The sequence below is a fragment of the Mycobacterium sp. IS-1556 genome (assembly GCF_001499985.1).
In the GTDB taxonomy this organism is placed as follows: domain Bacteria; phylum Actinomycetota; class Actinomycetes; order Mycobacteriales; family Mycobacteriaceae; genus Mycobacterium.
In genome coordinates this window covers 1-55,201 of sequence record NZ_LQIM01000034.1, presented here as the reverse complement: position 1 = coordinate 55,201, position 55,201 = coordinate 1, and the positions used below count along the sequence as shown (strand labels likewise).

The following is a 55,201-nucleotide window of genomic DNA, read 5'->3' as shown; positions in this document are numbered from 1 at the left end:
CGGGCTCGTCGGGCAGCAGCGGATGCGGGGTGAGCAGGCCCGAACCGATGTCGGCGACCAGCGGCACGTCCAAACCGGCCAGCTCGCGAATGCCGACCGTCGACGTGAACCCGGTAACCGAGTAGTTCGACGGGTGCACCTTGAGGATGAACCCAGTGCCGGCCCCGAGCGCGTCGGCGTAATCACGCAGGTGGGTGCGGTTGGTGGTGCCGACCTCGCGGATGCGCGAGCCGGTCGACTCCAGCAGCTCGGGCAGCCGGAAGCCGTCGCCGATCTCGATGAGCTCGCCGCGGCTGACGACGATCTCCTTGCCGGGCGCCAGCGTCATCGCGGCGAGCAGCAGCGCGGCGGCGTTGTTGTTGACGACGTGCACGCCGTCCGCGGCGGGGACCGCTCGGGCCAGCGCGGTGAGCGCGCCGCGACCGCGTCGGGCCCGGCGACCGGTCTGGAGGTCGAACTCGACGTCGGTGGCGCCGCTCGCGGTGACGATCGCGTCGACCGCGGCCTGCGACAGCGGCGCCCGTCCGAGGTTGGTGTGCACGACGACGCCGGTCGCGTTGATCACCGGACGCAGCGTGGCCGCACTCGTCGGCAGTGCCGTGACCGCGTCGTCGGCGACCCGTTCCGGCGCGATCTCGCCGGCTCGCGCACGCTGTTGCGATTGTGCGACAACGGTTTTCACCAGCATGCGGCCGAGCACCCGCGACGCCTCGGCGAGGCGCGGATCGGCGAGCAGGACGTCGGTGCGCGGCACGCGTCGGCGGGGGTCGGTCATCGGCTCACCCGGCGATTTCGGTGTAGTTGGTTGCGCTGACCGCAACTGTGTACACCGAAATCCCAAACGCATGCGCGCCGAACTCGCATGAGGCCATCATGGCCCATGGCCGCGATCGGGTACACCGATCACATGTTGACGTCGGTGGGACACGGCGCGCTGGACAAATCAGCGCTCACGCAGTTGCTGAAGGGGGCGGGCATCGAAGCGCTCGTCGACATCCGCCGCTACCCGAACAGCAGGCACAACCCCGACGTGGAGACGTCCGCGATCGCCGCGTGGACGCGGGAGGCGGGCCTGGACTACCGCTGGGAGCAGCGGCTGGGCGGGCGCCGGAGCCTGCCTGCCGGAACCGAGACCGAGGACCCGTGGTGGCGGGTCAAGCAGTTCGCCGCCTACGCCGCCTACACCCGCACCGACGAATTCACCGATGCGCTGGGCGACCTCGTCGAGCAGTCGAAACGGCAGCACACCGCGATGATGTGCAGCGAGTCGGTGTGGTGGCGCTGTCACCGGCGAATCGTCGCCGACGTGGCGGTGCTGAGGCTTTCGGTGCCGGTCGGGCACCTCATGCACGACGGCCGAGTGGTTCCGCACTCGCCGTCGGAGGGCGCGCGGATCCGCGACGACGGGCTGGTGGTGTGGGACGCGAAACCGGGCTGAGCATGTGCGATTCGGGTGTAGTTGGTGGCGGTGAGCGCGACCGGCTACACCGAAATCACCGACGGACCGTGGCGGAGGCGGACGGGAATCGAACCCGCCAGCGACAGAATCTGCCGCTCAGCGATTTTGAAGACCGCGCCGGTCACCAGACCGGATACGCCTCCCTGACCCACACGGCCCGATCATGCCAGGCAGCATGGAGGCCGTGACCGAGCAGACGACCTACCGGCTGACCCAGTACGCGCACGGCGGCGGCTGCGCATGCAAGATCCCGCCCGGCGAACTCGAGGACGTCGTGCGCGGGCTGACCCACGCCGCGCCGCGGAATCCGGTCGGCGAACTGCTCGTCGGGCTCGACGACGGCGACGACGCCGCGGCGGTGCGCATCGACGACGGGGTCGCGCTGATCGCGACGACGGACTTCTTCACCCCGGTGGTCGACGACGCCTATGACTGGGGGCGGATCGCCGCGGCCAACGCGCTGTCGGATGTGTACGCGATGGGTGGGCGGCCGGTCGTCGCGGTGAACCTGCTGGGCTGGCCGCGCGACGTGCTGCCGTTCGAGTTGGCCGCAGAGGTGTTACGCGGCGGCATGGACATGTGTGTGGCCGCGGGCTGTCATCTGGCCGGCGGGCACAGCGTGGACGATCCGGAGCCGAAGTACGGTTTGGCCGTTACAGGTATCGCCGATCCGAATCGGTTGCTGCGCAACGACGCCGGTAAGGCCGGGCTGCCGCTGTCGTTGACAAAGCCGCTGGGCGTCGGGGTGCTCAACAGCCGGCACAAGAACACCGGCGAGACGTTCCCCGCGGCCGTCGAGGTGATGACGACGCTGAACGCCGACGCCGCACAGGCGGCCGTCGCGGCCGGTATCGAATGCGCAACCGACGTAACGGGTTTCGGCCTGCTGGGCCATCTGCACAAGCTGGCCCGCGCCAGCGGCGTCACCGCGGTGATCGACAGCGCCGCGGTGCCCTACCTCGACGGCGCGCGGGATGCCTTGGCGGCCGGCCATGTCAGCGGCGGCACCCGACGCAACCTCGACTGGGTCGCCCCGCACGTCGACCTGACAGCGGTCGACGAGGACGAGGCGCTGCTGCTGGCGGACGCGCAGACGTCGGGCGGTCTGCTGGTCGCTGGTGAGATCCCGGGTGCGCCGATCATCGGTGAACTGGTGCCGCGTGGACAGCACTCGATCGTGGTGCACTGACTGGCTTTACCGACCCAGTCAGCCGAACTTCATGCGGGGCGTGTGGTTGCCGACGAATCCCGGTCGGGGCGATCGGAGAACTCGGGGTTGGTCACGGGTTCGGCGGAATCGTCCTGACTGGAGACGAATTCAGGTTTCTGGGGATGGGAGAACAGGTCGTACGACTGCATGCAGCAAGTCCTTCGTTACGTTCCGCGGCGGACGATGTCGAACGTGTCGCGCGGTGTCGAATCGCAGGCTCATCGGCTTTCGAAAGGATTCGATGGCTGCTAACCGGAGAAGGTCTGCTCTCAGGCTACACCCGGCGGTGCGGATGCCGATGCTCAGCGGGTGGCCCCGTTGATCTGCGGCGTGGAGATCATCCCCTTCTCGACACCCCACATGAGCGCGATCGTGCGGTACTCGCCGGTGGAGATCAGGTGGACGAGCGCCTGGCGCAGCGACTCGGCCAGCCCCGAGCCCTTGGCCACCGGCCAGCCGTAGAGCGCGGAGTTGAACACGTCACCGGCGGCTTCCAAGGCCCCGCCCGAGGTCTTGATCGCGAACCCCGTCACCGGGGAATCCGCGGCCATGGCGTCGACCTCACCGTTGATCAGCGCCGCGTTGAGATCGTCCTGGGTGACGTAGACGACCTTGTCGATCGGCGCCGATCCGGCCGCGACGCAGTCCGCGCTCTTGGCCGGGATCTCCTCGGTCTCCTGCAGCGACGCGTACGAGACGCCGATTCGCAGCCCGCACGCGTCGGCCGGGGTGAGCCCGGACCCGGCGCGCTGCGCCCACAGCGTGCCCGCCCGGAAGTAGGTGACGAAGTCGACGGACTCCTCACGCTCCTTGGTGTCGGTGAATGACGACATGCCCACGTTGAAGTCGCCGGCGCGCACCGACGGCAGTATCGCCTCGAACGCGGTTTCGCGGTATTCCGGCACCAGCCCCAACGTCCGCGCGACCGCGTTCATCAGGTCGACGTCGAAGCCGACGATCTGCCCGGTGGCATCCTTGAATTCGTTTGGCGCATAAGGAGTGTTGACGCCGATGACGAGCCGGCCCGTCGATCTGATCTCCTCAGGCACGGTTGACGCGATCGCTTCGACGGCGCCGGGCGCGGCGGTCGGCGTCACCGTCGTGGCCTCGACGCCGGCCGGTTTCGTGTCGTTGCGATCGGCGCCGCCGCGCCACTGCAGCACGCCGAACGTGCTCAGCGCCGCGACCAGCACCACCGATCCGGCCACCGCCAGCGCCCGCCGCGACACCCGGGGCTTGCGCGCCGGCGCCCGTCGGGCCTGGTGTCGGCCGCTGCCCGCGGTGCGCACCGGGGCGTTGAGCGCCCGGCGCGCGGCCTCGGCCAGGTCACCCGCCTTCTGGTAGCGCTTGGCCGGTTTCTTGGCCATGCCCTTGGCGATCACATCGTCGAAGGCCGCCAACCGCGGGTCGACCGCCGACGGTTTGGGCACCTCCTTGGTCATGTGGCCGGCGATCTGCTGCTCGAGGCTGTCGGCGGGATAGGGCCGCACGCCGGTGAGGCATTCGTAGAGCACGCAGGCCAGCGCATAGATGTCGGCGGTCGCATCGACCGGCTTGCCCTCGAAGCGCTCGGGGGCCATGTAAGCCATCGTGCCGAGCGTGCTGCCGGCGGTCGTCAGGCCCTTCTCACCTGCGGTGCGCGCCAACCCGAAGTCGATGAGGTACACGAAGTCGCGGTCGGTGATGAGAATGTTCGACGGCTTGATGTCGCGGTGGATCAGGCCCGCCGAGTGTGCGGCGTCCAGCGCCGTGGCGACCTGCTCGACGACCTTGACCGCCAGCGCCGTGTCGATCGCCTTACCGGTGTCGGTGAGGACCGTGCCGAAGTTGCTGCCCTCGATGAGCCGCATGTCGAGGTAGAGGCGGCCGTCGATCTCGCCGAAACCGTGGATCGGCACCACATGTGGGTCGTTGAGCCCGGCGGCGGCCTGAGACTCGCGTCGGAAGCGCTGTTGGAACGTCTCGTCTGCGGCCATGCTGGGTGGCAACACCTTCAGCGCGACGATGCGGTCGGTTCTGGTGTCGTAGGCGCGGTAGACCTCGCCCATCCCTCCGCGGCCGATCAGCTGCTGCAGCTGGTAGTGGCCGAATGGCGTCGCATCCACCGTCTCTATTAGCCCCTCGACAGCGGCCAACCCCGCATCGTGTGTCGATTGAAGCTACCTCATGTTTGCCAGCGACGCTGAGCAAACGACGGTGCCGCTGATCGAGGGCTCGGTCCGGCGGGCGGACACGCTGCTGCGGCGCACGCTCGCGGAAAAGACGATGTTTGAGGATTGACGCTGGTGGTAAAAGCACCGGCATGTTGATCAACGTGACGAAGTTTTCACCGCTCTTCGTGGCGGGCGCGGCCGCGGCCGCGATCGCTTCCGCGCCCGTAGGCTTCGCTTCGCCGTCGTTCCTTCCGACCGGTGGCTTGTCGGGCTGTGTCGACCCGGACGGCACGAGCTGCGCGGCGCCCGCACCAGCGCCGGCCCCCGCACCAGCGCCGGCTCCCGCACCTGCGCCCGCTCCGATGCCCGGTGCCTGGGTCCCGCCGCCTCCGCCGCCTCCACCCGGCGCGCCCGCTGTGGCCGGCGCCGTTCCGGGTGGACCGGGCGGCGTAGCCGGGCCCGAGGGCGCGGCAGGCGCAATCCCCGGCGGTCCCGCGGGCGCAGCCGGACCCGAGGGTGCCGCGGGCACCATTCCCGGCGGACCGGGCGGCGTGGCCGGACCCGAGGGTGCGGCAGGCGCGATTCCTGGCGGCCCCTCCGGCGCGGCCGGACCGCAGGGCGCCGCAGGCTGCATTCCCGGCGTCGGTTGCGGCGGCGTGCCCGCCACCGACATCCCCTGAGCGGCTTACGTAGCCGATGACGAGTCGGCGGTGGCGGGTCGGGATTCACCGTGACCCGCCGTCGTCGGCCCGCCAATCTTCCTCGCCGCCACGGTGATTCGCGCGCCACGGTGCGGCGTCATGATCACGTGCTTGAGCTTTTGCCGCTCGCCCGCCGCGCCGGTCGTCGCCAACTCGACCCGTCGCAGCACTTCGCGCAGCACCACCCGCATCTCCACCATCGCGAATCCCGCACCCAGACAACGCCGATTGCCGCCACCGAACGGCAGCCACGTGGTCGGGCTCAGCGTCACGCCGATCATCCGGTCCGGATCGAAGCGGTCAGGCTCGGGGTAGATGTCGGCGTTGTCGTGCACCAGCGAGATGCTCGGCACCACCATGACGCCTGCGGGCAGCCGGTACCCGCCGATGTCGACCGGCTCGGTCAGCGTCCGGCCCACGTCGGGCACCACCGGACGGATCCGCAGCGTCTCCTTGGCGATCGCGTCGAGGTACTCCTCATCGCCGGATTCGGCCGCGCGCACCGCCTTTGCGAGCACATCCGGGTGGCGGGTCAACCGCTCCAGCGCCCACGACAGCCCGGTCGCGGTCGTGTCGTGGCCGGCCACCAGCAGCGTCATCAGCTGATCGCGTAGTTCCCGGTCGCTCATGCCGGCCCCCTCGTCGACACCGGACCGCACCAGCATCGCCAGCGCGTCGGTGCGGTCGGCGAGGTGCGGATCGGCGCGGCGGTCGGCGATCTCCGCATACAACAGCCGGTCGGCCTCGGCCATGTTGTGGCGCAACCGCTTCCACAACCGGTGGTTCAGCAGCTTCGGCTTGGCGATCGCCAGCGACGCCCACGGCCCCACGCTCAAAAGCCGCGGCATCACCTCGCGTAGCGCCGCCAACCGCTCCGGGTCGCTGGCGCCGATCACCGTCCGCAGGATCACCTCGAGGGTGATCTCCGACATCTTCGGCGCCGCCGCGAACGGCTTACCCACCGGCCAGCCGGCGATGTTCTCCGCGGCGATCTCTGCCATCACATCCGCCTGACGCGCAACGGCGTCGCGGTGGAACGGCGCCATCATCAGCCGGCGGCGCTCGCGGTGCACGTCCTCGTCGATCACCAACACCGAGCTGTCCCCGAGCAGGCCGGACAGCATCGAGTTCGCCTCGCCCGCATGGTAGATACGTGGGTCACCGGCGAACACGGTCTTGATGTCGGCCGGGTCGCCGAGGTAGACCATCGGGCCGACCATGGAGTTGGCCAGCGTGAAGACCTTGCCGTAGCGGCGCTGGCACATCGACACGATCGGCGTCCACCACCGCATCATCAGCAACAGCAACGCGAACGACGGGAGCCGAGGCCCCGGCGGCAGTGCCGACTCCTTTGTTGGACTCATGCCTAATAGAGTACGTCCGCAACGCGCTCGACGGAATGGCTCCTCGGCACTGGACACGGGCTAAGTTGTCGGCGGGTCGCTACCGACGTGGCCCCCAACCGGAGAAGATCGTTGACTCATGCGCGTTGACGGGCGGGACATCACCGTCTCGGGCAGCCTGCTGCAGCCACTGACGAGGCGGACCAACGACATCGTCCGCGTCGTGCTCGCCGCGCTGTTCCTCGCGGTCGTCGTCACCAGCTCGCTGATCACCCGCAACGAGTGGGTCGCGCTGGAACGCTCGATCTCCGAGATCGTCGCCGTGTTGACCCCGACCCAGGCGGACTTGGTCTACCTCGTCTACGGCATCGCGATCGTCGCGCTGCCCTTCGTGATCCTCGTCGGCCTGATCCTGTCGCGGCAGTGGAAACTGCTCGGCGCCTACGCCGCGGCCGCCGCCATCGCCGGGTTGGCGTTGTCGATCAGCGGCTTCGGCCTCACGGCGCCGCGGTGGCACTTCGATCTGTCCGGCCGACTCGACACGTTCTCCTCGCAGTTCGTCGACGATCCCCGCTGGATCGCGATGCTCGCCGCGGTGCTCACCGTGTCGGGGCCGTGGCTGCCGACCCGCTGGCGGCGCTGGTGGTGGGCGCTGCTGCTGGCGTTCGTGCCGATTCACCTGATGATCAGCGCGGTGGTGCCGGCCCGCTCGCTGCTCGGGCTGGCCGTCGGCTGGTTGATCGGGGCGCTGGTCGTGCTCGTCGTGGGCACGCCCGGGCTGGAGGTGCCGCTCGACGGCGCCGTGCGGGCGATGGCCCGCCGCGGGTGCGTCGTCTCCAGCATCGAGGTGGTGCGGCCCGCCGGCGCCGGGCCGCTGCTGCTCAACGCCACCTGCGAGGAGCAGCAGTCGACGGCGGTGATGGAGCTGTACGGCCCACACCAGCGCGGCGGCGGTGTGCTGCTGCAGCTGTGGCGCAAGGTGCGGCTGCGCGACCGCGAGACCGCGCCGCTGCATGCGTCGATGCGCCGGCTCGTCGAACACCGCGCGCTGATGGCCATCGCGATCGGCGAGCTCAAGATCGCGAACACCTCGACGATCGCCGTCGCCGCGCTCGACCGGGGCTGGACGCTGTATGCGCACACCCCGCCGCGCGGCATACCGATCAACGAATGCGTCGAGTCGATACCCGTCGGGCGCGTGTGGGAATCGCTGCGCGAGCTGCACGACTGCCAGATCTCGCACGGCGACCTGCGCAGCAGCGAGATCACCGTCGACGACGACACGGTGTTGTTCGGCGGGTTCGACTACGCCGAGTACGGCGCCACCGACGCCCAGCTGCGCACCGACATCGCCCAGTTGCTGGTGACGACGACGTACCTGTACGACGCGAGTTCGGCGGTGCGCGCAGCGATCGACGCGTTCGGCAAGGACACCGTGCTGACCGCGTCGCGACGGTTGACCTCGGCCGCGATGTCGCCGGGCATCCGCCATTCCGTCGAAGACGCCAAGGCGGTGATCTCCGCCGCGCGTGACGAGGTGAAGCGCCAGACCCGCGTCGACGAGATCCGCACCGAGACCGTCACCCGGTTCACCCGCAGCCAGGTGATCCAGTTGGTGCTGCTCGCCGCGCTGGTCTACGTCGCCTATCCGTTCATCAGCTCGGTGCCGACGTTCATCACCGAACTGCGCACCGCGAACTGGTGGTGGGCGCTGCTGGGGCTGACCGCGTCGAGCCTGACGTATCTCGGTGCGGCGGCGGCACTTTGGGCGTGTGCGGACGGGCTGGTGAACCTACGTGGTCTGGTCGTCATGCAGGTGGCGAACAAGTTCGCGGCCACGACGACGCCCGCGGGAGTCGGGGGGCTGGCGCTGTCGGCCCGGTATCTACAGAAGGGCGGCGTCAGCCCGATGCGCGCCACCACCGCCGTCGCGCTGCAGCAGTCAGTCCAGGTGATCACCCACCTCGGGCTGCTCATCTTCTTCTCCACCGCCGCGGGCGTATCGGCCGACCTGTCCCGCTTCGTCCCGAACGCGACGCTGCTGTACCTGATCGGCGGTGTGTTGCTCGGGCTGATCGGCACGTTCCTGTTGGTGCCGAAACTGCGCCACTGGCTGGCGACGGCGGTGCGGCCGCGACTGCAGGAGATGATCGGCCACCTCGTCGCGCTGGCCCGCGAGCCCCGGCGGCTGGCGGTGATCATGGCGGGGTGCGCGGCGACCACCCTCGGCAACGCGTTCGCGCTGTGGGCGGCGATCGAGGCGTTCGGCGGCGACACCTCGTTCGTCACCGTCACCGTCGTGACGATGATCGGCGGCACGCTGGCCTCGGCGGCGCCGACGCCCGGCGGTATCGGCGCCGTCGAAGCGGCGCTGATCGGCGGATTGGCCGCATTCGGCATGCCCGCCGCAGTCGCCGTGCCGTCGGTTCTGCTCTACCGGGTGCTGACGATCTGGCTGCCGGTGTTCGCCGGCTGGCAGGTGATGCGCTGGATGACCAGAAACGGGAAAATTTAGGCTGGTGTCGAGCGTCCTCCACTGCCCGACGGACCGACCACTGGAGGTAATGTCGACACATCGTGTCGAACAGCCTGCGCGATAGTTGGCCAGTCGATCCCTCAATTGCATCTAAGGGCGGACCGTGACAGGAACATCAGGAACAAAGCACAGCTCGACACCACAGGCACAGTCGAAGTGGCTGTCGAAATCCGCATCGGAAACCCGCGGCTCGGACAAGGACGAAGTCCAGTTCCACTACGACATCTCCAATGACTTCTTCAAGCTGTGGCAGGACCCGACCCAGACCTACAGCTGCGCCTACTTCGAGCGCGACGATTACACGCTCGAGCAGGCCCAGCGGGCCAAAGTCGACCTGTCCCTCAGCAAGCTCGGCCTGCAGCCGGGCATGACGCTGCTCGACATCGGCTGCGGGTGGGGCTCGACGATCGCGCGTGCGGTGGAGAAGTACGACGTCAACGTCATCGGCCTGACGCTCTCGGAGAACCAGAAGCAGCACATCGAGGACTACTGGTTTCCCAAGCTCAAGAGCGACCGGAAGATGGAAGTCCGGCTGCAGCCGTGGGAGGAATTCGAGGGCAAGGTCGACCGGATCGTGTCGATCGGCGCGTTCGAGCACTTCGGCTTCAACAAGTACGACGACTACTTCAAGAAGACGTTCAGCTGGCTGCCCGACGACGGCGTGATGATGCTACACACGATCATCATTCCCGAGGATGAGGAGATCAAGGCCAAGGGCCTGCCGCTGACCATGTCCCGCGTGAGATTCATCAAGTTCATCATGGACGAGATCTACCCCGGTGGACGTTTGCCACTGGCGTCGATGGTGCGGGAACACGCAAACAAGGCCGGCTACACGGTCACCCGCGAACAGCACCTGCAGCCGCACTACGTCAAGACGCTCGATACCTGGGCAGCGAACCTGGAGGCCAAAAAGGACGAGGCGATCGCGATCACCTCGGAGCAGATCTACGAGCGCTTCCGCAAATACCTGACCGGTTGTGCAGACCTTTTCCGCGAGGGCTACACCGACGTCGCTCAGTTCACGTGTGAGAAGGCGGCTGCTTAGCCCATTTACGAAAAGTGCGATATATAAGTTGGTCGTTACGCGGTCGTCGGGGTCACGTAACACCCGCATAGGAGGCCAATCGAAGATGTCGGATAGTTCGGGGACGACGATGAAGGTGGCGTACGAGGACGTTCAAGCGCACTACGACATCTCGAACGATTTCTTCGGTCTCTTCCAGGATCCGACACGGACCTACAGCTGTGCGTTCTACGAGCGTGACGACATGACGCTCGAAGAGGCGCAGATCGCCAAGATCGATCGCGCGCTTCGCAAGCTCGACCTCCAGCCGGGGATGACGCTGCTCGACGTCGGCTGCGGCTGGGGCTCGGTGATGAAGCGCGCGATCGAGACCTACGACGTCAACGTCGTCGGGCTGACGCTCAGCCGCAATCAACGTGCGCTCGGCCAGCAGATCCTCGACGCGGTCGAGACGGACCGCTCGCGGCGGGTGCTGCTCAAGGGCTGGGAGGAATTCGACGAGCCGGTCGACCGCATCGTCTCCATCGAGGCGTTCGAGGCGTGGCCCAAGTCGAAGTACAAGGCGTTCTTCGACACGTGCTACCGGCTGATGCCCGCCGACGGCCGGATGGTGCTGCAGACGATCATGGGACACCCGCTCAAGCGCTGGCCCGAGATGGGGATCCCGATCGTGATGTCGGACTTGAAGTTCATGCGGTTCATCGCCAAGGAGATCTTCCCCGGCGGCGCGGTGCCGTGCGACGAGGACGTCTACGAGTACGCGGGCAACGCGGGTTTTTCCGTCGAGGAACTCGACACGATGACCCCGCACTACGTCCGCACGCTCGACACCTGGGCGGAGAAACTGGAGGCCGCCAAGGACCAGGCGATCGCGGTGACGTCGCAGGAGGTCTACGACCGGTACATGAAGTACCTCGTCGGGTGCTCGGACTTCTTCCAGCGCAACGTCAGCTACGTCGGGCAGTTCACGCTCACGAAGGCTCAGTAAGCGCCGAACGCAAGCGACACGTTGTCGCCGCCGAGTCCGAACGAGTTGCTGATCGCGTAGCGGTAGTCGCCGCTGCGGGCGTTGTCGGCGACAACATCAAGGTCGATCTCGGGGTCTGGTTCTTTCAGGTTGAGCGTGGGTGGGATGACCCCGTCGCGAAGCGCCTGGACCGTCAACACCGCCTCGATGGCGCCGGCGGAACCCAGAGAGTGCCCCAGGGCCGCCTTCGGTGCATAGACCGCCGGGGCGTGGTCACCGAACGCGTTACGGATGGCGCGGGCTTCGGCCAGGTCACCGAAAACGGTCCCGGTGGCGTGCGCGTTGATGTGGTCGATGTCCGTCGGTGTCAGTCCGGCCAACTCGATCGCCCGGGTGATCGCGTCACCGGCCCGCAGGCCGTCGGGGTCGGGCTTGACGATGTCGTAGCCGTCGGAGGTGATGCTTGCACCCATCAGCCGGGCCAGCGGTTGCGCCCCTCGCGCCTTGGCGTGCTGCTCGGTTTCGATGAGCATCAGCGCGCCGCCTTCGCCGAACACCATGCCGTCGCGGTGCTTGTCGAACGGGCGACAGGCGCCGGCCGGGTCGTCGTTACTGGTCGACAGCAGCTCTTGCATGCAGAACGCCGCGACCGGCACTGCCTCGATGTGGGTCTCGACGCCCCCGCAGATCACCATGTCGGCCTCACCGAGTACGAGCTGTCGCCACGCCAGGGCGATGGCCGCGGCACCCGAGGCGTCGGCCATCACCGGTGATATCACGCCCGCCTTCGCCTGTCGGTCCAATCCGACGGCGGCGGCCGCGCCGTTGGGCATGTACATCTGAATCGTCAGCGGAGAGACAGCGCGCAGGCCCTTCTGCCGCCACAGGTCGTGTTGGAGCGGAATCTCTTCCGTGCTGCCCAACGCCAGCCCGACCGACACCGACAACCGTCGGGTGTCGACCTCGGGCTCGCCCGCGGCCGCCCAGAGCCTGCGGCTCAGGACGGTGGACATCTTCTGCATGTACGACGTCCGGCGTCGCTCCACCCGCCCGAGCTGTTCGTCGAGATCCTCCAGGATGGCCCCGCCGATGCGCACGGGCGAGTCGAACTCCTCGATGAACCACTTGTCGAGGGGCCGGATGCCGCTTCGGCCCTCCTGGAGTTGCTGCCAGGTGTCCTCGGCGTCGGCCGCCAGCGAGGTGGTCGAGACGACAGCGGTCACCACGACGTCGGGGAATGCGTCGCCAGTCTTGAGCGCGGCCATGCCGGATGCTCCTCTGTCCGTTCACACGCCAGCTGAATATGTTGAGGTATCACTGAATACCTTAAGACCCCAGCGGAACTTGGACGACTTGTGGTTGAACTCAATGTGCTCGGCGAGCCGCTGCAGCCGTGCGGCACCGACCCGATGACCGGTTTCTACCGCGACGGCTGCTGCTCGACCGGTCCGGAGGACCTCGGCAGCCACACGATCTGCGCCGTGGTGACCGCCGACTTCCTGCGCCATCAACGCTCGATCGGCAACGACCTGTCCACACCGCGTCCGGAGTACCGCTTTCCCGGTCTGCAACCGGGCGACCGCTGGTGCGTCACCGCGGTGAACTGGTTGAAGGCCCATCAGGACGGCTTCGCCGCGCCGGTGGTGCTGGCGTCGACGCACGAGCGCACGCTCGAGGTGGTCCCGCTGGAGGCGCTGCGGGAGTACGCGGTCGACGTGCCCGACGACCTCGGGTCGTTGTAGCGCCGTTCCGGCGGCGGCCGCACGCGACCCGGAATACCGTGAGCGGATGGCAGAACAATCGCAGGCGGTGACGATCTCGCATCCGCCTGCCGCGGTGCTGCGGGCTGTCAATCCGGTGATCGGCCGGTTGTTGCGCAGTCCGCTGGCGGGGTCGTTACGCAAGCAGATGATGGTCGTCAACGTCACCGGGCGGAAGTCGGGTCGAAGGTACTCGATTCCGGTGAGCGCGCACCGGATCGACGGCGACCTTTACGCATTGACCAGCGCGCCGTGGAAGAACAACTTCCACGACGGGGCGATCGCCGATGTGCTGGTCGATGGCCGGATGACGACGATGCGCGGTGAGCTGATCACGGATCCTGGCGCCGTCGCCGACCTCTCGCACCGGTGCGCGCAGTCCTACGGCGCAAAGCGGGCGCAGACCATGATGGGGTTGAAGTTCCGCGACAACGGGATTCCGACCGTGGAGGAGTTCACCGAACTGGTGCGCCGGGAGCGCTACGTCGCGGTGCGGTTCGTGCCGGCCTGACGTCCTGGCGTCCCGGCGTCCTGGCGTGCTGGCCTTAGGGCGTCCTGGCGTCCTAGCGTCGAAATTGCACTGAGGGTCGTGAATAGCGGCGCGCAACAGCCCTACGCGCAATTTCGAGCCTAGGAGGCGGCAGGCGGGCGTCGGCTATCCAGTGCTTAACCACCAAATGGGTTGCGGCGCAAGGGTGATGCCGATTGTCGGGATGCCTCCCGCGGCTACGGCTGGTCGAGCAGACGCTGCGGGTGCAAGCCGTCGACGGCGCCGACGAACGGCGGATGGATGCTGTAGCCGATCATGCGGCGAATGTCGGCGGAGACCGTACGGGCGATGTCGCGAGGGACTGAAAGGGTGAAGGCCTCCATCGGTCGCAGCCATGGCTGGCAGTACTGGGCGGTGACGGCAAGCCGCGCTTGGGCGGTGGTGTTGGCGCCGCCGCCATGCCAGAGGGTGCCGACGAAGAGGACGCAGGAGCCGGCCGGCATGACGACGGGGAGCGCGGGGTCGTCTGGCCCGGGCCGACGCTTGCCCCAGCGGTTGCTGCCCGGGTAGAGCACCGTGGCGCCGTTGTCGGCGGTGAAGTCGTCGATCGCCCAGATCGTGGCGGCGGCCAAGGGCGGTCGCGGTCGCGGGATCGGGTAGAACCCGTCGTCGTGGTGAGCGAGCTGGGCCGACTCTCCGGGTTGAATGTTGATGGCCTGCAGTGCCGACAGCAGATAGTTGGCCATCAGGAGCCGGTCGAGGACCGCCAGCACCCGCGGATGATCGACCAGCCGGTCGCATGCCCGCGTCCTGCTCAGCACGCTGTAGACGCGTTGGGTGCGCCGTCCCTCGAACGAATTGCGGCCGGGATGTGCGAGGTACGGTCCGACGGCGTCGCGGATCTGCTGACACTCGTCGGCGCTGAGCAGGTTCTTCCAGATGACGTAGCCGTCGTTGTCGAGGGCCGCCATGTCGGCGTCGACGATCGCGGGGTCGACCGAGGCGCCGCTGCTGGGCGTCCACTTGTATCGGTGCGCCAAGTCGCCCCGGAGGTCCTCGAGCGTGGTGTCGGGCTCGTCGTCGATGCTCATCAGCCCCTCTTCCTGGCCGGCACACGTTCGACCGGCCTATACGGAACAGTGGACCTCGGTTGGCCGCTGGTCAAGCGTCCACCGTCTGGTGCGGTTAGGGCATCCGGGATGCCGCAATCGGCTGACTGTGTTGGCGTTGGCTGATCGGAGTGTGGGGTTCGGGGCGCAGTCGAGATCGACGGTCGGCTGTCGGATTTGCGGGACGGCGTCGCCAGGCGTTTGGTGTGTTCTCTCATGTCGTAAATTGCCTGGTGTGAGCTGAGGGTTGCATTCCGTACCTGGGTACGGATTTATCGTCGGTGTATGGCAATCGGTGAGACATCGGGCTGGGTCCCTGAGTCGTGCTCGTTACCGACGCTTGAGCGGCCGCTGCGGGTCGCGGAGTTCGACCGATTGTTCGGCGAATCGGTGCTGCAATCGACGCGGGTGAGTAGCACTCGGTTGGATCTAGTACTGGCCGCTGAATGTGAGCCCACAGCGCGTGATCTGGCCGCCAGAGAGCTCGGCTGCTGTTCCTTCTTCGGCTTCGAGTTCGACTGGACTGGTTCGGATCTGGTGATGCACATCGGAGTTCCGGACTCGCGGACCGAGGTGTTGGATGCACTGGAGGTGCGGATATGCGCCGTTACCGGGAGCGGTGAGTTGCGGTGAGCGAGGCGGGGTTGCGCAGTGGCCAAGTTGCTGCGGCCGCTGGGGTAAATGTCGAGACGCTGCGCTATTACGAGCGGCGCGGCCTGCTTCATGAGCCGCAGCGGAAATTGGGCGGGCACCGGTTATATCCGCCCGAAACGGTGACGACGACGAGGGTGATCAAAGCCGCACAGCGTCTGGGCTTCACCCTGGAAGAGGTCGGTGACCTGTTGGACGCGAGCCGGCTCGCTGGCCGCTCGGACATTGGGTTGAACGCCCGCGCTGGGATCAAGTTGGCCGAGGTCGACCAAAAGCTGGCCGAGCTGAACGCGGTGCGCGACACGCTGCGCGCGGCACTCGCTGCAGGGTGCGATGACCTTCTGGCTTGCGTCGAGAGCCCCTGTTGCCCTTTACCTTTCACCACAGACGATGATCAAGCCGAGGCGAGCGGGGATGTTGCGAACAGTGGGCACGTTTGAGCCTGATGCACATTTCGGCAGTGTCTTGGCCGCCTATGGTGGCGTGTTCATCGCCGGCTCGCTGGCATGGGGATGGCCCTGGATGGATTTGGGCCCGATCGTGAGATGTCGTCGGCGCCTTGGTGTGCCTGGCCGGTGTGGCGGTGATCATGAGTGCACCACGTGGGCACTGACTGGCTGGAAAGGCGCAGCGTGATCGAGTTCCTGCCCCAGCCTACGGGGGATGTTGTTGGTATAAGGGTTGGCGGAAAGTTGAGCCGACTCGACTACCGTGACGTGCTCGCACCGCGCATCGAGTCCTTGCTGGCGCGCTTCGACACGCTGAGAGTGCTGGTCTTCATGGACGAGTCCTTTGAGGGCTGGAGCGTCGCTGCGGCATGGGGCAACACGATTTTCGATCTCAAGCATCGCCAAGACTTCGACAAGATCGCGATAGTGGGCGCGCCGAGATGGGAGGCATGGTGCGTGAAAATTCCTGCGACGTTGCTGATGAAGGGCGACCTGCGAACCTTCCGTCGCGATCAACTCGACGATGCATGGGAATGGCTGCGTGCATGAGCGCAACGGGGCTACTGGCTACGTCACTGCGAGCAGCGCTTTGCCCGGCAGTACCGCATGACGTCGTCGTTCGGCCCTATGGTGGCCTGCCGCCGAATGCCGGGCTCGGTGGCGGCATCGCAGAATTCCGGCCGTCCAATGAATGACACCGATGCAGGGCGGGTACGCAAATGATCAGCGCGTTTGGGCTTGAGCAGGAATCGCCCCAGAGGCTGAATCGTATAGAGACGATATGTTGCCCGACTCCGGCGCTCTGAACAGTTCACCCCGATCGAGGAAGGATCATGGCTTTTCGATTGAACCCGGGTCGAGTCGTTCCCGCAGTCTTGTTCGTCGGTGTGCTCGCCGGTGCCCCCGCTGCCGTGGCGGGGCAACAGGGCCTCGCGACCATGCAGCCTGCCGCACAAAGTGATTGCCCGAACGCGCCGACACACGGTATCTGGTCCACCAACTGTCTGCCGAGTGTCGATGTCCCGCCCGAGCACGTCGACCTCCGTGGACCGAACCAGCTGCCGACGCTGGATGGAATTCCGTGTTCGCCCGGCGAGTGCATCGGCCGCGCTCAGACTCTGCCCTGACAGCGCGAGGATGCGTCACGCTGGCGAGCGGACGTCACCTGCTGGCATCTTGGCGACGCCACCGTGGAGATCCTCAACCTGCTCGCTGACCACTGCTGACTCGCCTTGGCGAGCCGACGACTCTCGACTCGCCGTGGCGAGCAACGCCCGACCCACCCAGACCGGCCGCGACGCCGTCGATCCTTCCTGCGGGCTTTCCCCGGACCCCACCAGGGACTACCAACCCCGAAACGTCCCCACCGGCCGCCCAAAGAAAAAGCCCGAACCCTAAAACGTGGGTTCGGACTATTCCGATGTCGTGAGACATCACAGAGTGGCAGGTGCAGGATTCGAACCTGCGTAGGCGTAAGCCGACGGATTTACAGTCCGCTCCCATTGGCCGCTCGGGCAACCTGCCTGGGTACTGCACCGCCGGGTGACCCGGCTTGGTGCGACTAGCAGGGTACAACGAGGATGGGCCCAAGACGAAAACGGCACCAGAGCATCAGCCGACCAATCAAGGAGGAACGGATCCAATGGCGGATTCATCGTTCGACGTCGTGAGCAAGGTCGACCGCCAGGAGGTGGACAACGCGCTGAATCAGGCCGCCAAGGAGCTGGCCACCCGCTACGACTTCCGCGGCACCGACACGTCCATCGAGTGGCAGGGCGAGGAGACGGTCGTCATCACCAGCCCCACCGAGGAGCGCGCCAAGGCGGCTGTCGACGTGTTCAAAGAAAAGCTCGTCCGCCGTGACATCTCGATGAAGGCGTTCGATGCCGGCGATCCGCAGGCGTCGGGCAAGACCTACAAGGTGAGCGGCCAAATCAAGCAGGGCATCACCAGTGAGCAGGCCAAGAAGATCACCAAGCTGATCCGCGACGACGGCCCCAAGGGCGTCAAGGCGCAGATCCAGGGCGACGAGATTCGCGTCAGCTCGAAGAAGCGCGACGATCTGCAGGCCGTCATCGGGCTGCTCAAGGGCGCGGACCTCGACGTCGCGCTGCAGTTCGTCAACTACCGCTAGACGCCGCCGCGTTCGCAAATACGCCCTCGCCGCCGGACGACGGTCATACCCTGATCGGCATGGCACCTGCGAAACGTGATCCCAAAGTCGTCGTCCTCGGTGGAGGCTCCTGGGGCACCACCGTGGCGTCCATCTGTGCGCGCCGCGGGCCGACGCTGCAGTGGGTGCGTTCCGCGGAGACCGCCGAGGACATCAACGACAACCACCGCAACACGAAGTATCTCGGCAACGAGGTCGAGCTTCCGCAGAGCCTGAAGGCGACGACCGACTTCACCGAGGCGGCGACGGCCGCCGACGTCATCGTCATGGGCGTGCCGTCGCACGGCTTCCGCGGCGTGCTCACCGAACTGGCCAAGGAGTTGCGGCCGTGGGTGCCGGTGGTGTCGCTGGTGAAGGGTCTGGAGCAAGGCACCAACTACCGGATGAGCCAGATCGTCGCCGAGGTGCTGCCCGGACATCCGGCCGGGATCCTGGCCGGGCCGAACATCGCGCGCGAGGTGGCCGAGGGGTACGCCGCCGCCGCGGTGCTCGCCATGCCCGACCCGCAACTAGCCGCGAATCTGGCGAACCTGTTCCGCACCAAGCGGTTTCGCACCTACACCACCGACGACGTGGTCGGCGTCGAGATGGCCGGGGCGTTGAAGAACGTCTACGCCATCGCGGTCGGCATGGGCTATTCGCTCGGCATCGGGGAGAACACGCGGGCGATGGTGATGGCCCGCGCGGTCCGCGAAATGTCCAAGCTCGGCGAGGCGACGGGTGGCCATCGCGACACGTTCGCCGGCCTGGCGGGGATGGGCGATCTGATCGTCACGTGCACCAGCCAGCGCAGCCGCAACCGCCACGTCGGCGAGCAGTTGGGGGCCGGCAAACCCATTGACGAGATCATCGCGTCGATGAACCAGGTGGCCGAGGGCGTCAAGGCCGCCAGCGTGATTATGGAATTCGCTGACCAGTACGGGATTTCGATGCCCATCGCGCGCGAGGTCGACGCGGTGGTCAATCACGGCGCCAGCGTCGAGGACGCCTACCGCGGCCTGATGGTCGAGAAACCCGGCCACGAGGTGCACGGCGCCGGCTTCTAGCGCCCTAGTTGAAGAATGGGTTCGTGCCCTCGGGCCGATCCAGCAGCGGGTCCTTGCCGCCGTTGATGATGTGGCTGCCCGCAGGCGTGAGCACGAAACCGGACTGATTGCGGCTGTCCGAACACGTCGTCACGCCGCCTTCGCTGCCGCAGCTGACGGTCTGATAGCTGATCCGCGAGCCGGCTGGAAGTGGCTTGACCTCACCGACACTCGCGAACACGTCGGCCGTCGTCGCGGAGAACTGCGGCACGCCCGGGCCGCCGCTGACGAAGTTCGCGCCGTTCGGTGCGGCCGGAATCGCGCCGCTGCAGCCATAGCCGCCGTTGCGTTGCAGCACGCACGTCAACCCGTCGGGCGTCCGAAACGCGTACCAGTGGCCGTCCATCACCGCGTACTCGGACAGCTTCACCGGCGCCAGCGAGTTGACGTTCGGCGGTGGCGGGGCCGGCGCCGGTTCCGGCGGCTGCGCCGCCGCGATACCCGGCACACCGATCAGGGCCGTCGCGGACCCCACGACACCGATCAACACCCTGTTCAGCACGGTCCACACCCTAAGGGGTGCGGCCGGGACTCGCAGCATACGGAACACATCGGCGCCGAACACCGCATCGTTACCCACCTCGATGGCATACGAGCGAAAACCCCCCATCTGCGGGGTTGTGGCAGCCGTGACTTGGGCCGACGCTGGACTGCGGGCGAGGGCTCACTCAGGGAGGGGTCATGGCAACCGACAACAGCGTGCTGGTCGTCGGCAGCGGTCCGGCCGGGTTGTCGTGCGCCGGCGAACTGCGTGCGCGCGGGGTGGACGCGACCGTCGTCGAACGCGGCACGCAGATCGGCGCCGCCTGGGCACATCGGTACGACGCCCTGCGGTTCAACACCTGCCGCCGCAATTCGGCCCTGCCCGGCGCGTCTTTCCCCCGTCATTTCGGGCAATTTCCGACCCGCGACCAGTACGTCGACTACCTGCAGACGTATGCCGCGCGACGGCAGGTTCGGGTCCAGTTGGGCATCGACGTGCGCCGGCTCGACCCGGCTCCCGGCGGTGGCTGGGACGTCGCCACCAACCGAGGCGCTCAGCGGGTCCGCCAGGTCGTGGTCGCGACCGGCATCTTCAACCGGCCCTTACTTCCGGACTGGGCAGAAGGCCATGACTTCACCGGTCGTGTGGTGCATGCCGCGCAGTATCGCAACGCCAGCGCGTTCGCGGGGCAACGTGTGCTGGTCGCCGGCGCCGGCTCTACCGGGCTCGAGATCGCCTACGAGCTGAGCCGCTCCGGTTGTCCGGAGGTGACGCTGGCCGTCCGCACCCCGCCGAACATCCTCCTGCGCGAGGTCGGTGGCTTGCCCGCCGACCTGCCGCTGCCGCTGTTTCTGCGGCTGCCCACCGGGCTCGTCGACAAAATGCTGCAAGCCATGCAACGCCGGGTGATCGGCGATCTGAGCGGCTTCGGCCTCGCCGCGCCTCGGGAGGGGCCGATCGCCGGGCTCAAGCGCCGCGGCGCCGGCACGGCGATCGTCGACCGAGAAGTGATCGACGCGATCCGGGACCGCTCGCTGCGTGTGGTGCCGGCCGTCGACCGGCTGGAACACCGTGGGGCGGTGCTCGTCGACGGTACCGAGGTGCAGGTGGACAGCATCATCGCGGCGACCGGATACCGGACCGGGCTGGACGCCATGGTCGGCCATCTCGACGTCCTCGACCAGCGCGGCATGCCGCGCGAGGGCCGCGGCGGGGAGGTCTTGCCGGGTTTGCGCTTCGTCGGTTACGTGTACCGGCCCGGCCTGACGAAGTTCGTCGGCGGGCTGGCCCGCCGGGTGGCCGACGACATCGCCGGGCAGTTGTCGGCTTCGAAGCCGCTAATGCCGGACGACGAGGTCCTGCGACAGTAGCGCGGCGAGCTCCGGGCGACTGTTCACGCCGAGCTTGGTGAAGATCGCCTTGATGTGGCCCCGCAACGTCTCGGAGGTGATCCACAGCCGAGCGGCGATGTCCCTGGTGGACATGCCGGTCAGCAACAGCTGCGTGATCTCCTTTTCGCGACGGGTCAGTTGGTGTAGGTGAACAAGTACGGGCGCGATGTCTGAACGACGGGCCTGCTCCAAAACCACTGCAGTACGGCCTGTTTCGGATCCGCCACGATCGAGACGGATGCCCCGCACCACCAGCCAGTCGCCGCTGCGGCTGCGGGTGCGCGCCATCGCGGGCTCGCCGACACCGTGCTCGGCGAGGGCACGGGCTTGGTGTGCCACCTCGTGCAGCACGATCGCGGTCTCGAGCCGCTCGTCGTCGACGGGGCCGAGCCACTCGGTGACCTGAGGAGTCATCGACTCGACGGTGCCGTCATCGGCGAGTATCAGCAACGCAGCCGGCCCTGGGCTGGTCGGGCCGGGCTGGCCTGCCAGCTGTAAGCAGGCGCGAATCGCGTTGCCCACGTGCGGGCAGAGCCTGGCCATGGCCGCGACCTCGTCGTCGGTGAAGAAGGGATCGGCGGCGCGGCGCGTCAGGCAGAAATGCCCCCACGTCGCCGCACCGGAGCTGAACACGCCCCGCATCTCGTCGCCGTATCCGTTGGGCCGGTACACCTTCGACCAGCGGGCGCTGCGGCTGAGGTCTCCGCCGGTGGCTGCGCTCAGAGATGCCGCCGGAACCTCGCGACGGGCCAGGTCGACGAACTTGTTGACGTCGTCTGTCGTGAGCTCACATTCGATCAATGCGAGATGTTGTGCGCGCGAAACGTTTTCGGCGTGCACGCCGGTGAGGAGCAGCGTGTCGGGGTCGGTGAGCAGCCATCCCGCTGCCTCATAGGCGATGTCTTTTCGCACCTCCGCGGCAACCGCCGCGAGCAGCTCGATCGGGTCGCGGCCACGCGCGCAGATGCGGGTGACTCGTTCTTCCAGCCGGCCCAGCCGGCACCCTGGCATCGCGGCCCACCACCCTTTCCGTGCGTTCGACGCAGCGCGTCCTTGACCGGTCCGCTTTCCGTTCTACTCCGCTCGTGCGATTTCGGTGCCCAAAGGTGCGCTGAGCGCAACTGGCGACACCGAAGTCGTGTGTCAGTAGTAGCCCGGGCCTTCCCGATGTCCAGGGCCCGCCATCGCCTCCAGTCGCGCGATCCGGTCGGTGATCGGCGGGTGCGTGGAGAACAACTTGCCGATGCGCTCGCCCGCGCGGAACGGGTTGGCGATCATCAGGTGCGCCTGATCGGCCAGCTTGGGGTCCGGCGGCAGCGGCGCCTGCTCGACGCCGACGCTGATCTTGCGCAGCGCGCTGGCCAACGCCAACGGATCGCCCGTCAACTCCGCGCCCGACTGATCGGCCTGGTACTCGCGCGACCGCGACACGGCCAGCCGGATCACCGTCGCCGCGATCGGTCCCAACAGCGAAACCAGAAGGATTGCAAAGGGATTCGTGCCGCCCTCGCGGTTCCCGCCGAACATGCTGGCGAAGAACGCCAGGTTGGCCAGCGCGGTGATCACCGACGCCATCGCGCCCGCCACGCAGGAAATCAGGATGTCGCGGTTGTACACATGGCTCAGCTCGTGGCCGAGCACGGCGCGCAGCTCGCGCTCGTTGAGCAGCTGCAGGATCCCCGTCGTACAGCACACTGCGGCGTTGCGCGGGTTGCGGCCCGTCGCAAACGCGTTCGGCGCGGCGGTGTCGCTGATGTAGAGCCGCGGCATCGGCTGTCGGGCAGTGGTGGCCAATTCGCGCACGATGCGGTACATCACCGGCGCCTGCATCTCGTTGACCGGCTGGGCGTGCATCGCCCGCAGCGCCAGCTTGTCACTGTTGAAGTAGACGTACACGTTCATGCCGACGGCGAACAGCACGGCCAGGAACATGATGTTGCGGCCGAACATCGCACCGACGCCGACGATCAGGCCAGAGAACAGCACCAACAGTGCGAACGTCTTGGCCGTGTTGCCGTGCGGATGCCAGGTCATCAGGGCGCCCTCCTACGAACGTGTCCGCTGATCCAACGCTCAGCCGGGCTGCGCGAGTTCCGCCCCGTCAGCCGTGCCGGTTCACGGTGTAGTCGACCAGCAGCGCAAGGGCGTGCCGGCCCGGACTCTCGGGCAGGTTGGCGAGCTCCTCGCGGGCCTGCACGGCATACTGCGCGACGGTTCGCTTGGCCTTCACCATCCCGGGCGAGCGGCGCAGCAGCTGCAGCGCCTCGGCGACGTCGTCGTCGTCCTGCACCGGCCCGGCCAGCAGCTCTCGCAACCGGTCGCCGTCGGGGCCCGCCTCGCGCAACGCGTAGAGCACCGGCAGGGTGTGCACGCCCTCGCGCAGATCTGTGCCGGGCACCTTGCCGGATTCGTCCGGATCGCTGTCGATGTCGATGATGTCGTCGGAGATCTGGAATGCGGTGCCGACGATGCCGCCGAGGCGGCTCAACCGTTCGATCTGCTCCTCGTCGGCGCCGGAGAACGTCGCACCGAACCGGCCGGACGCCGCGATCAGGCATGCGGTCTTCTCGTAGACGACCTTGAGGTAGTGCTCGACGGAGTCGACGTGCTCAGCGGCGCCGCGGGTCTCGCGCATCTGGCCGGTCACCAACTGGGCGAAGGTGTCGGCGATGATGCGCACCGCCTCGGGCCCGAGCCGGCTGACGAGGCGTGACGCCGTGGCGAACAGATAGTCGCCCGCCAGGATCGCGATGTTGTTGCCCCAGCGGGCGTTGGCGCTGTCGGCGCCGCGGCGGACCTCGGCCTCGTCCATCACGTCGTCGTGGTACAGCGTCGCCAGATGTACCAGCTCGATGACCGCGCCGGCGACGGTGACCTGCCACGCGTCGGGCTCGGGGCCCAGCTGGGCCGACAGCACGGTGAACAGCGGACGGAACCGCTTGCCACCCGCCTGGAACAGGTGCTGGACCGCGTCGGCCATCAGCTCGTCGGCTTTGCCCAGCTCAGTGGCCATCAGGTCCTCGATGCGGGCCACGCCGTCCCGGACATCCTGCGCAAAGGCGGGATCCCCGAAGTCGACCCCCGCCACCACGGTCGCTGGTGTCCTCACCCTGCCAACATACTGGGAACTATGGATACGCGAGCGGACGTGGTTGTCGTGGGGGCCGGCCCCGCCGGTTCTGCTGCCGCGGCATGGGCGTGTCGGGCCGGCCGCGATGTGCTCGTCATCGACTCCGCGCAGTTTCCGCGCGACAAGGCCTGCGGCGACGGGCTCACCCCGCGCGCGGTGCTGGAGATGCAGCGGCTGGGCCTGGGTTCGTGGCTGGCCGGGCGGGTACAGCACCGGGGCTTGCGGATGTCGGGGTTCGGCGCCGACGTCGAAGTCGAGTGGCCGGGTCCGTCGTTCCCGGCGACGTCGAGCGCCGTGCCGCGGACCGAACTCGACGACCGGATCCGCATGGTGGCCTCCGACGACGGTGCGAAAATGATGCTCGGCGTGAAAGCCGTTGATGTGCGCCATGATTCGTCTGGCCGCGCGGAGGCGGTGGTGCTCGACTCGGGCGCCGAGATCGGCTGCGGCGAGCTGATCGTCGCCGACGGCGCACGTTCGACGCTGGGGCGCGTGTTGGGCCGCGAGTGGCATCAGGAGACGGTCTACGGCGTGGCGGTCCGCGGGTACATCGCCACGCCGCGGGCAAGCGAGCCGTGGATCACGTCGCACCTGGAACTGCGCTCGCCGGAGGGCAAGGTGCTGCCCGGGTACGGCTGGATCTTCCCGCTCGGCAACGGCGAGGTGAACATCGGCGTCGGGGCGCTCGCCACCGCGAAGCGCCCGGCCGACGCGGCGCTGCGGCCGCTGATGTCGTACTACACGAAGCTGCGCCGCGAAGAGTGGGGCTTCGACGGGGAACCGCGCGCCGGGCTCTCGGCGCTGCTGCCGATGGGCGGAGCGGTGTCGGGCGTCGCCGGGCCGAACTGGATGCTGATCGGCGACGCCGCCGCATGCGTCAACCCGTTGAACGGCGAGGGCATCGACTACGGGCTCGAGACCGGCCGGCTGGCGGCCGAACTGCTGGGCACCGGCGATCTGACCGCGGCGTGGCCGGCGGTGCTCTCGGCCCACTACGCACGGGGGTTCTCCGTGGCGCGCAGGTTGGCCCTGTTGCTGACGTTTCCGCGGTTCCTGCCGTCGACGGGACCTCTCGCCATGCGGTCAGCGGCGCTGATGACCATCGCGGTCCGGGTGATGGGCAATTTCGTCACCGACGAGGACGAGGACTGGACCGCCCGGGTGTGGCGCGGCGCCGGTCTGCTGTCGCGGCGCATCGACGACCGCGCGCCGTTCAGTTAGTTGTCAGGTTCCTTGCGAGAAGTGGTGGAGGCCGTGAGACCCAAAGCGATGAGCACGTCGGCGGCGGTGATGAACAGACCGAACCAGTACGCCCACCTCACCGTGGGGTCCGGCTGCGATGCGAAGTACATGATCAAGAAGATCGGCCCGACGACGCCGAAGACGAACATCATCGCCTGAAACATCAGGTAACGCTTGAACGTCTCCATCGCGGGGCAGAATATCCCGGGTGGCTCAGGTGTACCGGGCTCCGATGCGGACCCGCCGCGACGACATCGATCCGCAGGGGGCGATCGACCGCGCCCTCGCAATGGGTCTCGTCGGATTCGGCGACGCGGGGTTCGGTGACCGGTTGGCTCGTCGAATCGCCCGGGTCGCGGACATCCACGACGGGTCGTTCGTCTGGACCCGCGACGCGGACGGGCTGTTCTGGCTGGGCCGCATCGACGGCCCGTATCGTCGCGACGACCACGCGGATGCCGTCGCCGTGGACCTCGTACACGTGCGGCCGTGCCGCTGGCTTGTCGAACCGGTAGGCGAATCCGGCGTTCCCGCAGCCGTTCTCGCGACGTTCGGCCGAGGCGGACGCAACTTCCAGCAGACCCACAGTCCGGACGTCGGCCCGCAGACGGAACGCATCTGGCACAGCCGCGTCGGGCGAAAGTTGTAGAGCTCGACTAAATGTAAGTCAAGCTAGCGGAGCTGTTCACCGACAAGTCTCGGGATTACCCTGGCACACAGAGGCGTTCAAACTAGGCATCGGCGGAAGGAACCTCGATGCTCGGTCTGACAGTTCGATACATACTTTCCGCGATCGCCGTCGCGGCAGCGGCTTTGGGCTTCGCGGCCACCGCACCTGCCACGCCGCAGGGGCCGTGTGCGGACGTGCCTTTTGTCGGTGTGTGTACGCCGTGGCGCGAGGCACCACGCGGTGCGTCCGCGAATTCGCGGTTCGATCCGACACTGCCGATCGTCAAGAGCGACCCAGGCAATCCGCAACAGCCCGCCGACTTCGGCTAGCAGGTAGGTTCCTCATCGGCTGGGCCAGCGCGTGTCGACGATGTCGAGAAAATGCGGCAGGCCAGCGCGGTAGCGGGCGCGATCGGCGTTCTTGAACGGCACCCACCACGGCGCCTGGAACAACTCGACGATCTTCACCATGTCGCCGTTGTAACCCGAGGCCTGCAGCACGCCGTTGGCGGCATAGCGGCCGCCCTCGTTGGCACCTTCCATGGTGGTGACGTTCTGGTCGGTCTTGATCCACTCGCCGGCGAGAAAGAGATTGTCGATGCCGGTGACCGCGGTAGGACGACGGTTCCATGACCCGGGGTCCTGGATGAACAGCGGTTCGTCGTTGCGCACATCGGGCGTACCCGAGTCGATGATCGCGGGGTCGAGGAACCAGGAGTGCACCATGTCGTCGTCGACGACCTTGTCGGTGTCGTTGAGATGGGCCTTGATCTGTGCCCAGGCCTCCTTGGCGATCTCTTGTGGGGTGCAGTCGCGGGCGCTTCTGCGGTTGAAGTTGCCCGGTGTGCTCCAGTCCGAAATGATCGCCGAGAGACACTCTTTGACCGTGCCGTCGCCGTACGTCGTCAGGCTCTTCTTCCAGAACTGCTCTTCGCTGATCGACGTGATCGCCCAGCCGGAGTCGACGTAGTTGACGTGTCCCTTCGTCACGTCGACGCGCTCCTTGAGGTAGAACATCAGCCCGTTCATCCACTCGGTGCGCAGCAGCGCGATGTTGGCCAGTTGCGGGTCGGCCTCGAGTAGGTCCGGCGTCAGCACCGCGGCCAGTTTCTCGCATGGGATTGCCGAGACGTACCAGTCGGCGGTGACCTGTTGCGGTACCCCGCTGTCGCTGACCACGGTCGCCGCCTGAATGTGCTTGCCGTCGGCGGTGAGCCGCGCGAGTGCCTGGCCGATGCGGAACGTCACGCCCTGCTCGCGTAGGTACTCCACCCAGGGGTCGAGCCACTGCGAGCTCGTCGGGCCGTTGAGCACCCGGTCGAATCCCTTGTTGTCGGAGTCGTTTCCGAACAACAGGATCGACCAGACCGATGCCTCACCGACCAAACCGATCGAATGTGCGCTGGCGTCTTTGGATTTCGATGCCGCGAGGTTGCGAATGATGCCGTCGGCGAGATAGCGGTTGTATTCGGCGGACTTCTTGTTCGCGCCGATGTAGTCCTCCCACGTCATGTGCTCCCACTGGCCGAGTTTGCGTTCGGTGCTGCTGGTGACGTAGACGGCGAGTTTCTGTGCGGCGTAGATGGCTTCCCATGGCGGCAACCGGAACAGCGTTTCGAAGACGGTGGCCACCGAGTCGATGAACGCCTTCGGCGTGATCGGATTCGGGATCATGGGCAATGGGAACGGCAGCGGGATCGTCAGATCGTGACGCCCGAGCCCGGAATGCAGATACGACGTCGCCCGGGTCAGGTTGTCCCAGGCGCCATTGGCGTTGCCAGGAAACGGAACCCGACGCATCGTGTCGGTGACGTTGCGATAGAAGCCGGGGAAGAACCGGAAACCGTGCTCGGCGGGCAGCGGTGTCGAGCCGGAGTTCGGCACCGGAATGGACCTGGCCTTACCGCCGAGCGCCTTGCGCTCATACACCGTGACGCTGTAGCCGCGCTCGACGAGTTCGTGTGCGGCAGTCAGTCCCGCGATCCCGGCGCCGAAGACCGCGACCGACTTGCCGGGCGCCGCGCGGGCGGTCGGCGGTATCGCCATCAGAGCCGCCGCGGTGGCCGTGCCCATCACGAACGTCCGGCGCGACAACCGTCGCGATTCGCCGCCACCCGACATCCCGCCACCGCCTTGTTCGCGGACCCCGTCGAAGCAATAAGTTAACGGCGATTCTCACGACTGCGTTGTACGACACGCCGGGTGACACCGGTTTCAGCGGGACGAAGTTGTCGGTTGAGTCGTCAGTTCAGCGGCTTGGTGGCCGCGTGCAACGCGACGATGCCGCCGGTCAGGTTGCGCCAGCGCACCCCCGACCAGCCGGCACCGGAGATCTGACGCGCCAGCTGCGCCTGGTCGGGCCAGGCACGAATCGACTCGGCGAGGTAGACGTAGGCCTCCGGATTCGACGACACCGCCCGGGCGATCCGCGGCAGCGCCTGCATGAGGTACTCCTTGTACGCCGTCGCGAACACGCGGTTCGTCGGCGTGGAGAACTCGCACACCACCAGCCGGCCGCCGGGGCGGGTGACACGCGCCATCTCGCGAAGACCCGCGGTGTGGTCGACGACGTTGCGCAGCCCGAAACTGATCGTCACCGCGTCGAAAACGCCGTCCGCGAACGGCAGTCGCGTCGCGTCGCCTGCCACCTTCGGCACGTCGCGGGCGCTCCCTGCGGACAGCATGCCGACGGAGAAGTCCGCCGCCACGCACCACGCGCCTGAGGCGGCCAATTCGACCGTCGACACCGCGGTCCCTGCCGCGAGGTCGAGCACCTTGTCCCCCGGCCCGATGCGCAGCGCCTCGCGCGTCGCCCGCCGCCAGAACCGGTCCTGGCCCAGCGACATCACGGTATTGGTCAGGTCGTAGCGCCGGGCCACCGCGTCGAACATCGACGCCACATCGTGTGGGTCCTTCGCCAAGGTTGCGCGGCTCATGCCGTTTACCGTAGCCGTGGCTGTTCCCTCTCCGCGAGCGACCGCGTTTGCACGCCAATGTGCGGCGTGTCGGTGGACAGACACGGTCGCTCGCGGAAGGGGGTCAGGCGGCGACGTGCCGGCGGCGCCGGCCGATCACGTCCTCGTAGTGGCCGAGGAGTTCGTCGCAGATCGTCGGCCACGTCCGGTTGAGCACGCTGCGGCGCGCGGCCGTCGAATACCGTTGCCGCTCAGAGATCAGATGATCGACGGACTGCGGCAGCCGCGCCTCGAACTCGTCGACTGCCAGCAGCAGGCCGGTGCGGTAGGGGGCGACGAGGTCGCGGGGGCCGCCGGCATCCGGCGCGATCACCGGCAGGCCCGACGCCATCGCCTCCTGCACGGCCTGACAGAAGGTCTCGTGTTCTCCCGGATGCACGAACACGTCCATGCTGGCATACGCGCTCGCCAGTTCCCGGCCGTACAGCGCACCGGTGAAAACGGCTGCCGGCATGAGGTTTTGGAGCTTGGCCCGGTCAACGCCGTCGCCGACGATCACCAGTTGCAGGTCGTCGCGCGTCGCCAGACCCGCCAGCCGCTCGACATGCTTCTCCGGAGCCAGCCTGCCGACAAAGCCGACGACCGGCTTGCCGTCGGGCGACCATTGCCGCCGTAGGCCGTCATCGCGGGCCGAGGGCGCGAAGCCGGTGATGTCGACACCGCGAGCCCACTTATGGACCCGCGGAACACGGTGGGCCATCAGGTTTTCCATCGCGGCCGTCGACGGCGCCAGGGTGCGGTCGGCGCGGCTGTGCAGATGGCGTGTCCATGCCCATGCGGCGCGCGCGGTGAAGCCGACGCCATAGCTCTCGGCGAAACCCGCGACGTCGGTCTGGAATACGGCGACGGTCGGGACACCGAGGCGGCGCGCGGCGTGCAAACCGCCGTAGCCGAGCAACGCCGGCGACGCCAGATGCACCACGTCGGGGTCGAATCCCCTTAGCACGCCGAGCATCCGGGGCCGCGGCACGCCGAGGGGCAACGATGTGATCTTGGGGAACATCCGCGCCGGCACCCGATGTACGCGGACGCCGTCGTGCACGCGGTCGGCGGGCGGTTCACCGCGGGGGGTGTCGGGAGCGATGACGAGGGCTTCGTGTCCGGTGCGGCGGAGATGCTCGATCACGCGAAGCACCGAGTTGGTGACGCCGTTGACATTCGGGAGGAACGACTCTGCGACGATTGCAACGCGCACGCCCGAATACTCTCAGCGAAGCGTGTCGCGAAGGTTGCCGTCAGGAAGATGGCACGCGAAAAACTCGTGCGCTCAACGGGTGCTGCGTAGCGTTGCCGTCGAGTATCGTGCGCACCAGGAAGGGGCGGTTGACATGCGGATATCCCGAATCGCGGCGGTTTTGGCGCTGTCGGCGCTACTCGCCGCGGTGGGTTGCACCAGACAGGTCGCGGGCACCGCGCAGCGCCATCCCGACCAACCCCCGCTGACGGTCAGCGAAGACGGGTACGGCGTGGTCGCCGGGTTCGCGGACGCCCCGGTGCGGATCGAGATCTTCACCGAACCCCAGTGCACCCATTGCGCCGACCTGCAAGCCGATTTCGGCGATCAGCTCGCCTACTACATCGGTGTCGGCCAGCTCGAGGTCACCTACCGGCCGCTGATCTTCCTCGACCAAGAGACCGACGGTCATTCGGCGCGGGTGAGCAATGCGCTGTTTCTCGCCACCGAAAGCGGCGCGACGGGCACGCAGTTCCAACGCTTCGTCGAAGAGCTGTGGGCCAACCAGGATCCCGGTGGGCGTGGCCCCAGTGACGACGAGATGGCCGACATGGCCCGGTCAGCGGGTATGCCCGACGAGGTGGTCCAGCGGGTCGCCGGTGGGGGCTCGGCGGTGAACATCGTCGAGATGGACGAGAGCAACTTCGGATATTTGTTCGAGGTCGACCCGCTCGCGACCGGCACACCGACGGTCTACGACCCCGCCGCCGACGAGAAAATCGACATCTACGACAACGACTGGCTCGACAAGCTCATCCAGTCCTGAATTTCCCGGCCGGCTGGGCCCACACCGAAGGTAGGGGAACGCAAAGTGACCCTTTTCGCGGCGGTCTTGCGGCACTTTGCGCCTTTTCGCGAATTAGTTCACGGGCGGCGCGCGGAGATTCGGCGCTCGACGAAAGTCACGCCGGCCAGCGCGACGCCGGCGATCAACCAGCCGACCACCGCGATCGAACTCGCCGGGATGATCGCCAACGCGGCGTTGCGATGCTGCACGCGAACGAGATCCGGGTTGTTGACGTCGTATTCGACGTAGATGTTCATTCCGGTCTCGAGTTCCGACGGATAGAGCACACCCAACTCCGGGCGGTACGTCACACGGTCGGGAGTGACGAACTCGATCGTCGACCGGCGCGGTCCGGCGCTGAGCACCGTCGCCTCGGCCACTCCGAGATGGCGTTCGATCTGCCGGTCGTTTCGCCACGCGCCCAGCACCATCAGCACCGACTGCAGTGTCACCAGACACCCGAGGATGACGATCCCGATGCGGATGCGACGGAACACCCGCTGCCGCCGCGTCTCGGTCGGGTCGGCCGTCAGCCGGGGAAGGACGCGGCGCGCCCACCGGATCGGTTTCATCAGGCGGCCGATGGCTACCGTCCCGCTCACGGAAGCAGTCTCGTTCGCTCCGCTCACGGAAGCAGTCTCGTTCGCTCCGCTCACGGAAGCAGTCTCGTTCGCTCCGCTCACAGGGCTGCCTTGATCGACGCGTGCAGCGCCCGCAGCGACGACCGGTCGGCCTTCACCTCCAGCACCCGCATGCCGTCGTAGGGTTCGCCGAGCGCGGCGGCCAGGTCGTCCACCTCGAGCTGGCGGCTCTCGACGTGATACGCCCGGCACAACGCGCCGACGTCGACGTCGTGTGGGGTTCCGAAGACCCGCGACGATACGTCGGAAAACCGCGGATCGCCCTGCTCGAGCAGTTCGAAGATCCCGCCGCCGTTGTCGTTGGACACCACGATGGTCAGGTTGCGCGGCGTCGGCTCGGTCGGCCCGATCAACAGACCCGAGCTGTCGTGCACGAACGTCAAATCCCCGAGCAGCGCGATCGTGCGCCTCGGCCCGCTGCCCTCACCCGCCCGCTCGTGCGCGAGGGCCGCCCCGATCGCCGTCGACACCGTGCCGTCGATACCCGCGACGCCGCGGTTCGAGCGCACCTTGACGTCGTGGGTGTCCAAGCCGACCAGCGCGGCGTCGCGCACCGGGTTCGACGCCCCCAACACCAGCTGGTCGCCCGGCCGGACGGCATCGGCCACCGCCGCGGCCACGTGCAGGCCGGTCTTGAGCGGATGCGCCTCCAGTTGCGTACGGACCGCCGCCATCGCGTGCCGGTGCACCTCGGCACAGCGGTCCAACCAGGCCGGATCCGGCGCGCCCGCGGTGACGGCGCGGGTGCCGGTGGCTTGCGAGTTCCCCGACACGTCGGGCCACCGGGGGCCGGTCGTGAGCGCAAATACCGGCACCGACGGATCGGCCAGCAGCGCCGACACCGGTCGGTGCAGCGTCGGGCGGCCGAGCATGATGACCTGCTTCGGACGCACCAGCCGCAGCGCGAAGGGGTGCAGCGGGTTGTCGGCGGGCGGCGCCGTGGGTTCGGCGACGGTCGGCAGCGCCGCCAGGTTCGGATGCTCACCCGCGCCGTGTCCGGCGATCACGACGGTGTCTGGGGTCAGGTCGATGTCGAGCGGCTGGTCGAACGTCACCGGCGGGGTGTACGTCCACGGCTTGCCGCCCGGCCGGCCCTCCGGCACATAGCCGCCCGGCTCCCTCGCCTCGCTGGCGTCGGGGACAAGCGGCTCCCGCAGCGGGATGTCGAACTGCACCGGACCGGCGTTGGCGGTGCGAGACCCCTTGGCGGCCACCAGTATTCGGCACACCGCCGAGCGCCATTGGGCGTTCAACTCGTCGAGTCGTTCAGGGGCTTCCTCCGCCAGGCCCAGGCTGATCGACGCCCGCACCTGCGTACCGAAGTAACCCAGCTGCTCGAAGGTCTGGTTCGCGCCGGTGCCCAGCAACTCGTACGGCCGGTTGGCGCTGAGCACGACCAGTGGCACCCGCGCGTAGTTCGCCTCGACCACCGCCGGCCCCAGGTTCGCGACCGCGGTGCCCGACGTCATCGCGATGCAGACGGGCGCGCGTTCGGCGACCGCCAACCCGATGGCCAGGAAACCCGCGGTGCGCTCGTCGATTCGCACGTGCAGCCGGATTCGCCCGACGCGGTCGGCGTCCTGCAGCGCGAACGCGAGGGGCGCGTTGCGCGAGCCGGGGCACAGCACGACGTCGCGTACGCCGCCGCGAATCAGTTCGTCGACGACCACGCGGGCCTGCGCGGTCGAGGGGTTCACCACTACAGCCTATCGGCGAGGAAATCCAGCGCCGCTTTGTTGACCGCGTCGGGTCGTTCGAGAAAGCCGAGGTGGCCGGTGTCCGCAATCTCCAGGAAACGGCCGTTGGGGATGGCGTCGGCGACCTCGCGGCTCAGGTGCGGCGGCAGCACCAGGTCGTCGGAGAAACCGATGACGAGCGTCGGCGCCGTAATACTTCGGTAAGACGGCAGATGATTGCCCTGGGGGCTGATCCCGAGCTGTGTGCGCCCGCCGGGCGTCGACTTGGCCGGCCACATGATGAACATGTCGATCCAGTCGCGGACCTTGGCGTCGTCGTTGAGCGTGGCCGGCGAAAAGCTTTCCAGCAAGCGGATTTTCGCGTCGTACTTCGGCGGCAGCGTCAAACCGGACTCAACGAGTTCCCGCTCGGCGGTGCGGAAGAACTCGCGGGTGCGGTCCTCGCGGCCGCGGGTGGCCATCAGCACCGCCCGGTCGACGAGTTCGGGGCGCGCCACCATGAGCTCCTGGGCGATGAACGAGCCCATCGACACGGACACGATGCGCACCGGCGCCGCGTCGAGCTTCTCGATCAGCGCCGCCGTGTCGGCCACCATCGTCTCCGTGGTGAAGCCGGAGGCGTTCTCGGTGGCGCCCACCCCGCGGTTGTCGAACGTGATGCAGCGATAGCCGGCGCGCAGGAACTCGGGCACCTGGTGCAAGTGCCAGGTGCGGCCTGCGCCGCCGTGGCCGGCGATGAACAGGACTGGTGGACCGCTGCCGCGGTCGTCGTAGGCCAAATTCACCTCGACGACGGTACTGCACGGCTGAGCATCCCAGCGCGCCCACGGTGGTGATACTTGCCTGCTGCACATTGTGCATTTCGCACGACCTTCTTAAGCTGGAAGCCCGTCGCCGCAGCTTCGGCGCGCGGTGACGGCGCAAAGGAGGTTGTCGTGAAAGTCGCGATCAGCGGCGCAGGGGTCGCAGGCCCGGCCTTCGCCCACTGGATGCTTCGCGCCGGGCACGAGGTGACCTTGATCGAGAAGGCGCCGAGTTTTCGCACCGGCGGCTATGTGATCGATTTCTGGGGTCTCGGCTATCGCATCGCGCAAAAGATGGGCATCGAGGAGGACGTCCTCGATGCCGGCTACCAGGTTGACGAGCTTCGGTCCGTCCGGGCGGATGGGCGCGTCGCGGCGAGCTTCGACGTCGATCCGATCCGGCGGGCGACCGTCGGCCGGTACACCAGCCTGCCCCGTGGCGACCTGGCAGCAGCGATCTACCGCAGCGTCGAGGACCACATCGAGACGCTCTTCTCCGAGAGCATCTGCGACATCGACGATCGCAGCACCGGTGTGATGGTGGAACTCGAGCGCGAAGGCACGCGTGCGTTCGACATGGTCATCGGTGCCGACGGATTGCACTCCAACGTCCGGAACCTGGTGTTCGGGCCGGAGTCGGCCTATGTGCGCTATCTCGGCTGCCAAGTGGCCGCCTGCGTGCTCGACGGCTATCGGCCGCGCGATGAGCTCGTATACGTGACGCACAACATGCCGGGCCGCCAGATCGGGAGGTTCGCCCTCGACGGAGATCGCACATTGGTGCTGTTCATCTTCCGGTCCTCGGATCCCCAGGTTGCGCCCGACACGGAGTCGAGCAAGAAGCTGCTGCGAGCGGAGTTCGCCGGCGGTGGCTGGGAATGCTCTCAGATTCTCGACGCCCTCGACGGTGTCGACGACATATATTTCGACGTCGTCAGCCAAATCCGGATGGACCGGTGGTCGGCGGGGCGCGTCGCCCTGATCGGTGACGCCGCAGCGTGCGTGTCGCTGCTGGCCGGTGAAGGTACCGGCCTAGCGATGGTGGAGGCGTATGTGCTGGCCGGCGAGCTGGCGAGGAGCCCGGAGGACATCGGCAGGGGGTTCGCCGAATACGAGGCGCGGCTGCGTCACTTCATCGGCCAGAAGCAAGCCGGAGCAACGAAATTCATCTCGTTCTTCGTCGCCCGAACCGGTCTCGGCGTGTGGCTGCGCAACATGGCACTGCGGGCGATGAACTTTCGGCCCCTCGGAGATCTCGTCGTGCAGCGCTCAATTCGCGACGACATCGAGCTGCCCGAGTACGAGCTATGAGCACGACCCCCGGAGCACCCGCTGATCCGAGCCGGCAGTCCGACGACTTCCTGACCGAACTCGAGCGAGCGACCCGCGGACTGCTCGACGTGAATGTGTTGGCGCTCGACCACATAGAGAAACGCATCGGTCTCGCGCCGCTGCGCGCGCTGCAGGCGTTGGACCGGCTCGGTCCGAGTCGGGTCACCGAGTTGGGCGACGAACTCGGCATGCTGCCGTCCACCGCGAGCCGGCTCAGCGACCGACTCGCCGACGCTGGCTACATCACTCGTCGGGTCGCACCGACCAACCGGCGCGCGACGCTGTTGGAGTTGACCGACGGCGGCCGCGCCGTGCTCGACGAGCTCATCGCCCTTCGTGTGCAGGCGTTCGGCGAGGTGACCCGTCATGTCAGCGAGACCGATTGCGCCGCATTGATTCAAGGCGCACGCGCCTTCACTGCCGCGCACCGCAAACTCTCCGAACGGGCACGGACCGAGGCCCCTGATCGCCTCAGGCGAGCTCGGTGAACGCGACGACCGGGATCCGTCGCGGGCCCGCCATCTTCTCGTAGTCGGCGTAGTTCGGGACGAACCGCTTGGCCAGTTCGAACAGCCGGTCGCGTTCCGCGCCGGTGATCTCCTCACCGACGAAGGTGCCGGAGTAGCCGCGGGCCGACAACGTCACGCGCGGATGCGCCTTGACGTTGTGAAACCAGGCGGGATGGCGGTCGCCGCCGTAGTTGGAGGCGATGACGATCACCCGGCCGCCGTCGGTGAAGTAGGTCAGCGGGGTGCTGCGCTTCTTGCCGGTCTTCGCGCCGGTGTGCGTGAGCAAGACCTCTGGCATCACCAGCGACATCGACACATGGCCGTTGGTCGCCTTGATGAGCGCGCGGTCGATGCGCCAGCCATAACGCCGCAGAAATCGACGCGCCCCGCCCGTGCCCATGAGCTTGGCGCCCGCGCGGAACAACGGCGACGGCTGGGTCGGCTCGACCTCGGGAATCCCCACGCCCGCGACGGTAGCGCAGCTGGGATTTCGGCGCGCCACCGATCGCTGCGCTGCTGTCAGCGCGCCGAAACCGCCTTGCCGGAGCGGTCGCGGATGCGCTTGATCGCGGCGTCCCACACCAGCTGCGACGCGGCCTTGAGCTGGGCGGGCTTGATCAGATCGCGGCTCATCAGGGCGGCCGCGGCGGCCTTCGTGGCCGCCGATGCCTTGGACATGTGTCCCGAGTCGAACGGCGGCTGCGGGTCATACTCCATGGACAGCTGGATGGTCTTGGCCTTGGCCTCGCCGCCGATTTGGCCGGCCAGCCACAATCCCAGGTCGAGCCCGGCGGAAACGCCCGCCGCCGTCACGATGTGGTCGCTTTCATGGACGATGCGCTGATCGCCGACGGGCGTGGCGCCGAAGGTTTTCAGGAACGGCAGCGCCGCCCAATGGGACGTGGCCCGTTTTCCCTCGAGCAGGCCGGCTGCCGCGAGGATCAACGCCCCGGAGCACACCGATGCGGTCCACGTCGCGCTCTGGTGGGCTTGCCGTACCCACGCCAGCAGCTTCTCGTCGCGGGCGTGCTCGATGGTGCTGAACCCGCCGGGGATCAGGATGATGTCGGGCGACGGCGTCTCGTCGAACGTGTGCGTCGCACCGATCAGCAGCACACCGGAGTCGGCGGCGATGGGGCCGGGTTCGTGCCACAGGAACCGCACCTCGGTGTCGGGTAGAAAACGCAGCGACTCGTAGGGGCCGATGAAGTCCAGCGCGGTGAAGCCGGGATACAGGACGATGGCAATCTGCATGGTGTCTCCTCAGGCGAACGTTTTGCGGTATTGGTCGGGCGAGATGCCCAGTCGGCGAACGAAATTGCGGCGCAAGGTCTCTGCGCTGCCGAAGCCGCACCTGGCGGCGATGACGGTAACGGTGTCGTCGGTCTCCTCGAGTTGGCGGCGTGCGGCCTCCGTGCGAATCCGTTCGACGTAGGCGCCGGGGGCTTCGCCGACTTCGTCGGTGAAGACACGGGTGAAGTGGCGTGGGCTCATCGCGGCGCGGCGGGCCAGTTCCGGAATGCTGTGCGTCGCACCGGGTTTGTATTCGATGGCTTCCTGCACCGCCCGGATCGGCGCCCGCTTGGCGCGCGGCATCCACACGGGCGCGGCGAACTGGGTCTGGCCACCGGGCCTGCGCAGGTACATCACCAGCCAGCGCGCGACCGTCTGGGCGGCCTCAGTCCCGTGGTCGTCCTCGACGAGTGACAGCGTCAGGTCGATCCCCGCTGTGACGCCGGCGGCCGACCACACGCGGTCGCTGCTGCGGACGAAGATCGGCTCGGGATCGACCGATACATCGGGAAATTCACGCGCCATTCGGTCGGTGAACGCCCAGTGCGTGGTCGCCACACACCCATCGAGCAGGCCGGCCTCCGCGGCGAGGAACGCACCCGTGCAGACGCTGACGACGCGACGCGCGTCCTTCGCGACGGTCTGGATCCAATCGATGACGTCGGGATCGCGGCGGGCCTCGTCGACGCCGTAGCCACCGGGCAGAATCACGGTGTCGACCGGGCGGCGGGGATCGGGTAGTGGTTCCGCGGCGAACGTCAGTCCCGTGCCGGTGCTGACCGATTCGCCGTTCCGGCTGACGACGCTGACGGCGTAGCCCTCGCGCCCCTGTCCCTGCAGGTACATGGATGCGCCGGTGAACACCTCGAACGGGCCGACCAGGTCGAGGGCCTGGACGCCCGGGTAGCCGAGGATGAGCACCGTTCGCACGGGTTCAGTGTCGACCAGCGACGGCGTGGCGTCCATGCCATGTATCCCACAGATTAGGCCATTGCCGTTAAAGACCAGCGAGAAGCTACACACGTGAAGAAAATTCCTACACGAACATAGGAAAAAGCTTCACATATGAATAATTCGTGGTAACTTCGCCCCGTGGCGATAGTCAGTCGGCCTAAAAGGCGCAGCCGCGCGGCCCATCTCGGCCCGGAGCGCCGTCGGCCGCAGGTGCTCGATGCGGCCTTGACCATCACCGTCGAACAAGGAGTGAGCCAGGTGACCATCGGCTCGATCGCCGAGCGTCTCAACGTCACGCGCCCGGTGGTCTATGCCTGCTTTTCCGATCGGGTGCAGATCATCACCGCGCTGTTGGAGCGTGAGACGGCCACGTTGCGCGATGCGCTGGTCGAGTCGTTGCACTCCGCCCGCGGCGACAATCCGGAAGAGGCGTTCGTCGCCGGCTATCAGGCGCTGCTGCGAGTCGTGGTGGCTCGTCCGCAGTCCTGGCGGTTCGTCTTCTTCGCCACCCCTGACCCGGCGGTGGCCAGCCGGTTCGTGCGCGTGCGGGCGCAACTCGGCGAGGCCACCGCGGCATGGCTGCGGCCGGTGCTGACCAAATGGTGGTCGATGACCGAGGCCGAAGCCAAGCTGCCAATCCTGGTCGAGTTGCTGATGTCGTCGTGCGAGGCGGCCGTGCGGTCGCTGCTCGAAGACGAAAACCAATGGACCGCCGACGATCTCGGCGCGCTGTACGGACGGATGATGAGCCACGCCTTCAGCGTGGCCTGAGCGCCGGAACCCATTCGGGGCGGCTGGGCTGCCGCCACTCACTCCATGAAGGGAAAAATGCATGGCGACAAGGACTTCGGAAAACCGCACGGGACGCGCGCTCACGCGTGCGCTGAGTCGGGCGCGAACCGTCACCACGAAGGGCGACCGCTCGAGCGTCACCCCGCACGGCGACTATGGATTCTTCGGTCCTGGCTCGGTGACCTGGAAGGTGTGGGGCTACCCGACGTCGTTGACGGTCGGGTTCCAGCGCGCGGTCGTCATCGAGGAACTCGACCCGAATCTGATCGCGGCGGTGGACACCACCCACGACATCTACAAGCGGCCCCGAACCCGCTACGACCGCACCCTGCACTACTTCGCCCTGGTGGCATTCGGCGGGTCCCACGAAACCACCACGGCCTCCGACGTTCTGGTCAAGATCCACTCCAAGGCGATCGGCACCGAACCCTACGGCGGCGGCCGCTACGACGCCAACGACCCCGACTCCCAGCTGTGGATCCACCTGACCGCATGGCATTCGATCCTCTACGCCTACGAGAAGTACGGTCCCGGTCCGCTGACGGCCGAAGAGGAAGCCCGGTACTGGCAGGACTGCGCCGTGGCGGCCCAGCTGCAGACCTGCTCACCCGACGACGTGCCCAGCACCCGCGACGGAGTCCGGGACTACTTCGACCAGATGCGGCCGCAGTTGGCGGCCAGTGACATCGCCGTGCAGGCGATGCGTCACCTCCTCGACGCCGAGGTGATGATGCCCAAGATGCCGCGGGCCGCCCGACCGGTCTCCTGGCTGGCCGCCAAGATCCTGCGGGCCGGCACCATCGCCACCATGCCTCGCTGGATGCGCCAAGCAAGCGGGTGCGACCAACCCCGCATCGTCGACGTCGCCGTCCGGCCGATCCTATGGACCGCGTTTCGGCTGATCTCCCTCAGCCCCCGCGCCGAGCTGGCGGTGCTCAAGATCCTCTCGCCGATGACCCATCCCGTCGTGGCTCCCGTCAAACTCGGCGTGCCACCGGTCAATCCGGAGATCGTGTCGCCCGCCGAGGCTCAGCGTCGCTACGGCGTCGAGCCACCAGCACGCGCTCATCGGGAGCTCCGCGCCCGCCAGGCAGCGCGAGTCTTCGGCCAGGGCATCGAGCCAAGCGACGAAGGACTCATCGAGTCCGAACCGATCCTGGGCTCCCTGAACTGAGCCGACACCGACAAGACGAGAACACCATGAAAATCGCTGCCATCCTTCGGGACCGCGTCACGATCGCCCTAGCAGCCGCCGCGATGGTCGGGGCGGGGTTCTTCGCCCTGTACTGGCCGACGTCCCTGAACGAGTACGACCCGTGGGGGGTTCGCATCCAATGCGGATCGGGTTTGGCCGCCGACTTCGATCAAGCAACGATTGCCGAGGACGTCGGCACCGCGAATTCGGTCGCCGCGAACTTGGTTGCCGCACCGCCCAATCCGAGTTACGTCGACCGGTGCCGCACAGCGCTCTGGCAGCGCCGCGCTTGGGCCGCTGCCCTGTTGTCGGTCGGCGTGGTCGTGGCGATCGCCCTCCTACTCGCGCGACATCGCCAGCAGTCGACACCCCCTTTCGCTGACGCCGAACGCAATCGATGACCAACCCGTATCCGCGGCTGCTCTCACCGCTGGACCTTGGCTTCACCACGCTGCGCAATCGCGTGGTGATGGGGTCGATGCACACCGGTCTGGAGGATCGAGCACGTGACGTCGACCGCCTCGCCGCCTACTTCGCCGAGCGGGCCCGCGGTGGCGTGGGCCTCATCATCACCGGCGGGTACGCACCGAACCGGACCGGGTGGTTGCTGCCGTTCGCCGCGGCGATGACGTCGTCGGCCGACGCCAGAAGGCACCGGCGCGTCACGTCGGCGGTCCACGCCGAGGACGGCAAGATCCTGCTGCAGATCCTTCACGCCGGCCGCTACGCCTACCACCCGCTGTCGGTGTCGGCGTCATCGATCAAGGCGCCGATCAACCCGTTCCGGCCCCGCGCGCTGCGCGACGTCGAGGGAACCATCGACGACTTCGTGCGCTGCGCGGTCCTGGCCCGCGAAGCCGGCTACGACGGCGTTGAGATCATGGGCAGCGAAGGCTATCTGCTCAACCAGTTCCTGGCGCCGCGCACCAACCGGCGCACCGACGCGTGGGGCGGGACGCCCGAAAAGCGGCGCCACATGCCGGTCGAGATTGTCCGCCGTACCCGCGCGGCGGTGGGCCGTGACTTCATCGTCTGCTACCGCATGTCGATGGCCGACTTCGTGCCGGACGGCCAGAGCTGGGACGAAATCGTGGCGCTGGCAACCGAAGTCGAGGCGGCGGGCGCGACGATCATCAACACCGGTATCGGATGGCACGAGGCGCGCGTGCCGACGATCGTCACCTCGGTTCCCAACGCGGCGTTCGTCGACTACAGCAACGCGGTCGCCGCCCATGTGTCGATTCCGGTCGTGGCATCCAACCGCATCAACATGCCGCAGTCGGCCGAACAGATCCTCGCCGACGGTCGCGTCCAATTGATCTCGATGGCCCGTCCCCTGCTCAGCGACCCCGAGTGGGTACGCAAGGCCGCCTCGGATGCCGCCGACGAGATCAATACGTGCATCGCGTGCAATCAGGCGTGTCTGGACCATGCGTTCGCCCACCGAACCGTGTCGTGTCTGCTCAATCCCCGCGCGGGTCGCGAGACCACGTTGGTGCTGCATCCGGTGCGCCGGCGTAGACGCGTGGCGGTCGTCGGCGCCGGACCCGCGGGACTGTCCGCGGCGGTCACCGCCGCCGGACGTGGACACACCGTCACCCTTTTCGAGGCCGACACTGCGATCGGCGGTCAATTCGACCTGGCGCGAAGGGTTCCCGGCAAGGAGGAGTTCGCCGAAACCATCCGCTACTACACGCGGATGCTCGACAAGCACGGTGTCGACGTGCGACTGGGTACCCGGGCCACGGCCGACGCCCTGACCGACTTCGACGTCGTCGCGCTCGCCACCGGCGTCGCGCCACGCATGCCGGACATCACGGGCATCGACCACCCAAAGGTGCTGTCCTATCCGGAGGTACTGCTCGGTGCGCCCGTCGGCGCCCGCGTGGCGGTGATCGGGGCGGGAGGCATCGGGTTCGACGTATGCGAATTTCTGGTCACCGACGAGTCGCCGACCCTCGACCTCGAGAAGTGGAGGGCCGAGTGGGGGCTGCTGGAGCCCGGTCGGGGGCCGCACGAGGCACGCGGGGCGCTGACCGACCCGATACCGCTAGCCCCCGCCCGCGAGGTGTACCTGTTGCAGCGAACGAACAGTCCGCAGGGCAGGCGTCTGGGCAGGACGACCGGCTGGGTGCACCGCGCGTCGCTGAAGGCCAAAGGCGTCCAGCAACTCTCCGGAGTCAACTACGAGCGCATCGACGACGAGGGACTGCATGTCAGCTTCGGCCGGAACCACTCCGGTGCCCGAGTGCTCCACGTGGACAACGTCGTGGTGTGCGCCGGCCAGGAAGCGGTTCGCGACCTCGTCGACGCCCTCGAAGCTCTCGGCACCACACCGCACGTTATCGGAGGTGCCGCAGTGGCCGCCGAACTGGACGCCAAGCGCGCCATCCGCGAGGGCACCGAACTCGCCGCCCGGCTCTGAGCCGCTCACCACACCAGCGGCGCCAGGTGCTTCTGAGCGTAGGCGCGCACGGCGTCGTCGTCGGTGACATCGAGTACCGGTGTGCGCACCTGCGCGAGCGAGCCCGCGAGGCGGATGTGCAGTTCGCTGACGGCCAGCAGGTCGTCGTCGGGCATCCTCGCACCGGCGGCACGCAGCGCCTTGGCCATGGCCGCCGACGCGCTCTCGAGGAATTCCTCGGCCTCGTCGAACATCCCCGACATCGCGGTCAGGTCGCCGTCGAGTTGCAGGAACCGGCGCATGATCGGCTCGCCGGTGAGCAGCCGCAGGCCTTCGCAGAACGCCGCGACGGCGGCTTCCTTGGCACCCGACTCGATGCCGACGGTCTGCAGCCGCGCCATCGCGAAATCGAATGTCTGCCTGCCGAGTTCGGTGATCAACGCGTCGCGGCTGGGGAACCGGCGGTAGAGCGTGCTGCGGCTGACGCCGGCCTGCCGCGCGATGACGTCCATGCTGGCCCGGCCCACACCGACCAGCGCGACCTCTTCGGCGGCGGCCTTGAGGATCGCCGCCCCCTGCTCGGTGCGGCTGGCGTTGTTGCGGAGGCGTCGCATCGTTGCAGACTAAACCGGGCAGCCGGGCGGCGGCGCGAACGAATCGAGGGCGACCGAGCGGTGCAGCCGGACCAGCTTCTCGTACTCCAACCGGTTGCGCGCCAATGGGATCAACAACAGCCTGTCGGGCAGCACCCGCCAAGCCAGCTGCAGCACCCGGGTGTAGAGCTCGAACTCGCGGTCGTGCCGTGCCGTCCATTGGAAGCCGGTGAGCTCGCGGATACCCGGATGAAGGATGCCGAACGAACACACCTTCACCACGCGGCCGGCGATCGGCCGCAGCAGCAGCCACGGCGGCGTCAACGCAAGTCGCAGCGGCGGCGGCAGCAGCAAGGTCGGCAGCGGAAGCCGCGTCAGGTTGTCGGTGACGCGGCGCAGGAACGGGTTTGAGGCGAGCTCCGTTTCCACCATGGCGTCGTAGTAGCGGACGGCGTCGGCGTACGTCGCGGGTAACTTCGCGTTCTTGCCGGGCAGCTCCAACGACCGGAACGCATCGAGCAGCTGCTGGTAGGCGGCGTCCTTCTCGGCGTCCGACAGCGTGATCCCGGTGCACGGCGTGAACGAGTTGAGCACCACGAACATCCCGCTCACCGCGATCCAATTCCACAGCTTCGGATCCAGCGCGCTGTAGCGCACACCGGAAAAGGCGCCGCTGCCACGTCCGCGTACGTCGCGATGCAGCTGTTTGAGCCGGTCCGATTCGGCGACCCGGTCGGCGGGGTCGCCCCATATCGCGAGAAACGCCGAAAAGCCGCTGCGGACACCGCGATCGGCGAAGTTGGCTTCGAAGCGCCCAGTTTTGTCGACCGCCGCGGCGACCGGCACCAGCGCCACCTCGTCGTAGGCCGCCGCCCCAAAGAACCCGCCGAGCGTGCTGCCGGAGTGCTTACGGAATTCGGCCATCACCTTGGGGCGGACCTCGCCACGCTGGATCGGCGATGCTTCGACGGTTTCGGACATGGCGCCTCCAGACTGGGTTGACACACAGAGTAGCGATTTGTGTCAACGTGTCAACGGATGGCAGGCACTCACCCGCTCGATCCACCACTGCCGGCGCTCGGGCGGGGCGGCCAACGCCTGCAGCCGTGCCGGATCCGGCAGCACCGGTGCGACCGGCAAGTAGCCGCCGTCCGGCCTGACCGGCTCGGCGACGTCCTCGACGAACAATCCGCCGGTCCCCAGTCCGCAGGCGTGTCGCAGCTCCGGCAGTGCGGCGGCGGCGAGCAACCCGCGGCCGATGCCGACCGCGGAGTCCAGCGCGCTGGACACCACGATCGGGATGTCGATCTGCGTCGCGATGTCGAGCAACCTGCGCACCCCGCCGAGCGGGGCGACTTTGAGCACCGCGACATCGGCCGCCTTGGCCCGCACGACGTACAGCGGGTCGTCGGCCTTGCGGATGCTCTCGTCGGCGGCGATCGGCACGTCGACCCTCCTACGCAATTCGGCGAGTTCGGCGACCGTCGCGCAGGGCTGTTCGAGATACTCCAGCGGGCCGTCGGCGGTCAGCGCGGCGGCCGCTTCCACGGCCTCGGCGACCTCCCACCGCGCGTTGGCGTCGACCCGAACCGTGGGAACCAGCGCGCGCACGGCGTTGACCCGCGCGACGTCGTCGGCCAACGACTGACCGGGTTCGGCGACCTTCACCTTCACGGTGCGCGCACCGGGGAAGCGAGCCAGCACCTCGGGCACGTCAGCGGCGTCGACAGCCGGGACGGTCGCGTTGATCGGGATGCGGCTTCGGTGCGCTGCGGGCGCTGGTTCGTAGGCTGCTTCGAGGGCCGCGGCCAACCAGTGCGCGGCTTCAGGCGGCTCGTATTCGAGGAACGCGCCGAACTCGCCCCAGCCTGCCGGTCCGTCGATCAGCGCCACCTCGCGAACGGTGATGCCGCGGAAGCGAACTCGCATCGGCAGCGCCACGACGTGCAGGCGGTCGAGGATGTCGTCGAGATCCGGCACGCCCACCATACTGCCGCGTCGAGGCCGATGTTTGAACCAAACCGGCCCCGGGCATGCTTAAGAAACTTAAATGAATGCGAGGAGCGACGTGCGAATTCGAACCCTGATCCCGTCCGGTCTGGCCGTCACGGCGACGGCGGTCATCGGTGGGCTGGCGAGCCGGTCCGCGCAATCCGCGTGGTACGCGAACCTGCGCAAGCCGCCGTATCAGCCTCCGCGCCAAGCGTTTCCGATTGTCTGGCCGGCGCTGTACGCCGACATCGCGGTGGTGTCGGCCTCGACGCTCGACGAGTTGGACCGCCGCGGGCAGTCCGACCAACGACGCCGCTACCTCGCGGCGCTGGTGACCAACCTGGTGCTCAACGGGAGCTGGTCCTGGCTGTTCTTCAACCAGCACCGCTTGGCAACGTCCGCGGTGGCGGCCGGTGCGCTGACGGTCAGCAGCGCCGACCTCACGCGTCGAGCGATGGCCGTACAGGGCGGGCGTGCCACCCCGCTTGCGCTGTACCCGCTGTGGTGCGCATTCGCCACCGCGCTCTCGACGCACATCTGGTGATTGAACCGGCGGTGATCGGTTCCCGGCCGGCACCGGGCGGCATCTGGCCCATCGATCAGCGGCGACCGCGGCGGCCGACGGCCTTCAGTTCGTCAAGGCACTCATCGATGACGGTTGACAGCTCCCGGTCCTCACCATCGGTGAGCCAGCGCTCGAAAGCGACCTTGAACACCGCGATTGCCGCTTCGGCGGTCAGGCTGGCGGCGGGTTCACCAACTCCGCGGCGGCGCAGGGCATCCGACGTCGCCGCGGCGAGTCGAGCCATCTTGATCAGCTCGCGCTCCTGCAACGACGGGTTCGCGGCGATGATCTGTCGGCGCGTGCGGTCGTGTTCGCGTCGCCCGCGAATGAGTTCGGCGAAGGCACGCAGGCCGTCTGCGACGGCGTCGATCGGCGGGACCGATTCGCCCGCTTCCGCCACCGCACGGGTGACCAACTCTTCGAGCACACCGTCGCCGCGGAACAACACCTCGCGCTTGTCGGCGAAATAGCGGAAGAACGTTCGCTCCGTCAGGCCGGCCCGCTGTGCTATCTCGGTGACCGTCGTCCGGTCGAAGCCGCGCTCGCCGTAGAGCTGCAGCGCGGCGTCCTCGAGGCGACCGCGCGCATTGGGCTCCCATCGGCTCATGGCAGAGATCCTAGGTGATGACAGTTCCTGTCATCAGTAGTACAGTGATATCAGTAACTGTCATCACGTGGTCGGTCGTCGAGCGCACGGAAGGAAACCCATGCCACGCAGAAGCTTCGACATCACCATTCCCGACCTGTCCGGCAGACGTGCCGTCGTCACCGGTGCGAGCGACGGCATGGGTCTGGGCATCGCCACTCGACTTGCCGCGGCGGGCGCGGAAGTCCTGATGCCGGTGCGCAATCCGCGCAAGGGTGAGGCCGCGCTGGCCACCATCCGGCAGCAGGTCCCCGATGCGGACGTGTCGCTGCGCGCACTGGACCTTTCGTCGCTGCGCTCCGTCGCCGCGCTCGGCAAGACCCTGCTGGACGAGGGCCAGCCCATTCACGTTCTCATCAACAACGCCGGTGTCATGACGCCGCCCGATCGGCAGACCACCACGGACGGCTTCGAGTTGCAGTTCGGCACCAACCACCTCGGCCACTTCGCCCTGGTCGCCCACCTGCTGCCGCTGCTACGTGCCGGGCGGGCCCGCGTGACCTCGCAGATCAGCGTTGCGGCGAACCGCAACGCGATCAACTGGAACGATCTGAACTGGGAGCGGTCCTACAACGGTATGCGCGCCTACAGCCAGTCGAAGATCGCGTTCGGTCTCTTCGGCCTGGAACTGGACCGGCGCAGCGAGGCCGGCGGCTGGGGCATCACCAGCAACCTGTCCCACCCTGGAGTCGCCCCGACAAACCTGCTCGCCGCCCGGCCCGAGGTCGGACGCGACACCGACACCCTGGGCGTGCGTGCGATCCGCGCGCTGTCCGCCCGCGGCATCCTCGTCGGGACGGTGCAGAGCGCGCAGCTTCCCGCCCTCTACGCCGCCACCTCCCCCGACGCCACCGGCCGCGGGTTCTACGGGCCCCGCGGACTCGGGCATCTAGGCGGCCCTCCCGGCGAGCAGAAGCTCTACAGCCGACTGCGCAGCACCGATGACGCCCAACGCATCTGGCGTATCTCCGAAGAACTCGTCGACTGCACCGTTAGACGCCGATTGTGAAACTGGCGACGCTTTGAGCCGCTACAGCGTCGCCGGATTCACAATCGGTCGTTGAATTACACCGTCGCGCGGTCGCGGCCGTCCCAGTACGGCTTGCGGAGCTCCTTCTTGAGGACCTTGCCGGTCGGATTGCGCGGCAGCTCGTCGGTGATGTCGACGGTCTTCGGGCACTTGTAGGCCGCGAGCCGCTCACGGCACCAGGCGATGATCTCCTCGGGGGTGGCCTCACCCTCAAGCGAGACAACGGCTTTGACCACCTCACCCCACTTCTCGTCGGGCACCCCGATGACCGCGACGTCGGCCACCGCCGGATGCTCGGCAACGACGCGTTCGACCTCGATCGAGTAGATGTTCTCCCCGCCGGAGATGATCATGTCCTTGAGCCGGTCCTCGACGAAGATGTAGCCGTCCTGGTCGATCCGGCCGATGTCGCCGGTGCGGAACCAACCGTCGCTGGTGATCGCCTCCGCCGTCGCATCGGGCTTGTTGTGGTAGCCCTTCATCAGTTGCGGTGTCCGGAACCACAATTCACCTTGCTCACCCGTGGCCACGTCTTCCATCGTTTCCGGGTCCACCACGCGCACCTCCGCGCCGGGTATCACCCGCCCCGCGCTGACCATCCGCTCTTCGATCCCCGAGCGGTGGTCGTCGGGCAGCAACTGGCTGATCACGCCGCACACCTCGGTCAGCCCGTACACCTGGATGAAATCGGTGTTGGGCCAGGCTTCCAACGCCGCCCGCAGCAGCGGCAGCGGCATCGGCGACGCGCCGTAGACGTAGGTCTTCAACGACCCGAACAGCTTCACCGCGTCCTCGCCCGATTCCAGCACCTTCGCCAGCACCGCGGGCACCAGGAAGGTGCGGTTCGCGCCCTTGATGATCGCGCCCGCCAGCGACATCCCGTCGACCTCGCGGGTCATCACCGTCGGCACGCCGTCGTGAATCCCGAACTGCACGTAAGAGGATCCGCCGACGTGGAACAGCGGCATCGACACCATGCTCTTGTCGCCCTCGTCGAAACCCCACCCGTTGTGGGCGTTGACCGTGTGCGCGATCAGGTTGGCGTGCGTCAGCTGCACACCCTTGGGACGTCCGGTCGTCCCCGACGAGTACATGACGATGACGACGTCGTCGGGCTGCACCTCATCGCCGCGACCGACTGGTTTCGCCGCGGCGAGCATCGCCTCGTACTCGTCACCGTCACCACCTTCGGGCGTGACCTCGACGATCTGCTCTACGTTCGCCAACTTGTCGCGGATCTTCTCGATCGACGGCTTGAACTCGGTCCCGACGATCAGCAGCTTGGCGCCGGAGTCGTTGATCACGTAGTCGAGTTCGTCGGCGGCCAGCCGGAAGTTGATGATCGCGTTGGCCGCTCCGAACGAGGCGGCCGCGAGCGTCAGCTCAACACACGCCGGATGGTTCTTGTCGAGGAACGCCACCACGTCGCCGCGGCCGACGCCCCGCTCCTTCAGCGCACCGGCGAGCCGGCGCACCCGATCGTTCCACTCGGCCCATGTCCACGTGCGGTCGAGGAAGGTCATCGCCTCGGCATCGGGTTTGGTTTCGGCCCAGTGTGCGAGCCGTTCGTCGAGGAGGCGCGGGACAGGCAGGTCAGACATGTATCGAGCCTGCCATGACAAGGCCCGGGTCAGTCGGGATTGGCCGAGATCGGGGCCTGCGCATCGGCCGGGGCGTGTTCGCGGTGCAGGCCACGACGGTCGTAGAAGCGGGTGACGACGGCGCCGACGACAAGGCCGATCACCAGCCCGATCGTCGACATGACAAGGGCGTGGGTGAGACCGGCGTCCGCGCGTCCGTCGAAGTACAGCAGGGCACGGGCGCCGAGGAACACCTGGTGCATGGGCTCGAACCGCGCGAGCCAACCGAAGAACGAGGGGGCCGCCTCGAGAGGGATGGTCGCGCCGTTCGACGGCAGGCCGAGCATCACGAAGATAAACAGGTTCACCAGTAGGCCCATCGAGCCAAGCGCGGCGATCAGAGAGGTCGCGGTGATTCCCACCGCGGTGATTGTGAAGGCGCCGTACGCCCACAACGTCCACACGTTGGGCACCGGCATGCCCAGCGCGGCGCCGATCGCGATGTAGATCGCGGAGGTGAGCACGGCGAGGATGACCATGAACAACCACTTCACCAGCAGCGTGCGGAACCGGGAGATCTTGACCTGCTCCGCGAGCCGGTACACCGGGCCCAGCTCGGCGGGCACGAAGCCGAGCATCGAATCGACCAGCGAGCTGACGATGATGCTGCCGGTGAATCCGGCAAGTAGCAGCAGGAGCGCGTAGTAGAAGGCGGACAGCCCGTTGCCGGTGCCGTTGGGCAGCGGGTCGGCGTCGCTGACCTGAACGTCGATCGGGTTTGCCAGTAGCAGCGACGCCGCTGCGGGCAGCGGCCCGGCGGCCTCGCGCGTCACCCGTGCAGACAGCTGTTCGCCCACCCTGGCGTTGATTTCACGGACGGCCTTGCCCAACGCCTCCCCCGCGATGCTCGCGCCGAGTGTGGAGGCGCGGGGGTTGAGCGAGATCGTGACGACCGGCCTGCTCAGCTGCCCGGGCCGCAGCGCGCCCTGTGCGAACTGCTCGAGCTTGGCCGAGAAGTCCTGCGGTATCTGGACCGCCCCGTAGATTTCCGCGGTGCCCAACTGCCGCTCGGCCTCGTCGGCCGTGAGCACGCGCACGTCGAACTGTTCGGGGTCGAGCCCGGAGGTGAGGCCGTCGACGATCTGCTTTCCGGCGGGTCCGGCATCGGCGTTGACGACCGCGACCGGGAAGTGCCGCAGATTCGTCGTCGGGTTGAGGATGCCGGCGAGGTAGAGCGCGGCCAGCGCCGAGAACACCGTCAGCGCAACGACGATCGGCGAGAGCCAGAATCGCGGGGTGCGCAGCGTGGCGTAGGGATTGGGCGCGACGTGGCGTGGGGTGCGGACATGTGTCATCGGAGCTCCTCCTCGGTTGTGCGACTCGGTCGAAGCAGCACCAGGGCCAGCACGATGGCGGCGATCGGCACCGCGGACATCATGAGGCTGAGGGTGTGGATGGCGTCGAGCATGCTCGCGGACGCACCCTCGACGACTTCCCGAGCACGTTGTGGGTCAACGATATTGGCGCCGCCGGTCGACGCGACGGAGGTGCCGTGCGCCACGCGCAGCGCCTCGCGCGCCTCATCGACGGTGAGGCCGGACCCGGCGAGCCTGCGCATGGCGTCGTGCGCGAACAGCGTGGTGCCGATCAGCGAGAACAACGCCGGCCCCAACGAGTATCCGGCTTGCCCGACCGCTGATTTCACCGCCGACACCGAGCCCCCGAGGTCGGGCGGCGCGGCCGACATCATGATCGTCGACTGCGGGGTCTGCACCACCGCGCCACCGATCGCGTTCAGCGCCACCGCGATGAAGAACACGATCAGCGATGTCTGCTCGTCGACGACGGTCAGCAGCAGAAGCGCCGCCAGAAGCAGCAGCAGGCCGCTCACGAGAACCGCACGGTCGCCGTACTTTTCGGCGGCTCGCCCTGAACCGGTCGCCGCCAGTGCCTGCAGCACCGTCGCCGGCACCAGGAGCATACCCAGCAACGCCGGAGACTCGCCACGCACGGTGACCAGATAGAAGGCGAACAGGATCGTCGACCCGCCGGTCAAGAAGTTGAACGTCGTTCCCGCAATGACCGCGGCGTTGAACCGGCCGGAGCGGAATATCCGCAAGTCCAGCGCCGGGTCGGGGGTCCGGTTCTCCCGCATCACGAACGCCGCGCCGGCGACGACACCCACGAGGATGGAAGCGAGCGCATCGCTGTGCAGCCCGCCCTGCAATCGCGAGATGCCGTACACCAGTGCGAGCAGCGAGGTGGCGACCAGGACCAGGCCGGCGACATCGAGTCGGCGTGGCGCGCGGGGCGTTTCGGGCACGAAACGCAGATGAATGCCCAGCGCGACGAGCGCCGCGACCGGCGCTACCAGAAACCCTGTGCGCCAACCGATATGCTCGGCCAGCAGGCTGCCCACCGCAGGCATCGGCGTCGTCAGCGCGAAGCCCGCGCCGAGGTACAACGCGATCGCCGCCGCGCGGCGCTCCGGCGGAAAGACCGCGTTGATGATGGCCAGCGACAAGCCCAGCAGGAACGCGAACGCCACGCCGCTGCCGGCTCGGGCGGCGATCAGCACCGCGCTGTTCGGCGCCGCGGCGGCGAGCACACCGAACACAATCGTGCCGAGCAACCCGAGGGTGAACATCCGGCGCATGCCGTAGAGGTCGCCGAGCGCACCCGCACCCAACACCGCGGCGGCCAACGTGAGGGTGGCCAGGCTGGCCACGAAGCTCGCCGTACTCGGCGACAGGTGCAGGCCCGCCCGGACCTCGGAGATGTTGGCGGACAGGATCGTCGGGTCGGCGGCGGTGATGCTGTAGCCCAGGCCCATCGCCGAGACCGTCATCGTCGCCGCTAGCCCCGTCACCACGGGCAGGTCGCCGTCGGTGTCGGCGGCCGGCCGGGTCATTCGCCGTGAACCTGCTTGCCCGCCAGGAAGGTCGCCCGCACCTCGAGGTCGGCGATCTGCTCCGGCGGCACCGCGCGCGGATCGGCCGACAGCACCACCATGTCGGCGTACTTGCCGACCTCCAGCGAGCCGATCACGTCGTCGGAGAACAGTTGATAGGCGGCGTCGAGCGTCTGCGCGCGGATGGCCTGTTCGACGGAGATCCGCTGCTCGGGACCGATCACCCGGCCGCTGGGCGCGGTGCGGGTGGCCGCGACGCTGATGTTGCGCAGCGGCTCTTCCGGGGTGACCGGCGGATCGTTGTGCAGCGAGATGCGCATCCCGGTCGCGACCGCGGATCCGCAAGGCATCCAACGGGTTCCGTGCTCGGCGCCGAACAGGCCGTCGACGATGATGTCGCCCCAGTAGTGGATCTGGTCGACGAAGATGGAGCACGTCACGCCGAGGTCGTGAGCGCGCTGAAGCTGCTCGTCGCGGATCGCGCCGACGTGCTCGAGCCGCAGTCGGTGATCGTCGCGCGGCCAGCGCCGCAGCGCGTCCTCGTACACGTCGAGGATGGTGTCGACCCCGGCGTCGCCCTGCACGTGGCAGGCCATCGGCCAGCCCTTCGGGAAGTAGGCGTGCACGATCTCGGTCAGCTGCTCGCGGGTGTAATTGGCGTGCCCGCACGAGCCCGGCGCGACACCGATCGTGCGGACGGCGTCGGTGTCGAGATACGGGAACGACAGGTCGATGTTGCCGATCCACGGTGACCCGTCGACCCAGATCTTGATCCCGGTCTGCCGGAACAGATCGTCGCCGTTGCCCGGCGACATGTCGGTGGCCATCTGGGCGTTGGAGATCTCGTAGACCCGTAGTCGCACCGTCAGGTCGCCGCGCAGCTGCTCGATCACCGGCCGGAACACCGGATCGAACGCCATCTCCGAACACGTCGTCAACCCGGCCTGGTTGAGCCGGCGCAGTTCGGCGTGCAGCATCTCCGGGTAGTCGCTGGGGTTGATGACGCCGGCCAGCAGGCCGAACACGGCGCCGGTCTCTTCCGCGGTGCCGTCGAGATCGCCGTTGGCGTCGCGGCCGTAGCGCGCGCCCTTCGGGTCGGGGGTGTCGCGGTTGAGCCCGAGCTTGCGCGCGGCGGCGCTGTTGAAGTACGCCTTGTGTCCGGAGTTGTGCACGATCACCAGCGGCGTCTCGGGCGCCTGCTCGTCGAGCCAGGCCAGCGTCGGCTCCGGCAGGCCCGGCTGCAGCAGCGGATCCCAGCCGTTGAGAAACGCACCGTCGCTCCCCCGGGCGGCGACCTCGCGCCGGATCGCGTCGACGACCGCCGACGCGTCGCGCAGCGTGACCGGCCGGATGTCGACCATCCGCTCGGAGAGCACGATGGCCTCCATCAGCGGATGCCCGTGCGCCTCCACCAGCCCGGGCATCACGCAGCCATCTCCGATGTCCAGCGTGCGAGTGTCGGGGCCGATCCATGTGTCGATATCGCCGCGGTCCCCGACCGCCACGATGCGGCCGTCGGCCACGGCGAGCGCCTCGGCGGTCGGCTGTCGGTCGTCGACGGTGAGCACGGTTCCACGAATGACCAGGTCAGCGCTCGCCATTGGGTCATCCTCTCAGTCGGGGTAAAAATTCTTCGGAAAAATCTGGGCGCCGTGTCGATTGCACAGGGGTGCCGTTCGACGTAGTTGCGAGGGCACGATGAACGAGCCCGTCACCCACCGAAGAAGGAGACGAGAACGATGGCGCGTTACATGCTGATCATGCGGTCCACCCCCGAGGCCGAAGCCGCGATGGCCGAGATGGAGATCGACTTCGACCAGATCATCGAGGAGATGGGTCGCTTCAACGAGGAGCTCATCAAGGCCGGCGTGATGTTGGCTGGCGAGGGTCTGACGGGACCCGAGGAGGGGTTCGTCGTCGATTTCAACTCCGACCCGCCGGTCGTCACCGACGGGCCCTACACCGAGGCCAAGGAGCTGTTCAACGGGTTCTGGATCCTCGACGTGTCGTCGAAGGAAGAGGCCAAGCAGTGGGCGCAGAAGATTCCGCTGGGCAAGGGTGTCAAGGTCGAGGTGCGGCGAGTCTCGGAGACGAGCGAATTCCCGCAGGACAACCCGTGGATCAAAAAGGAGATCCGATGGAAGGCCGAGCTCGCCGAGAAGATCGCGGCGCAGGCCCGCGCGGAGGCCGACCGGCTCAGCTGAGCGTTCGCGCCTAAATGGTGCGGACGTCAGGTGTTCCGACAGAGCGGCGCTGCCTTCGAGGCAGCGCTGCTTTGTCATGCCTACGCGACCTTCTCCAAGGTGAAGCCGCTTTGGTAGGTGGCCCCGGCCGGATCTCCACACTCCGCGGCGGCCTGGGTGTTCACGGCGGTGCCGCTCAACGTTGCCGCGTCGATTGAAAAGGCAACTGTGCCAGGGACAGTCACATGGTCACCGGGCGGCTTGCACCGAACCGCCTGGGCGTACTGGACGGTCATGTCCCAGCGCCCGTTGTTCAGCATTGCGCGTCCGCCATACGGCGTGACCCTCGGGTCGGTGACGGGTGTGACGGCTACGTCGGCGCACCCCGGACCACACGGCGTGATCACCCATGTGTTGACCTTGCCGGTATCGGATCGATAGTGGTAGGTACCGCTCAGCGCGGCCGCTGAACCCTGCGGAGGCCCGCCGGCCCAGGCAGCGCCGGCCGATCCGATCGCCACGCCGGCAGCGACGATGAACACTGCAGACAGCTCGCGCGTGATGGTCATGCCGTTCCTCTCTTTGACGAAAAGCTCAGGCAGCCTTCTCCAGTGAGCTCCAGATGACGCTGCCGCGGGGTGCGTTGGGGGGTCGAATCAGACGTGTCCGGGCATCCCTCCCATGCCGCCGACGTGGCCCATGCCGCCCATACCGCCGATGTGGCCCATTCCGCCCATACCGCCGATACCACCCATGCCGCCGATACCACCGATATGGCCCATTCCGCCCATGCCGTCGTTGATCCCGCCGAGACCGCCCATACCGGTCGGTGCCATCGCGGGCGGTGCGATCGGCGGCGGTGCGATCGGCGCGATCGGCGCGATCGGCGCGATTGGATCCATCGGTGGCGGTGCGATCGGATCCATCGGGGGCGGCGCGATCGGCGCCAATGGCGGCGGTGCGATCGGCGGCGCCGGCGGTGGCGCCAGTGGCGGCGGTGCGACCGGCGGTGCCGGTGGTGGCGGCGGCGGAGGAGGAGGCGGTGGTGCAAGCGGC

Annotated in this window: 57 protein-coding genes, 2 tRNA genes and 1 pseudogene (1 of these 60 cut by a window edge); 28 read left to right on the top strand and 32 right to left on the bottom strand. The window is 67.7% G+C overall.

Going from position 1 to position 55,201, the window contains the following annotated elements:
- Positions 1-775, bottom strand: partial view of an L-seryl-tRNA(Sec) selenium transferase gene (gene selA / locus AU187_RS16725; RefSeq protein ID WP_059166944.1) — the 5' portion only. It extends 506 nt beyond the left edge of the window; 775 of the gene's 1,281 nt are visible here — the first part of the coding sequence; it begins with the start codon at positions 773-775; the stop codon falls past the left edge of the window.
- Positions 776-907: 132 nt separating this feature from the next.
- Here selA and AU187_RS16720 point away from each other — a divergent pair, with 132 nt between their 5' ends.
- The gene (locus tag AU187_RS16720; RefSeq protein WP_059167123.1) at positions 908-1,438 is read left to right on the top strand and encodes a DUF488 domain-containing protein; all 531 of its coding nucleotides are present in this window, start codon (positions 908-910) and stop codon (positions 1,436-1,438) included.
- A 69-nt stretch (positions 1,439-1,507) separates the two neighbouring features.
- Here AU187_RS16720 and AU187_RS16715 read toward each other — a convergent pair.
- Positions 1,508-1,602: transfer RNA gene (locus tag AU187_RS16715), tRNA-Sec, on the bottom strand.
- Positions 1,603-1,634: 32 nt separating this feature from the next.
- Between AU187_RS16715 and selD the strand changes: the two genes are divergently transcribed.
- Entirely contained in the window at positions 1,635-2,648 is a 1,014-nt protein-coding gene (selD, locus tag AU187_RS16710; protein ID WP_059166943.1) for a selenide, water dikinase SelD, read from the top strand.
- 29 nt (positions 2,649-2,677) lie between these two features.
- On the opposite strand, the gene AU187_RS25710 is transcribed toward selD, so the two are convergent.
- Complete coding sequence (locus tag AU187_RS25710) at positions 2,678-2,818, bottom strand: hypothetical protein (protein ID WP_172800286.1); 141 nt, start codon at positions 2,816-2,818, stop codon at positions 2,678-2,680.
- Positions 2,819-2,971: 153 nt separating this feature from the next.
- Positions 2,972-4,774, bottom strand: a complete 1,803-nt coding sequence (gene stpK7 / locus AU187_RS16705) for a serine/threonine protein kinase StpK7 (protein ID WP_059166942.1) — start codon at positions 4,772-4,774, stop codon at positions 2,972-2,974.
- Positions 4,775-4,971: 197 nt separating this feature from the next.
- Here stpK7 and AU187_RS16700 point away from each other — a divergent pair, with 197 nt between their 5' ends.
- The gene (locus tag AU187_RS16700; protein WP_059166941.1) at positions 4,972-5,502 is read left to right on the top strand and encodes a hypothetical protein; all 531 of its coding nucleotides are present in this window, start codon (positions 4,972-4,974) and stop codon (positions 5,500-5,502) included.
- Positions 5,503-5,507: 5 nt separating this feature from the next.
- Here AU187_RS16700 and AU187_RS16695 read toward each other — a convergent pair whose 3' ends face one another.
- Complete coding sequence (locus AU187_RS16695; protein WP_059166940.1) at positions 5,508-6,887, bottom strand: cytochrome P450; 1,380 nt, start codon at positions 6,885-6,887, stop codon at positions 5,508-5,510.
- A 118-nt stretch (positions 6,888-7,005) separates the two neighbouring features.
- Between AU187_RS16695 and AU187_RS16690 the strand changes: the two genes are divergently transcribed.
- The 3 genes from AU187_RS16690 (at position 7,006) to AU187_RS16680 (ending at position 11,417) form a co-directional block, all read left to right on the top strand.
- Positions 7,006-9,381 (top strand): lysylphosphatidylglycerol synthetase family protein, encoded by a 2,376-nt coding sequence (locus AU187_RS16690; RefSeq protein ID WP_059166939.1) that lies wholly within the window; start codon positions 7,006-7,008, stop codon positions 9,379-9,381.
- Positions 9,382-9,505: 124 nt separating this feature from the next.
- Positions 9,506-10,450 carry a cyclopropane mycolic acid synthase family methyltransferase gene (locus AU187_RS16685; RefSeq protein ID WP_059166938.1) on the top strand — a complete coding sequence of 315 codons (945 nt, stop codon included), beginning with the start codon at positions 9,506-9,508 and terminating at the stop codon, positions 10,448-10,450.
- A gap of 85 nt (positions 10,451-10,535) precedes the next feature.
- The gene (locus tag AU187_RS16680) at positions 10,536-11,417 is read left to right on the top strand and encodes a cyclopropane mycolic acid synthase family methyltransferase (RefSeq protein ID WP_172800285.1); all 882 of its coding nucleotides are present in this window, start codon (positions 10,536-10,538) and stop codon (positions 11,415-11,417) included.
- On the opposite strand, the gene AU187_RS16675 is transcribed toward AU187_RS16680, so the two are convergent.
- Positions 11,411-12,661 (bottom strand): KasA/KasB family beta-ketoacyl-ACP synthase, encoded by a 1,251-nt coding sequence (locus AU187_RS16675; protein ID WP_059101209.1) that lies wholly within the window; start codon positions 12,659-12,661, stop codon positions 11,411-11,413. The genes AU187_RS16680 and AU187_RS16675 overlap by 7 nt on opposite strands.
- Positions 12,662-12,751: 90 nt before the next feature.
- On the opposite strand from AU187_RS16675, the gene AU187_RS16670 reads away from it, so the two are divergent.
- Both AU187_RS16670 and AU187_RS16665 read left to right on the top strand, forming a co-directional pair.
- A complete protein-coding gene (locus tag AU187_RS16670) occupies positions 12,752-13,138 on the top strand; it encodes a DUF2237 family protein (protein WP_059101208.1) in 387 nt (128 codons plus the stop codon).
- A 46-nt stretch (positions 13,139-13,184) separates the two neighbouring features.
- Positions 13,185-13,667, top strand: coding sequence for a hypothetical protein (locus AU187_RS16665; protein WP_059101207.1), 483 nt, complete (start codon positions 13,185-13,187; stop codon positions 13,665-13,667).
- 215 nt (positions 13,668-13,882) lie between these two features.
- On the opposite strand, the gene AU187_RS16660 is transcribed toward AU187_RS16665, so the two are convergent.
- Entirely contained in the window at positions 13,883-14,737 is an 855-nt protein-coding gene (locus tag AU187_RS16660) for a phytanoyl-CoA dioxygenase family protein (RefSeq protein WP_059101206.1), read from the bottom strand.
- Between the two features lie 303 nt (positions 14,738-15,040).
- Here AU187_RS16660 and AU187_RS16655 point away from each other — a divergent pair, with 303 nt between their 5' ends.
- The 4 genes and pseudogenes from AU187_RS16655 (at position 15,041) to AU187_RS16645 (ending at position 16,404) form a co-directional block, all read left to right on the top strand.
- A complete protein-coding gene (locus tag AU187_RS16655; protein ID WP_059101205.1) occupies positions 15,041-15,388 on the top strand; it encodes a hypothetical protein in 348 nt (115 codons plus the stop codon).
- Positions 15,385-15,846 carry a MerR family transcriptional regulator gene (locus AU187_RS16650; RefSeq protein ID WP_059101204.1) on the top strand — a complete coding sequence of 154 codons (462 nt, stop codon included), beginning with the start codon at positions 15,385-15,387 and terminating at the stop codon, positions 15,844-15,846. Before AU187_RS16655 ends, AU187_RS16650 begins: the two co-directional genes overlap by 4 nt.
- Positions 15,740-16,019 (top strand): annotated as a pseudogene (locus AU187_RS25995) (YnfA family protein). Before AU187_RS16650 ends, AU187_RS25995 begins: the two are co-directional and overlap by 107 nt.
- Positions 16,009-16,404 carry a SpoIIAA family protein gene (locus tag AU187_RS16645; protein ID WP_231740407.1) on the top strand — a complete coding sequence of 132 codons (396 nt, stop codon included), beginning with the start codon at positions 16,009-16,011 and terminating at the stop codon, positions 16,402-16,404. Before AU187_RS25995 ends, AU187_RS16645 begins: the two are co-directional and overlap by 11 nt.
- An 892-nt stretch (positions 16,405-17,296) precedes the next feature.
- On the opposite strand, the gene AU187_RS16635 is transcribed toward AU187_RS16645, so the two are convergent.
- Positions 17,297-17,379, bottom strand: a tRNA-Tyr gene (locus tag AU187_RS16635).
- Between the two features lie 118 nt (positions 17,380-17,497).
- On the opposite strand from AU187_RS16635, the gene AU187_RS16630 reads away from it, so the two are divergent.
- Positions 17,498-17,989, top strand: coding sequence for a YajQ family cyclic di-GMP-binding protein (locus AU187_RS16630; RefSeq protein ID WP_059101193.1), 492 nt, complete (start codon positions 17,498-17,500; stop codon positions 17,987-17,989).
- Positions 17,990-18,048: 59 nt separating this feature from the next.
- A complete protein-coding gene (locus tag AU187_RS16625; protein ID WP_059101192.1) occupies positions 18,049-19,074 on the top strand; it encodes an NAD(P)H-dependent glycerol-3-phosphate dehydrogenase in 1,026 nt (341 codons plus the stop codon).
- 4 nt (positions 19,075-19,078) lie between these two features.
- Here the strand turns inward: AU187_RS16625 and AU187_RS16620 are convergent, their stop codons facing one another.
- Complete coding sequence (locus tag AU187_RS16620) at positions 19,079-19,654, bottom strand: hypothetical protein (protein ID WP_059101484.1); 576 nt, start codon at positions 19,652-19,654, stop codon at positions 19,079-19,081.
- A 140-nt stretch (positions 19,655-19,794) separates the two neighbouring features.
- Here AU187_RS16620 and AU187_RS16615 point away from each other — a divergent pair, with 140 nt between their 5' ends.
- Entirely contained in the window at positions 19,795-20,967 is a 1,173-nt protein-coding gene (locus tag AU187_RS16615; protein WP_059101191.1) for a flavin-containing monooxygenase, read from the top strand.
- Here the strand turns inward: AU187_RS16615 and AU187_RS16610 are convergent.
- The 3 genes from AU187_RS16610 to grcC1 all read right to left on the bottom strand — a co-directional run bounded on the left by AU187_RS16610 (position 20,935) and on the right by grcC1 (position 24,097).
- Positions 20,935-21,999: a helix-turn-helix transcriptional regulator gene (locus AU187_RS16610; protein ID WP_059101190.1), complete on the bottom strand. Its 1,065-nt coding sequence runs from the start codon at positions 21,997-21,999 to the stop codon at positions 20,935-20,937. The two genes, AU187_RS16615 and AU187_RS16610, sit on opposite strands and share 33 nt — an antisense overlap.
- Before the next feature lie 132 nt (positions 22,000-22,131).
- Positions 22,132-23,022: a zinc metalloprotease HtpX gene (htpX, locus tag AU187_RS16605; RefSeq protein WP_059101189.1), complete on the bottom strand. Its 891-nt coding sequence runs from the start codon at positions 23,020-23,022 to the stop codon at positions 22,132-22,134.
- 67 nt (positions 23,023-23,089) lie between these two features.
- Complete coding sequence (grcC1, locus tag AU187_RS16600; RefSeq protein ID WP_172800284.1) at positions 23,090-24,097, bottom strand: nonaprenyl/(2E,6E)-farnesyl/geranylgeranyl diphosphat synthase; 1,008 nt, start codon at positions 24,095-24,097, stop codon at positions 23,090-23,092.
- A gap of 21 nt (positions 24,098-24,118) precedes the next feature.
- On the opposite strand from grcC1, the gene menJ reads away from it, so the two are divergent.
- Positions 24,119-25,339 carry a menaquinone reductase MenJ gene (menJ, locus tag AU187_RS16595; protein ID WP_059101187.1) on the top strand — a complete coding sequence of 407 codons (1,221 nt, stop codon included), beginning with the start codon at positions 24,119-24,121 and terminating at the stop codon, positions 25,337-25,339.
- Here menJ and AU187_RS16590 read toward each other — a convergent pair.
- Entirely contained in the window at positions 25,336-25,548 is a 213-nt protein-coding gene (locus tag AU187_RS16590; protein ID WP_059101186.1) for a hypothetical protein, read from the bottom strand. The two genes, menJ and AU187_RS16590, sit on opposite strands and share 4 nt — an antisense overlap.
- Before the next feature lie 20 nt (positions 25,549-25,568).
- On the opposite strand from AU187_RS16590, the gene AU187_RS16585 reads away from it, so the two are divergent.
- Together AU187_RS16585 and AU187_RS16580 are read left to right on the top strand one after the other, a co-directional pair.
- Positions 25,569-26,009 carry a GAF domain-containing protein gene (locus tag AU187_RS16585; protein ID WP_156425450.1) on the top strand — a complete coding sequence of 147 codons (441 nt, stop codon included), beginning with the start codon at positions 25,569-25,571 and terminating at the stop codon, positions 26,007-26,009.
- Between the two features lie 107 nt (positions 26,010-26,116).
- Positions 26,117-26,359 (top strand): hypothetical protein, encoded by a 243-nt coding sequence (locus AU187_RS16580; protein WP_059101185.1) that lies wholly within the window; start codon positions 26,117-26,119, stop codon positions 26,357-26,359.
- Between the two features lie 12 nt (positions 26,360-26,371).
- On the opposite strand, the gene AU187_RS16575 is transcribed toward AU187_RS16580, so the two are convergent.
- The 3 genes from AU187_RS16575 to AU187_RS16565 form a co-directional block, all read right to left on the bottom strand.
- A complete protein-coding gene (locus AU187_RS16575) occupies positions 26,372-28,150 on the bottom strand; it encodes a hydroxysqualene dehydroxylase (protein ID WP_059101184.1) in 1,779 nt (592 codons plus the stop codon).
- Between the two features lie 122 nt (positions 28,151-28,272).
- Positions 28,273-28,965, bottom strand: coding sequence for a demethylmenaquinone methyltransferase (locus AU187_RS16570; RefSeq protein WP_059101183.1), 693 nt, complete (start codon positions 28,963-28,965; stop codon positions 28,273-28,275).
- Between the two features lie 103 nt (positions 28,966-29,068).
- Positions 29,069-30,199: a glycosyltransferase family 4 protein gene (locus AU187_RS16565; RefSeq protein WP_059101182.1), complete on the bottom strand. Its 1,131-nt coding sequence runs from the start codon at positions 30,197-30,199 to the stop codon at positions 29,069-29,071.
- A 133-nt stretch (positions 30,200-30,332) separates the two neighbouring features.
- On the opposite strand from AU187_RS16565, the gene AU187_RS16560 reads away from it, so the two are divergent.
- On the top strand, positions 30,333-31,004 hold the full coding sequence (locus AU187_RS16560) for a DsbA family protein (RefSeq protein WP_059101181.1): 672 nt from the start codon (positions 30,333-30,335) through the stop codon (positions 31,002-31,004).
- Between the two features lie 98 nt (positions 31,005-31,102).
- Here the strand turns inward: AU187_RS16560 and AU187_RS16555 are convergent, their stop codons facing one another.
- The 3 genes from AU187_RS16555 to AU187_RS16545 form a co-directional block, all read right to left on the bottom strand.
- On the bottom strand, positions 31,103-31,597 hold the full coding sequence (locus AU187_RS16555; RefSeq protein ID WP_059101180.1) for a DUF3592 domain-containing protein: 495 nt from the start codon (positions 31,595-31,597) through the stop codon (positions 31,103-31,105).
- A 107-nt stretch (positions 31,598-31,704) separates the two neighbouring features.
- Positions 31,705-33,363, bottom strand: coding sequence for a 2-succinyl-5-enolpyruvyl-6-hydroxy-3-cyclohexene-1-carboxylic-acid synthase (gene menD / locus AU187_RS16550; protein ID WP_059101482.1), 1,659 nt, complete (start codon positions 33,361-33,363; stop codon positions 31,705-31,707).
- Between the two features lie 2 nt (positions 33,364-33,365).
- Positions 33,366-34,148 (bottom strand): alpha/beta fold hydrolase, encoded by a 783-nt coding sequence (locus tag AU187_RS16545; protein ID WP_059101179.1) that lies wholly within the window; start codon positions 34,146-34,148, stop codon positions 33,366-33,368.
- A 150-nt stretch (positions 34,149-34,298) separates the two neighbouring features.
- On the opposite strand from AU187_RS16545, the gene AU187_RS16540 reads away from it, so the two are divergent.
- Complete coding sequence (locus tag AU187_RS16540) at positions 34,299-35,477, top strand: FAD-binding domain (RefSeq protein ID WP_059101178.1); 1,179 nt, start codon at positions 34,299-34,301, stop codon at positions 35,475-35,477.
- Positions 35,474-35,986 (top strand): MarR family winged helix-turn-helix transcriptional regulator, encoded by a 513-nt coding sequence (locus AU187_RS16535; RefSeq protein WP_059101177.1) that lies wholly within the window; start codon positions 35,474-35,476, stop codon positions 35,984-35,986. The genes AU187_RS16540 and AU187_RS16535 overlap by 4 nt, the downstream gene beginning before the upstream one ends.
- Here the strand turns inward: AU187_RS16535 and AU187_RS16530 are convergent.
- The 3 genes from AU187_RS16530 to AU187_RS16520 are packed head-to-tail and all read right to left on the bottom strand — an operon-like array spanning position 35,970 to position 38,266.
- Positions 35,970-36,470 (bottom strand): nitroreductase family deazaflavin-dependent oxidoreductase, encoded by a 501-nt coding sequence (locus AU187_RS16530; protein WP_059101176.1) that lies wholly within the window; start codon positions 36,468-36,470, stop codon positions 35,970-35,972. The two genes, AU187_RS16535 and AU187_RS16530, sit on opposite strands and share 17 nt — an antisense overlap.
- A gap of 56 nt (positions 36,471-36,526) precedes the next feature.
- A complete protein-coding gene (locus AU187_RS16525; protein WP_059101175.1) occupies positions 36,527-37,261 on the bottom strand; it encodes a DJ-1/PfpI family protein in 735 nt (244 codons plus the stop codon).
- A 9-nt stretch (positions 37,262-37,270) separates the two neighbouring features.
- On the bottom strand, positions 37,271-38,266 hold the full coding sequence (locus tag AU187_RS16520; protein WP_059101174.1) for a GlxA family transcriptional regulator: 996 nt from the start codon (positions 38,264-38,266) through the stop codon (positions 37,271-37,273).
- A gap of 126 nt (positions 38,267-38,392) precedes the next feature.
- Here AU187_RS16520 and AU187_RS16515 point away from each other — a divergent pair, with 126 nt between their 5' ends.
- The 4 genes from AU187_RS16515 (at position 38,393) to AU187_RS16500 (ending at position 42,666) form a co-directional block, all read left to right on the top strand.
- Positions 38,393-39,025: a TetR/AcrR family transcriptional regulator gene (locus AU187_RS16515; RefSeq protein ID WP_059101173.1), complete on the top strand. Its 633-nt coding sequence runs from the start codon at positions 38,393-38,395 to the stop codon at positions 39,023-39,025.
- Between the two features lie 61 nt (positions 39,026-39,086).
- The gene (locus AU187_RS16510) at positions 39,087-40,220 is read left to right on the top strand and encodes an oxygenase MpaB family protein (protein ID WP_082691833.1); all 1,134 of its coding nucleotides are present in this window, start codon (positions 39,087-39,089) and stop codon (positions 40,218-40,220) included.
- 26 nt (positions 40,221-40,246) lie between these two features.
- Positions 40,247-40,642, top strand: a complete 396-nt coding sequence (locus tag AU187_RS16505) for a hypothetical protein (RefSeq protein WP_059166936.1) — start codon at positions 40,247-40,249, stop codon at positions 40,640-40,642.
- On the top strand, positions 40,639-42,666 hold the full coding sequence (locus tag AU187_RS16500; RefSeq protein WP_059166935.1) for an NADPH-dependent 2,4-dienoyl-CoA reductase: 2,028 nt from the start codon (positions 40,639-40,641) through the stop codon (positions 42,664-42,666). The genes AU187_RS16505 and AU187_RS16500 overlap by 4 nt, the downstream gene beginning before the upstream one ends.
- 5 nt (positions 42,667-42,671) lie before the next feature.
- On the opposite strand, the gene AU187_RS16495 is transcribed toward AU187_RS16500, so the two are convergent.
- Genes AU187_RS16495 through AU187_RS16485 form a run of 3 tightly spaced genes read right to left on the bottom strand, consistent with a single transcriptional unit; the run spans position 42,672 to position 45,227 of the window.
- Positions 42,672-43,259 carry a TetR/AcrR family transcriptional regulator gene (locus AU187_RS16495; RefSeq protein WP_059166934.1) on the bottom strand — a complete coding sequence of 196 codons (588 nt, stop codon included), beginning with the start codon at positions 43,257-43,259 and terminating at the stop codon, positions 42,672-42,674.
- A gap of 9 nt (positions 43,260-43,268) precedes the next feature.
- Entirely contained in the window at positions 43,269-44,219 is a 951-nt protein-coding gene (locus AU187_RS16490; RefSeq protein ID WP_059101169.1) for an oxygenase MpaB family protein, read from the bottom strand.
- Between the two features lie 42 nt (positions 44,220-44,261).
- Positions 44,262-45,227, bottom strand: coding sequence for an o-succinylbenzoate synthase (locus AU187_RS16485; protein WP_059166933.1), 966 nt, complete (start codon positions 45,225-45,227; stop codon positions 44,262-44,264).
- A gap of 79 nt (positions 45,228-45,306) precedes the next feature.
- Between AU187_RS16485 and AU187_RS16480 the strand changes: the two genes are divergently transcribed.
- Positions 45,307-45,774: a TspO/MBR family protein gene (locus tag AU187_RS16480; RefSeq protein WP_059167121.1), complete on the top strand. Its 468-nt coding sequence runs from the start codon at positions 45,307-45,309 to the stop codon at positions 45,772-45,774.
- A 55-nt stretch (positions 45,775-45,829) separates the two neighbouring features.
- Here the strand turns inward: AU187_RS16480 and AU187_RS16475 are convergent, their stop codons facing one another.
- Positions 45,830-46,402 (bottom strand): TetR family transcriptional regulator, encoded by a 573-nt coding sequence (locus AU187_RS16475; RefSeq protein ID WP_059166932.1) that lies wholly within the window; start codon positions 46,400-46,402, stop codon positions 45,830-45,832.
- Positions 46,403-46,502: 100 nt separating this feature from the next.
- On the opposite strand from AU187_RS16475, the gene AU187_RS16470 reads away from it, so the two are divergent.
- Positions 46,503-47,450, top strand: coding sequence for an SDR family oxidoreductase (locus AU187_RS16470; protein ID WP_059166931.1), 948 nt, complete (start codon positions 46,503-46,505; stop codon positions 47,448-47,450).
- A gap of 56 nt (positions 47,451-47,506) precedes the next feature.
- On the opposite strand, the gene AU187_RS16465 is transcribed toward AU187_RS16470, so the two are convergent.
- The 4 genes from AU187_RS16465 to AU187_RS16450 are packed head-to-tail and all read right to left on the bottom strand — an operon-like array spanning position 47,507 to position 53,563.
- On the bottom strand, positions 47,507-49,072 hold the full coding sequence (locus tag AU187_RS16465) for a long-chain-fatty-acid--CoA ligase (RefSeq protein ID WP_059166930.1): 1,566 nt from the start codon (positions 49,070-49,072) through the stop codon (positions 47,507-47,509).
- Positions 49,073-49,101: 29 nt separating this feature from the next.
- Positions 49,102-50,406, bottom strand: a complete 1,305-nt coding sequence (locus AU187_RS16460; protein ID WP_082691832.1) for a YhgE/Pip domain-containing protein — start codon at positions 50,404-50,406, stop codon at positions 49,102-49,104.
- The gene (locus tag AU187_RS16455; protein WP_286131990.1) at positions 50,403-51,962 is read right to left on the bottom strand and encodes an MFS transporter; all 1,560 of its coding nucleotides are present in this window, start codon (positions 51,960-51,962) and stop codon (positions 50,403-50,405) included. The genes AU187_RS16460 and AU187_RS16455 overlap by 4 nt, the downstream gene beginning before the upstream one ends.
- Positions 51,959-53,563, bottom strand: coding sequence for an amidohydrolase (locus AU187_RS16450; protein ID WP_059166929.1), 1,605 nt, complete (start codon positions 53,561-53,563; stop codon positions 51,959-51,961). Before AU187_RS16450 ends, AU187_RS16455 begins: the two co-directional genes overlap by 4 nt.
- Before the next feature lie 138 nt (positions 53,564-53,701).
- Between AU187_RS16450 and AU187_RS16445 the strand changes: the two genes are divergently transcribed.
- Complete coding sequence (locus AU187_RS16445; RefSeq protein ID WP_059101163.1) at positions 53,702-54,166, top strand: YciI family protein; 465 nt, start codon at positions 53,702-53,704, stop codon at positions 54,164-54,166.
- 80 nt (positions 54,167-54,246) lie between these two features.
- Here the strand turns inward: AU187_RS16445 and AU187_RS16440 are convergent, their stop codons facing one another.
- Together AU187_RS16440 and AU187_RS25700 are read right to left on the bottom strand one after the other, a co-directional pair.
- On the bottom strand, positions 54,247-54,714 hold the full coding sequence (locus AU187_RS16440; protein ID WP_059166928.1) for a hypothetical protein: 468 nt from the start codon (positions 54,712-54,714) through the stop codon (positions 54,247-54,249).
- A gap of 87 nt (positions 54,715-54,801) precedes the next feature.
- Positions 54,802-55,201, bottom strand: a 400-nt coding sequence (locus AU187_RS25700) for a hypothetical protein (RefSeq protein ID WP_216636055.1), incomplete at its 5' end; no start/stop codon positions are given.

Excerpts from the sequence above, each read along its gene's own strand:
- AU187_RS16720 (WP_059167123.1), top strand. The coding sequence starts at position 908 with ATGTTGACGTCGGTGGGACACGGCGCGCTGGACAAATCAGCGCTCACG.
- selD (WP_059166943.1), top strand. The coding sequence starts at position 1,635 with ATGGAGGCCGTGACCGAGCAGACGACCTACCGGCTGACCCAGTACGCG.
- AU187_RS25710 (WP_172800286.1), bottom strand. The coding sequence starts at position 2,818 with ATGCAGTCGTACGACCTGTTCTCCCATCCCCAGAAACCTGAATTCGTC.
- AU187_RS16700 (WP_059166941.1), top strand. The coding sequence starts at position 4,972 with ATGTTGATCAACGTGACGAAGTTTTCACCGCTCTTCGTGGCGGGCGCG.
- AU187_RS16695 (WP_059166940.1), bottom strand. The coding sequence starts at position 6,887 with ATGAGTCCAACAAAGGAGTCGGCACTGCCGCCGGGGCCTCGGCTCCCG.
- AU187_RS16690 (WP_059166939.1), top strand. The coding sequence starts at position 7,006 with ATGCGCGTTGACGGGCGGGACATCACCGTCTCGGGCAGCCTGCTGCAG.
- AU187_RS16680 (WP_172800285.1), top strand. The coding sequence starts at position 10,536 with ATGTCGGATAGTTCGGGGACGACGATGAAGGTGGCGTACGAGGACGTT.
- AU187_RS16675 (WP_059101209.1), bottom strand. The coding sequence starts at position 12,661 with ATGGCCGCGCTCAAGACTGGCGACGCATTCCCCGACGTCGTGGTGACC.
- AU187_RS16665 (WP_059101207.1), top strand. The coding sequence starts at position 13,185 with ATGGCAGAACAATCGCAGGCGGTGACGATCTCGCATCCGCCTGCCGCG.
- AU187_RS16660 (WP_059101206.1), bottom strand. The coding sequence starts at position 14,737 with ATGAGCATCGACGACGAGCCCGACACCACGCTCGAGGACCTCCGGGGC.
- AU187_RS16655 (WP_059101205.1), top strand. The coding sequence starts at position 15,041 with ATGGCAATCGGTGAGACATCGGGCTGGGTCCCTGAGTCGTGCTCGTTA.
- AU187_RS16630 (WP_059101193.1), top strand. The coding sequence starts at position 17,498 with ATGGCGGATTCATCGTTCGACGTCGTGAGCAAGGTCGACCGCCAGGAG.
- AU187_RS16625 (WP_059101192.1), top strand. The coding sequence starts at position 18,049 with ATGGCACCTGCGAAACGTGATCCCAAAGTCGTCGTCCTCGGTGGAGGC.
- AU187_RS16620 (WP_059101484.1), bottom strand. The coding sequence starts at position 19,654 with ATGCTGCGAGTCCCGGCCGCACCCCTTAGGGTGTGGACCGTGCTGAAC.
- AU187_RS16615 (WP_059101191.1), top strand. The coding sequence starts at position 19,795 with ATGGCAACCGACAACAGCGTGCTGGTCGTCGGCAGCGGTCCGGCCGGG.
- AU187_RS16610 (WP_059101190.1), bottom strand. The coding sequence starts at position 21,999 with ATGCCAGGGTGCCGGCTGGGCCGGCTGGAAGAACGAGTCACCCGCATC.
- htpX (WP_059101189.1), bottom strand. The coding sequence starts at position 23,022 with ATGACCTGGCATCCGCACGGCAACACGGCCAAGACGTTCGCACTGTTG.
- menJ (WP_059101187.1), top strand. The coding sequence starts at position 24,119 with ATGGATACGCGAGCGGACGTGGTTGTCGTGGGGGCCGGCCCCGCCGGT.
- AU187_RS16590 (WP_059101186.1), bottom strand. The coding sequence starts at position 25,548 with ATGGAGACGTTCAAGCGTTACCTGATGTTTCAGGCGATGATGTTCGTC.
- AU187_RS16580 (WP_059101185.1), top strand. The coding sequence starts at position 26,117 with ATGCTCGGTCTGACAGTTCGATACATACTTTCCGCGATCGCCGTCGCG.
- AU187_RS16575 (WP_059101184.1), bottom strand. The coding sequence starts at position 28,150 with ATGTCGGGTGGCGGCGAATCGCGACGGTTGTCGCGCCGGACGTTCGTG.
- AU187_RS16570 (WP_059101183.1), bottom strand. The coding sequence starts at position 28,965 with ATGAGCCGCGCAACCTTGGCGAAGGACCCACACGATGTGGCGTCGATG.
- AU187_RS16560 (WP_059101181.1), top strand. The coding sequence starts at position 30,333 with ATGCGGATATCCCGAATCGCGGCGGTTTTGGCGCTGTCGGCGCTACTC.
- AU187_RS16555 (WP_059101180.1), bottom strand. The coding sequence starts at position 31,597 with ATGAAACCGATCCGGTGGGCGCGCCGCGTCCTTCCCCGGCTGACGGCC.
- AU187_RS16535 (WP_059101177.1), top strand. The coding sequence starts at position 35,474 with ATGAGCACGACCCCCGGAGCACCCGCTGATCCGAGCCGGCAGTCCGAC.
- AU187_RS16525 (WP_059101175.1), bottom strand. The coding sequence starts at position 37,261 with ATGCAGATTGCCATCGTCCTGTATCCCGGCTTCACCGCGCTGGACTTC.
- AU187_RS16520 (WP_059101174.1), bottom strand. The coding sequence starts at position 38,266 with ATGGACGCCACGCCGTCGCTGGTCGACACTGAACCCGTGCGAACGGTG.
- AU187_RS16510 (WP_082691833.1), top strand. The coding sequence starts at position 39,087 with ATGGCGACAAGGACTTCGGAAAACCGCACGGGACGCGCGCTCACGCGT.
- AU187_RS16505 (WP_059166936.1), top strand. The coding sequence starts at position 40,247 with ATGAAAATCGCTGCCATCCTTCGGGACCGCGTCACGATCGCCCTAGCA.
- AU187_RS16500 (WP_059166935.1), top strand. The coding sequence starts at position 40,639 with ATGACCAACCCGTATCCGCGGCTGCTCTCACCGCTGGACCTTGGCTTC.
- AU187_RS16495 (WP_059166934.1), bottom strand. The coding sequence starts at position 43,259 with ATGCGACGCCTCCGCAACAACGCCAGCCGCACCGAGCAGGGGGCGGCG.
- AU187_RS16490 (WP_059101169.1), bottom strand. The coding sequence starts at position 44,219 with ATGTCCGAAACCGTCGAAGCATCGCCGATCCAGCGTGGCGAGGTCCGC.
- AU187_RS16485 (WP_059166933.1), bottom strand. The coding sequence starts at position 45,227 with ATGGTGGGCGTGCCGGATCTCGACGACATCCTCGACCGCCTGCACGTC.
- AU187_RS16475 (WP_059166932.1), bottom strand. The coding sequence starts at position 46,402 with ATGAGCCGATGGGAGCCCAATGCGCGCGGTCGCCTCGAGGACGCCGCG.
- AU187_RS16470 (WP_059166931.1), top strand. The coding sequence starts at position 46,503 with ATGCCACGCAGAAGCTTCGACATCACCATTCCCGACCTGTCCGGCAGA.
- AU187_RS16465 (WP_059166930.1), bottom strand. The coding sequence starts at position 49,072 with ATGTCTGACCTGCCTGTCCCGCGCCTCCTCGACGAACGGCTCGCACAC.
- AU187_RS16460 (WP_082691832.1), bottom strand. The coding sequence starts at position 50,406 with ATGACACATGTCCGCACCCCACGCCACGTCGCGCCCAATCCCTACGCC.
- AU187_RS16455 (WP_286131990.1), bottom strand. The coding sequence starts at position 51,962 with ATGACCCGGCCGGCCGCCGACACCGACGGCGACCTGCCCGTGGTGACG.
- AU187_RS16450 (WP_059166929.1), bottom strand. The coding sequence starts at position 53,563 with ATGGCGAGCGCTGACCTGGTCATTCGTGGAACCGTGCTCACCGTCGAC.
- AU187_RS16445 (WP_059101163.1), top strand. The coding sequence starts at position 53,702 with ATGGCGCGTTACATGCTGATCATGCGGTCCACCCCCGAGGCCGAAGCC.
- AU187_RS16440 (WP_059166928.1), bottom strand. The coding sequence starts at position 54,714 with ATGACCATCACGCGCGAGCTGTCTGCAGTGTTCATCGTCGCTGCCGGC.